General features: G+C 65.1%; 48 protein-coding genes (2 of these 48 cut by a window edge). 19 read left to right on the top strand and 29 right to left on the bottom strand.

Translation table 11 applies throughout. The features are described 5' to 3' along the window. On the top strand, window positions 1–575 hold the 3' portion of the coding sequence (gene yfcF, locus OVY01_RS03255) for a glutathione transferase (RefSeq protein WP_267845612.1). The gene continues 52 nt to the left of window position 1, outside the view; 575 of the gene's 627 nt are visible here — the last part of the coding sequence; its start codon lies off the left edge, out of view; its stop codon occupies window positions 573–575. Between the two features lie 73 nt (window positions 576–648). Here yfcF and OVY01_RS23055 read toward each other — a convergent pair whose 3' ends face one another. Together OVY01_RS23055 and OVY01_RS03240 are read right to left on the bottom strand one after the other, a co-directional pair. Beyond that, complete coding sequence (locus OVY01_RS23055) at window positions 649–2,253, bottom strand: methyl-accepting chemotaxis protein (RefSeq protein ID WP_284700733.1); 1,605 nt, start codon at window positions 2,251–2,253, stop codon at window positions 649–651. 158 nt (window positions 2,254–2,411) lie between these two features. Further along, window positions 2,412–2,879 carry an OsmC family protein gene (locus OVY01_RS03240; RefSeq protein ID WP_267845611.1) on the bottom strand — a complete coding sequence of 156 codons (468 nt, stop codon included), beginning with the start codon at window positions 2,877–2,879 and terminating at the stop codon, window positions 2,412–2,414. A gap of 91 nt (window positions 2,880–2,970) precedes the next feature. Between OVY01_RS03240 and OVY01_RS03235 the strand changes: the two genes are divergently transcribed. After that, window positions 2,971–3,441, top strand: a complete 471-nt coding sequence (locus OVY01_RS03235) for a GNAT family N-acetyltransferase (protein WP_267845610.1) — start codon at window positions 2,971–2,973, stop codon at window positions 3,439–3,441. 38 nt (window positions 3,442–3,479) lie between these two features. On the opposite strand, the gene OVY01_RS03230 is transcribed toward OVY01_RS03235, so the two are convergent. Beyond that, window positions 3,480–4,124, bottom strand: coding sequence for a glutathione S-transferase family protein (locus OVY01_RS03230; protein ID WP_267845609.1), 645 nt, complete (start codon window positions 4,122–4,124; stop codon window positions 3,480–3,482). After that, window positions 4,121–4,612 carry a rhodanese-like domain-containing protein gene (locus OVY01_RS03225; RefSeq protein WP_267845608.1) on the bottom strand — a complete coding sequence of 164 codons (492 nt, stop codon included), beginning with the start codon at window positions 4,610–4,612 and terminating at the stop codon, window positions 4,121–4,123. Before OVY01_RS03225 ends, OVY01_RS03230 begins: the two co-directional genes overlap by 4 nt. A gap of 86 nt (window positions 4,613–4,698) precedes the next feature. On the opposite strand from OVY01_RS03225, the gene ftrA reads away from it, so the two are divergent. Further along, entirely contained in the window at window positions 4,699–5,709 is a 1,011-nt protein-coding gene (gene ftrA, locus OVY01_RS03220) for a transcriptional regulator FtrA (RefSeq protein ID WP_267845607.1), read from the top strand. 3 nt (window positions 5,710–5,712) lie between these two features. Here the strand turns inward: ftrA and mgrA are convergent, their stop codons facing one another. From mgrA to OVY01_RS03180, 8 genes are all read right to left on the bottom strand, one after another. Next, entirely contained in the window at window positions 5,713–6,759 is a 1,047-nt protein-coding gene (gene mgrA / locus OVY01_RS03215; protein ID WP_267845606.1) for an L-glyceraldehyde 3-phosphate reductase, read from the bottom strand. Between the two features lie 125 nt (window positions 6,760–6,884). Continuing rightward, complete coding sequence (locus OVY01_RS03210) at window positions 6,885–7,865, bottom strand: nucleoside hydrolase (RefSeq protein WP_267845604.1); 981 nt, start codon at window positions 7,863–7,865, stop codon at window positions 6,885–6,887. A gap of 12 nt (window positions 7,866–7,877) precedes the next feature. Next, window positions 7,878–8,279 carry a cytidine deaminase gene (locus tag OVY01_RS03205; protein WP_267845603.1) on the bottom strand — a complete coding sequence of 134 codons (402 nt, stop codon included), beginning with the start codon at window positions 8,277–8,279 and terminating at the stop codon, window positions 7,878–7,880. 80 nt (window positions 8,280–8,359) lie between these two features. Further along, window positions 8,360–9,784 (bottom strand): AtzE family amidohydrolase, encoded by a 1,425-nt coding sequence (locus OVY01_RS03200; protein WP_267845602.1) that lies wholly within the window; start codon window positions 9,782–9,784, stop codon window positions 8,360–8,362. After that, window positions 9,781–9,963, bottom strand: coding sequence for a DUF4089 domain-containing protein (locus OVY01_RS03195; protein WP_267845601.1), 183 nt, complete (start codon window positions 9,961–9,963; stop codon window positions 9,781–9,783). Before OVY01_RS03195 ends, OVY01_RS03200 begins: the two co-directional genes overlap by 4 nt. A gap of 58 nt (window positions 9,964–10,021) precedes the next feature. Further along, window positions 10,022–11,314, bottom strand: a complete 1,293-nt coding sequence (locus OVY01_RS03190; protein WP_267845600.1) for an allantoate amidohydrolase — start codon at window positions 11,312–11,314, stop codon at window positions 10,022–10,024. Window positions 11,315–11,929: 615 nt separating this feature from the next. After that, window positions 11,930–13,792, bottom strand: coding sequence for a phage integrase family protein (locus OVY01_RS03185; RefSeq protein ID WP_267845599.1), 1,863 nt, complete (start codon window positions 13,790–13,792; stop codon window positions 11,930–11,932). Window positions 13,793–14,719: 927 nt separating this feature from the next. Next, window positions 14,720–15,160: a hypothetical protein gene (locus OVY01_RS03180; RefSeq protein WP_267845598.1), complete on the bottom strand. Its 441-nt coding sequence runs from the start codon at window positions 15,158–15,160 to the stop codon at window positions 14,720–14,722. 692 nt (window positions 15,161–15,852) lie between these two features. Here OVY01_RS03180 and OVY01_RS03175 point away from each other — a divergent pair. Both OVY01_RS03175 and OVY01_RS03170 read left to right on the top strand, forming a co-directional pair. After that, a complete protein-coding gene (locus OVY01_RS03175; protein WP_267845596.1) occupies window positions 15,853–16,503 on the top strand; it encodes an AAA family ATPase in 651 nt (216 codons plus the stop codon). A gap of 10 nt (window positions 16,504–16,513) precedes the next feature. After that, the gene (locus tag OVY01_RS03170; protein ID WP_267845594.1) at window positions 16,514–17,584 is read left to right on the top strand and encodes a ParB/RepB/Spo0J family partition protein; all 1,071 of its coding nucleotides are present in this window, start codon (window positions 16,514–16,516) and stop codon (window positions 17,582–17,584) included. 8 nt (window positions 17,585–17,592) lie between these two features. Here the strand turns inward: OVY01_RS03170 and OVY01_RS03165 are convergent, their stop codons facing one another. Further along, window positions 17,593–18,912 (bottom strand): replication initiation protein, encoded by a 1,320-nt coding sequence (locus OVY01_RS03165; RefSeq protein ID WP_267847645.1) that lies wholly within the window; start codon window positions 18,910–18,912, stop codon window positions 17,593–17,595. Window positions 18,913–20,394: 1,482 nt separating this feature from the next. Between OVY01_RS03165 and folE the strand changes: the two genes are divergently transcribed. The 3 genes from folE (at window position 20,395) to OVY01_RS03150 (ending at window position 23,300) form a co-directional block, all read left to right on the top strand. Continuing rightward, on the top strand, window positions 20,395–20,991 hold the full coding sequence (folE, locus tag OVY01_RS03160) for a GTP cyclohydrolase I FolE (protein WP_267845593.1): 597 nt from the start codon (window positions 20,395–20,397) through the stop codon (window positions 20,989–20,991). A 137-nt stretch (window positions 20,992–21,128) separates the two neighbouring features. Continuing rightward, on the top strand, window positions 21,129–21,614 hold the full coding sequence (locus OVY01_RS03155) for a metallophosphoesterase family protein (protein WP_267845592.1): 486 nt from the start codon (window positions 21,129–21,131) through the stop codon (window positions 21,612–21,614). Window positions 21,615–22,136: 522 nt separating this feature from the next. Then, on the top strand, window positions 22,137–23,300 hold the full coding sequence (locus OVY01_RS03150; protein WP_267845591.1) for a porin: 1,164 nt from the start codon (window positions 22,137–22,139) through the stop codon (window positions 23,298–23,300). 90 nt (window positions 23,301–23,390) lie between these two features. Here OVY01_RS03150 and ligD read toward each other — a convergent pair whose 3' ends face one another. After that, complete coding sequence (ligD, locus tag OVY01_RS03145) at window positions 23,391–25,970, bottom strand: DNA ligase D (protein ID WP_267845589.1); 2,580 nt, start codon at window positions 25,968–25,970, stop codon at window positions 23,391–23,393. A 34-nt stretch (window positions 25,971–26,004) separates the two neighbouring features. After that, window positions 26,005–26,814: a TetR/AcrR family transcriptional regulator gene (locus OVY01_RS03140; protein WP_267845587.1), complete on the bottom strand. Its 810-nt coding sequence runs from the start codon at window positions 26,812–26,814 to the stop codon at window positions 26,005–26,007. 203 nt (window positions 26,815–27,017) lie between these two features. Here OVY01_RS03140 and OVY01_RS03135 point away from each other — a divergent pair, with 203 nt between their 5' ends. The 4 genes from OVY01_RS03135 to OVY01_RS03120 all read left to right on the top strand — a co-directional run bounded on the left by OVY01_RS03135 (window position 27,018) and on the right by OVY01_RS03120 (window position 31,137). Then, window positions 27,018–27,788 carry a 2-keto-4-pentenoate hydratase gene (locus OVY01_RS03135; protein ID WP_267845585.1) on the top strand — a complete coding sequence of 257 codons (771 nt, stop codon included), beginning with the start codon at window positions 27,018–27,020 and terminating at the stop codon, window positions 27,786–27,788. Continuing rightward, on the top strand, window positions 27,789–28,499 hold the full coding sequence (locus OVY01_RS03130; protein ID WP_267845584.1) for a histidine phosphatase family protein: 711 nt from the start codon (window positions 27,789–27,791) through the stop codon (window positions 28,497–28,499). 98 nt (window positions 28,500–28,597) lie between these two features. Beyond that, entirely contained in the window at window positions 28,598–29,881 is a 1,284-nt protein-coding gene (locus OVY01_RS03125) for a sugar efflux transporter (protein WP_267845583.1), read from the top strand. A 62-nt stretch (window positions 29,882–29,943) separates the two neighbouring features. Next, window positions 29,944–31,137: a M20 aminoacylase family protein gene (locus OVY01_RS03120; RefSeq protein WP_267845582.1), complete on the top strand. Its 1,194-nt coding sequence runs from the start codon at window positions 29,944–29,946 to the stop codon at window positions 31,135–31,137. 95 nt (window positions 31,138–31,232) lie between these two features. On the opposite strand, the gene OVY01_RS03115 is transcribed toward OVY01_RS03120, so the two are convergent. From OVY01_RS03115 to OVY01_RS03070, 10 genes are all read right to left on the bottom strand, one after another. Further along, window positions 31,233–32,699, bottom strand: a complete 1,467-nt coding sequence (locus OVY01_RS03115; RefSeq protein WP_267845581.1) for a catalase — start codon at window positions 32,697–32,699, stop codon at window positions 31,233–31,235. 224 nt (window positions 32,700–32,923) lie between these two features. Then, window positions 32,924–34,216, bottom strand: coding sequence for a sensor domain-containing diguanylate cyclase (locus OVY01_RS03110; protein WP_267845579.1), 1,293 nt, complete (start codon window positions 34,214–34,216; stop codon window positions 32,924–32,926). Beyond that, the gene (locus OVY01_RS03105; protein ID WP_267845576.1) at window positions 34,213–34,584 is read right to left on the bottom strand and encodes a PAS domain-containing protein; all 372 of its coding nucleotides are present in this window, start codon (window positions 34,582–34,584) and stop codon (window positions 34,213–34,215) included. Before OVY01_RS03105 ends, OVY01_RS03110 begins: the two co-directional genes overlap by 4 nt. Before the next feature lie 187 nt (window positions 34,585–34,771). After that, a complete protein-coding gene (locus tag OVY01_RS03100) occupies window positions 34,772–35,800 on the bottom strand; it encodes an SDR family oxidoreductase (RefSeq protein WP_267845574.1) in 1,029 nt (342 codons plus the stop codon). A gap of 50 nt (window positions 35,801–35,850) precedes the next feature. Next, window positions 35,851–38,154: a malate synthase G gene (locus OVY01_RS03095; protein WP_267845572.1), complete on the bottom strand. Its 2,304-nt coding sequence runs from the start codon at window positions 38,152–38,154 to the stop codon at window positions 35,851–35,853. A 31-nt stretch (window positions 38,155–38,185) separates the two neighbouring features. Beyond that, window positions 38,186–38,590: a heme-binding protein gene (locus OVY01_RS03090; protein WP_267845571.1), complete on the bottom strand. Its 405-nt coding sequence runs from the start codon at window positions 38,588–38,590 to the stop codon at window positions 38,186–38,188. 130 nt (window positions 38,591–38,720) lie between these two features. Next, window positions 38,721–40,463: a response regulator gene (locus OVY01_RS03085; protein ID WP_267845569.1), complete on the bottom strand. Its 1,743-nt coding sequence runs from the start codon at window positions 40,461–40,463 to the stop codon at window positions 38,721–38,723. Window positions 40,464–40,646: 183 nt separating this feature from the next. After that, window positions 40,647–41,216: a cytochrome b gene (locus OVY01_RS03080; RefSeq protein ID WP_267845567.1), complete on the bottom strand. Its 570-nt coding sequence runs from the start codon at window positions 41,214–41,216 to the stop codon at window positions 40,647–40,649. Then, window positions 41,213–42,328 (bottom strand): catalase family peroxidase, encoded by a 1,116-nt coding sequence (locus OVY01_RS03075; protein ID WP_267845566.1) that lies wholly within the window; start codon window positions 42,326–42,328, stop codon window positions 41,213–41,215. Before OVY01_RS03075 ends, OVY01_RS03080 begins: the two co-directional genes overlap by 4 nt. Before the next feature lie 234 nt (window positions 42,329–42,562). Next, the gene (locus OVY01_RS03070) at window positions 42,563–43,471 is read right to left on the bottom strand and encodes a LysR family transcriptional regulator (protein WP_267845565.1); all 909 of its coding nucleotides are present in this window, start codon (window positions 43,469–43,471) and stop codon (window positions 42,563–42,565) included. Window positions 43,472–43,626: 155 nt separating this feature from the next. Between OVY01_RS03070 and OVY01_RS03065 the strand changes: the two genes are divergently transcribed. Both OVY01_RS03065 and OVY01_RS03060 read left to right on the top strand, forming a co-directional pair. After that, window positions 43,627–44,673, top strand: coding sequence for an aromatic ring-hydroxylating oxygenase subunit alpha (locus tag OVY01_RS03065; protein WP_267845563.1), 1,047 nt, complete (start codon window positions 43,627–43,629; stop codon window positions 44,671–44,673). Window positions 44,674–44,715: 42 nt separating this feature from the next. Next, window positions 44,716–45,675, top strand: a complete 960-nt coding sequence (locus OVY01_RS03060) for a PDR/VanB family oxidoreductase (protein ID WP_267845561.1) — start codon at window positions 44,716–44,718, stop codon at window positions 45,673–45,675. 63 nt (window positions 45,676–45,738) lie between these two features. Here OVY01_RS03060 and OVY01_RS03055 read toward each other — a convergent pair whose 3' ends face one another. Then, entirely contained in the window at window positions 45,739–46,332 is a 594-nt protein-coding gene (locus tag OVY01_RS03055) for a LysE family translocator (RefSeq protein ID WP_267845559.1), read from the bottom strand. Between the two features lie 101 nt (window positions 46,333–46,433). On the opposite strand from OVY01_RS03055, the gene OVY01_RS03050 reads away from it, so the two are divergent. Then, window positions 46,434–47,309 (top strand): LysR substrate-binding domain-containing protein, encoded by an 876-nt coding sequence (locus OVY01_RS03050; RefSeq protein WP_267847644.1) that lies wholly within the window; start codon window positions 46,434–46,436, stop codon window positions 47,307–47,309. Between the two features lie 51 nt (window positions 47,310–47,360). On the opposite strand, the gene OVY01_RS03045 is transcribed toward OVY01_RS03050, so the two are convergent. Together OVY01_RS03045 and OVY01_RS03040 are read right to left on the bottom strand one after the other, a co-directional pair. Continuing rightward, window positions 47,361–48,287: an alpha/beta hydrolase gene (locus OVY01_RS03045; RefSeq protein WP_267845557.1), complete on the bottom strand. Its 927-nt coding sequence runs from the start codon at window positions 48,285–48,287 to the stop codon at window positions 47,361–47,363. A 73-nt stretch (window positions 48,288–48,360) separates the two neighbouring features. Next, the gene (locus OVY01_RS03040; protein WP_267845555.1) at window positions 48,361–50,043 is read right to left on the bottom strand and encodes a VRR-NUC domain-containing protein; all 1,683 of its coding nucleotides are present in this window, start codon (window positions 50,041–50,043) and stop codon (window positions 48,361–48,363) included. Between the two features lie 239 nt (window positions 50,044–50,282). Between OVY01_RS03040 and OVY01_RS03035 the strand changes: the two genes are divergently transcribed. Then, window positions 50,283–51,068 carry a TSUP family transporter gene (locus OVY01_RS03035; protein WP_267845553.1) on the top strand — a complete coding sequence of 262 codons (786 nt, stop codon included), beginning with the start codon at window positions 50,283–50,285 and terminating at the stop codon, window positions 51,066–51,068. A 219-nt stretch (window positions 51,069–51,287) separates the two neighbouring features. Continuing rightward, window positions 51,288–53,612, top strand: coding sequence for a putative bifunctional diguanylate cyclase/phosphodiesterase (locus tag OVY01_RS03030; protein ID WP_267845552.1), 2,325 nt, complete (start codon window positions 51,288–51,290; stop codon window positions 53,610–53,612). A 28-nt stretch (window positions 53,613–53,640) separates the two neighbouring features. Here the strand turns inward: OVY01_RS03030 and OVY01_RS03025 are convergent, their stop codons facing one another. Continuing rightward, on the bottom strand, window positions 53,641–54,489 hold the full coding sequence (locus OVY01_RS03025) for an oxidoreductase (protein ID WP_267845550.1): 849 nt from the start codon (window positions 54,487–54,489) through the stop codon (window positions 53,641–53,643). Window positions 54,490–54,652: 163 nt separating this feature from the next. Here OVY01_RS03025 and OVY01_RS03020 point away from each other — a divergent pair, with 163 nt between their 5' ends. Next, entirely contained in the window at window positions 54,653–55,837 is a 1,185-nt protein-coding gene (locus tag OVY01_RS03020) for an MFS transporter (RefSeq protein ID WP_267845549.1), read from the top strand. Window positions 55,838–55,894: 57 nt separating this feature from the next. After that, window positions 55,895–57,671: the 5' portion of an ATP-binding protein gene (locus OVY01_RS03015; protein WP_267845548.1), read on the top strand. 641 nt of this gene lie beyond the right edge of the window; the window shows 1,777 of its 2,418 coding nt (coding positions 1–1,777); the start codon lies at window positions 55,895–55,897; its stop codon lies off the right edge, out of view.

Genomic DNA, 57,671 nt, shown 5'->3' with positions numbered 1-57,671 from the left:
ATGCGATGTCCGTGTTCGTGGCCCTGCACGAGAAGGACCTGCCGTTTCGCGTGGAGACCGTGGACCTGGCGCAGCGCGCGCATCGCCGGCCGGATTTCGCCGGCGCCTTGCTGACGCAGCGCGTGCCGGTGCTGGTGCACGGCGATTTCGCGTTGTCCGAATCGTCGGCGATCACGGAGTACCTTGATGACGTCTTCGACGGTCCGCGTCTGTATCCGGCGGACCGGCGGCGGCGCGCGCTGGCGCGCCAGGTGCAGGCCTGGCTGCGCAGCGATTTTCTGTCGATCCGAAGCGAGCGGCCCACGGAGGTCGTGTTCTGCCGCGCGGTAAAGGCGCCGCTGTCGGACGCCGCGCGCGATGCCGCCGGGAAGCTTTTCGCGACGGCCGATGCTCTGCTGGCGTCGGGCGCGTCCGACCTTTTCGGTGAGTGGTGCATCGCCGATCTGGATCTCGCGCTCATGCTGAACCGACTCGCCTTGCATGGCGACGCGATGCCGGAGCGACTGGCCGATTATGCCCGGCATCAATGGCAGCGGCCCGCCGTGCGGCGCTGGATCGCGCTGGAACGCTCCTGAAGGCCGGGGACCGCACCCGAGGGCATTCCGTGCCGCGCGCGGTAGCGGCACTGCTCTGTGGAGCGGGACGTGGTTACGCGAAGGCGGGCGAGGCCGGCCTTGCGTGATCGCCCTGGCGCGGCGACGACGCATGCGCCCGACTCTGCTCCATCTGAAAAACCGCGACCACTTCGCGTAACTTCTGAGCCTGCGTCTGCAGCGATCCCGCCGCCGCCGCGGCTTGCTCGACCAGCGCTGCGTTCTGCTGGGTGACGCCGTCCATCTGCGTCACGGCCTGGTTGACCTGCTCGATGCCGCGGCTCTGCTCGTTCGAGGCCGAGGCGATCTCGCCCATGATATCGGTCACGCGCTGAATCGATGTGCCGATCCGGGTCATCGTCTCGCCTGCCCGCGCGACCAGATCGGTGCCGGTCCGCACGCGCTCGCCCGACATATCGATCAGTCCCTTGATCTCCTTCGCGGCCGCGGAAGAGCGTTGCGCCAGCGAGCGTACTTCCCCCGCCACCACCGCGAAACCGCGTCCCTGCTCGCCTGCGCGGGCGGCTTCCACCGCCGCGTTCAGCGCCAGGATATTGGTCTGGAAAGCGATGCCCTCGATGATGCCGATGATGTCCGCGATCTTGCCGGAGCTTTCGTCGATGCCCGCCATCGTCTCGACCACCTGCCCCACGATCTCGCTGCCTTGCCGCGCGACGTCATGCGCCGCATCGGCGAGGCCGCTCGCCTGACGCGCGTTGTCGGCGTTCTGTTTGACCGTGCCGGTCAGTTCCGCCATGCTCGCGGCGGTCTGCTGCAGGGACGCTGCCTGTTCCTCGGTGCGCGAGGCCAGGTCGTTGTTGCCGGCGGCAATTTCCTGGCTGGCGGTCGCGATCGATTCGCCGCCGCTACGAACGGACGCGACCGTGCCGATCAGGCTCGCCTGCATTTTTTCGAGACCCTGCATCAGCTCGCCCATTTCGTCGTTCCTGAAGGCCACGATGCGCGTGCGCAGATCGCCGGATGCGATGGCGTCGAAATGCCCCAATGCGGCTTGCAGGGGCAGGCCGATCGCGCGCCGCAGCGAAATCCACGAATAGAGGGCGAGGGCGATGCCCGCCAGCAGCGCCAGAATGCTGAAAATGGACACCATGTCGAACGTGGACATGGCGTCCCGATAACCCTTCTCGGCCTTGATTCTCAGGAAGTCCTGCAGCGCGTTGTTGGCGCCGATCATCTCCTCGAACGCGGGCTGCAGCGTCGTGTCGGTGAGCTGGGCGGCGCGCGCGCGGTCCTGCGCGCGCATCGCCGTGTAGATCTGGTCGAGTATCTGCTGGACCGCCAGCCGCTTTGTTTGCGTCGCGTCCGCGAGCGCCTTTGATTGAGGCGATTTCCGGATGCTCATGTATTGCTGCCATGCCGTGTCGGCTTTCTCGCGCAGTGCGAGGGCCTTGGCGATCGACGGTTCGGCGAGGTTGGTGCCGATCCGATCGAGCGCGTTGCGCGCGGTCAGACGCTCGCGCGTGGTGAATAACGAGACATCGCCGATCTCGCGTACCGCCGGCATCTGATTGTTGAATGTATTTTGCAGGGCCGCGTTGGACTGACTCAATCCGTACAGTCCGATGCCACCCACCGCCACCAGCGCGGCGGCGAGTAAACCGGAAATCAGTCCGACACGTCCTTTGATGGATAAGCTCATGTAGCGATAAAAGATGATGGGGCATACGACGACAGGCTGCGTGAGATGCCCGGCTGGGGCACTCCGCAGGGGTGCCATCGGTAACGGCATTTTCATGCCAGTATTTAAGCGGCGAAATGTCGCAGAAATCCCGGTTCTTTATCGTGACGGCCGGTCGTCTAGAACGTGCTGGTCGGCTCGCAGACGATCGGGAAATTGACCGAGTTGGCGATGTAGCATTTCTCATGCGCCACATGATGCAGACGCTCTGCCAGATCGCGGTCGTCCCCGACGCGCAGCGTCACCTGCGGGCGCAGGGTGATGCCCGCGAACGCGCCCGATTGCGGGCCCTCGACCATCGTGCCGATGGCATGATCGACGTAAGCCAGCACCACGATGCCCGCCTCCGCGCACAGGTGCAGGTACCAGAGCTTGTGACACGCCGCCGCCGCCGCGACGAGGAGTTCCTCGGGATTCCACCGTCCGGCGTCTCCGCGAAACACGGGGTCCGACGAACCCGGCACATCGGGCTTGCCCGCCGCGCGGATCACATGGTCGCGTCCGTAATGACTATAGCCCGACGTCCCGCTGCCCTGGTTGCCGGTCCATTGCACCGAGACGTCGTAGGTGTGCTCGCCGTGCGCCATGTCGCTCTCCTTGAATTGGGATACGTGGTGTCCGAAGTCTGACATTGTGCTAGAGGTGCGCTAGCATCGCACCCTACAACATGAGGGTTCGATGCACATTACCTTCCCTGCGGATTTCGATATCGCGACGCTGTGGGCCTTGCGGAGCCGGGCGGTCGGCATCGTTTGCGCGACGCATTATCCGGCGTCGGACGTCAGCATCTGGGCAGCCTCGCCGCCGCCGGCTGCCTATTCCCGCTTTCTGGCGGATCGCACGGTGGCCGTCGCCGAGGACGGCGAGAAATTGGTGGGGTACGCCGCTCTCGACGCGCCGGCCCGGGAAATCGATGCAGTATTCGTCGACCCAGCCCATATCGGCGAAGGGGTGGGCAAGCGGCTGATCCAGGCGCTCTTTGCGCTGGCGCGTCGCCGGCAGATCGACGAATTGACCGTATGCGCCGCCCTGAACGCCGTCGGATTCTACCGGGCTGCGGGATTCGGCGAGGAGCGCGAGGACCTCTACGCGCACCCGAGCGGCATTGCGCTGCCGCATGTTCACATGCGCGCGCGCATTGCGGTATGACCGCGGCGCGTACGGGGTGTGAAGTTCCGGCGCGCTTGCTAGGGCGCGCTCTGCCAGTCGACCAGCCCTTCCCGTACATTCAGTTCGATGAACGAGGGCCGGCGTCGCATCCGGTTGATATACAGCGATAAATGCGGCCAGGTGGTGGCCGGACGCGGCATGTTGCGCGTCCAGCGCATCAGTACCACGGCGAGAAAATCGGCCGTCCCGAGCGCGTCGCCGACAAGGTAGCGGCGCCCGTCGGCAAGACGGCTGTCGAGCCGGTCCAGCGCGCCTTCGATGCGCCGGCGGGCGAGCGCCCTGACGGCGTGCGCGTCGGCGGGATCGCCATCGGTATCGGCATAGAACCAGTCGCGCATCGCGGGCAGGAAGGTGTTGGCCAGATACACCATGGTTTCCAGCCATTCGGCGCGCTGCGGCGTGCCGGGCGCGGGGGCCAGCGCCGCGTCGGGATGACGCTCGGCGAGCAGCATCAGCAGGGCGGCGGATTCGCCATGCGGTACGCCGTCAACGACCAGCGTCGGTACCCGGCCGGCGGGATTCAGGCGCCGATAGTCGTCGGTTTTCTGCGCGCCGGTATCGATGTCGATCAGCCGCGCTTCGAACGGTACGCCGAGTTCGATCAGCATCCAGTGCACCGCCATGCTCGCGGCGCCGGGGGAGTAATACAGCACATAGTTCATCGAACTTCTCCGGAAACGTTCATTGCAAAACCTTCGTCGTGCCAGCCGGTGATGCCGCCGGCCATGATCTTGACGGGAAACCCCAGGCGGGCGAGCTTCGCGGCGGCGCGCGCGGCGCCGTTGCAATGCGGCCCGGCGCAGTAGGTGACGAACAGGGTGTCGGGGGCATGGTTCCGCAGCCGCGATGCGACGATCTTGCCTTGCGGCAGGTGGACGGCGCCGGGCACGTGGCCGCTCTCGAACAGCGCCGCGCTGCGCACGTCGAGCAGCACGAAACCGGGATCGTCCGCGCGCAGCGCCTCGTGGACGTCCCAGCAGTCGGTCTCGAATTGCAGCGTGGTCTCGAAATGGCGGATCGCGACGTCGCTCGGCGCCGCGGGAACCAGCGTGACGGCGTTGGGAGCGGGGCGGGGCGCAAAATCCGGGACAGAATCCAGGACAGGACAGGAAGCGGAAAGGGAAACAGGCTGAAGGAGGGGGTCGGACATGGTGAGGCTCCGGGCTGATCGGTGAGACGTATTGTTCCCGGCGTAGCGCTGCTGCACAATTGGCGGTATTGCCATTTACCGATCAAATGATGCCAAACGTCGCGAAGCCGCCGAAGGACTTCAATCGCACCGTGGTCGCGCTGGTCTACGACGGGCTGTGCGCGTTCGAGTTCTCCTGCGCGGCGGAGATCTTCGGTCTGCCGCGGCCCGAACTCGGGCCCGACTGGTACCGCTTCGCCAGCTGCTCGCTGGACGGACGGTGCATTTCGGGACAATACGGCATGAGCATGGAGGTGGACGGCGGCCTCGACCTGCTGGACCGCGCGGGCACGATCGTCATTCCGGGATGGCGGGCGAGCGACTGCCCGGTACCGCCCGCGCTCGTCGCCACGCTGCGCGCGGCGCATGCCCGCGGCGCGCGACTGTTGTCGATCTGTTCGGGATCCTTCGTGCTCGCCGCCACGGGCCTGCTCGACGGCAGGCAGGCGACGACGCACTGGTGCTACGCCGAGGCGCTGCAACGCGCGTATCCCCGAATACGGGTGGATCCCGATGTGCTCTATGTGGACGAGGGGCAGATCCTGACGTCGGCGGGCAGCGCCGCGGGGCTCGACCTGTATCTGCATATGGTGCGGCGCGATTACGGGGCCGCCATCGCCAACCATGTCGCGCGCCGTCTGGTCATCGCGCCGCACCGCAGCGGCGGCCAGGCGCAGTTCATCGACGCGCCCGTCGCGCCGCGCCAGAAGGGCTCGCTGTCGCCGCTGCTCGAGACCATGCGCGCCCGGCTCGACGCGCCGTTCCGGATCGCGGAACTGGCGGCGCTGGCGGCCATGAGCGAACGGACCTTCATGCGGCGCTTTCGTGCGGCGACGGGCGTCACGCCGGCCGACTGGGTGTGCCGCGCCCGCGTGGACCGCGCGCGGGAACTGCTGGAGAGCACCGCGTTGCCGGTGGACCTGATCGCGTCGCACACCGGACTCGGCACGGGGACGACGATGCGCCACCATTTCCGCCGGATCGTGGGCGTCAGCCCGGCGGAATATCGCAAGCGGTTTGCCACGCATGCCGGCGCGGCCGCGCCCTCGTGCGCCTAGCGTTCAGATCGCGTGATCGCTCGACGGTTTTTCCCAGAGATTGATGCCGCCTTCAACCGCGTATTGGTCGATGGCCGTCAATTCCTGCTCGGTGAACGCGAGATTGCGCAATGCGCCCACATTCTCCTGGATTTGCTCCGGACGGCTCGCCCCGATCAGCGCCGAGGTCACGCGCGGGTCGCGCAGCGTCCATGCAAGCGCCAGTTGCGCGAGACTCTGGCCGCGCTGGCGGGCGATGTCGTTCAACGCGCGAGCCCGCGCAATGTTTTCGTCGGACAAATGTCCGGGCCGCAGCGAGCCGCCGCCCGGCCGGTTGACGCGGGCGTCGTCGGGCACGCCCTGCAGGTATTTTCCGGTCAGCAGACCCTGCGCCAGCGGCGTGAAGGCGATCACGCCCGCGCCCACTTCCTCGGTCGCGTCCAGCAGATCCTTCTCGATCCAGCGGTTGAGCATATTGTAGGATGGCTGATGAATCAGCAGCGGCACTTTCCATTCGCGCAGCAGCGCGGCCATTTCCCGCGTCTTGCCGGCGGAATAGGAGGAGATGCCGATGTAGAGCGCCTTGCCTTGCTGCACCGCGCTGGCCAGCGCGCCCGCTGTCTCTTCCAGGGGCGTATGGGCGTCGAAGCGATGGGAATAGAAGATATCCACATAGTCCAGTCCCAGGCGCTGCAAGCTCTGGTCCAGGCTGGCCAGCACGTATTTGCGGGAGCCGCCGCCCTTGCCGTACGGTCCCGGCCACATATCCCAGCCGGCCTTGCTGGAAATGATCAGTTCATCGCGGTACGGCTTGAAATCCTCGCGCAGCAGGCGCCCGAAATTGGTTTCGGCGCTGCCGTACGGCGGGCCGTAGTTGTTGGCGAGATCGAAATGATTGATGCCCAGGTCGAAGGCCGTGCGCAGCAGGGAGCGTTGCGTCTCGATGGAGGTGCTGTCGCCGAAGTTGTGCCACAGCCCCAGCGAAAGCGCCGGCAATACCAGTCCGCTTTTACCGACGCGACGATAGGGCATGGAAGTGTAGCGATCGTGCAGGGCCTTGTAGTGAGTCATCGAGATTCCTTTTGTGGGATGAGAAGCGACGGGAGGGGAAGGGAGGCAGCGGGGAATATCGCGCCGGGCCGACATCGTTCCATTCTCCACCGGATCCCTCCGGTCTGCTTGGCACGGCCGCGTTGTCAGTCGACGGCGTGTCTGCGGTTCCCCACGAGGACGCGACGGTAAAGCGCCAGAAAGCCGGCGACGTCGACATCGACGCACACGTCCTGCGGCGGCCGGTCGTCCCACGCCGGCGCCGGAACCGGCGAGGCCAGCGGTTTTTGAATCGTCTGCCCGATCGCGAGACCCTCGCACACCACGCGCACCGGCCCACGGCGCACGGTATAGAGTTCCGGGGCGACGCAGCAGGCCACCGCCGAGGAATCGTGAACATAGATACCGGCGAAGCCGGCGCTGCGCTGGTGGAAATGCTGGTAGATGCGCGTCGCGTCCCAGATGAAACGCCCTGCCGCTCCCGCCGCGTCACGCAGGTGCGCCAGGTCTTCCTGCATCATCAGCGTGCGTTGCGTCACGTCCAGACCGATGAGGGTCACCGGCCAGCCGGCGCCGAAAACCCGATCGGCGGCGTCCGGATCACACAGAATATTAGCTTCCGCGCAGGGCGTTACGTTGCCGCCCATGCCATGAAAGCCGAAGGCGCCGCCCATCACGTACACCGCCTTCACCAAACCGGCGATATCCGGCGCCTCGTGCAATGCCCGCGCGAGATTGGTGAGTGGCCCGACGGCAATCAGGGCGATCGTGCCGGGCTCGGCGCGTACCGCATCGATGATGAAACGATGCGCAGGGCGCGTTTCCACCTGCCGGGACGGCGGTTGGCGGGCGGCGATGTCGCCCATCGCATCGTCGCCGTGGATCCAGGAGACCGGGGGGCGTGGCGTGCCTGCCAGTGGTCCGGCCGCACCGGCGAACACCGGCGTGCCCGCGGCGAAATGTTCCGTCAGATGAAGCGCGTTTCGCGTCGTCGTCGCCAGCGTTCCGTTGCCGAAGACCGTCGTGACGCCGCGCAACGCGACATCGGGGTGGGCCGCGAGAAACAGCAGGGCCATCGCGTCGTCGACGCCCGGGTCGGTATCGTAAATGATCTGGTGGCGTTTCATCGGCCTTCTCGTCTAGAAAGAAAAGCCCTCGGGCAACAGCGCATCGGCCGTGGTCAGACGCTTCGCGTCGGTCAGGTTCCCGAGCTGTATCGGCAGTTCGGGTCCGCCCAGTTCAAAGATGACCTGGCGACAGGCACCGCAGGGGGAAATCGGCCCCGGCGTGTCTCCGATCACGGCAAGCGCGACGAAATCGCCCCGCGTGTGTCCCGCCGCTACCGCGGCGAAAAAAGCCGTGCGCTCGGCGCAGTTGCACAGGCCGTAGGCGGCGTTTTCGACATTGCAGCCGCGAAACACCTGGCCGTCGCGCGTGAGCAGCGCGGCGCCCACCTTGAATTTCGAGTAGGGCGCGTAGGCGGCTTCGCGTGCAAGGCGCGCCTCCTCGTGCAGGGTGTCCAGTGAAACGGGCAGGACCATGGCGAATCTCCTTTTTTACGACGACCGACATGCCGATCCGATCCGGATGCCGGGCTGACCACCCGGCCCGGCGCGCGGCGTCAGCTGGGTGCCAGGCGGAATTCCGCGATCCCGCGCTGTTCCAGCGCATAGGCGGCCGCCAGGCAATCGGCTTCGCGCCAGGGCGCGCCGATGAGCTGCACCCCGATCGGCAAATGCGCATCGACGCCGATGCCCGACCACACGGGCACGACGCTGACAGGCAGGCCGATACAGGAAATCGGCTGCGTCAGGACGCCAAGCGTCGCGCGCATCGGCACCCGCTGGCCGTTGATGTCGAGCCACTCGGTGCCGATGCGGGGCGCCGCCACCGGCGTGGCCGCGGCGAGCAGCAGATCGTAATTCGCGAATACCTGCCGCACGGTCTCACGGAATTGCTGACGGACGCGCTGCGCCTGCATCACCCAGCTCGCCGGCACCAGGCTGCCCGCCACCAGCCGGGCCCGCGAAAGCGGCTCGTACGCATCGTATTCCTTGATCAGACGCTGCCGGTGCAGCGCACCGCCTTCGGCCGCGGTGATGATGAATGCCGCGGCGCGCGCCTGTTCGGCGCCGGGAAGCGCGATCGTCTCCACCGCGCCCAGGCCATCGGCGGCCCGCTGCACTGCCGCCCGGGCCGCTTCGTTCGCCCAGCTATGGAAATATCCGCCGAGGATTGCCACCCGCGCGAGGCGCGGGCGGTCGGACAACCGCGCCGACACCGGCTCGGGCGCGCGCTGCGCGCAGGCCGGGTCGGCCGCGTCGGGACCCTGCAGGATATCGTACGCCAGGGCAAGATCGGCGACCGTCGCCGCGAATGGGCCGAGGTGGTCCAGGCTGTTGACGAACGGAAAGCTGCCGGTTCTCGGCAGCCTGCCAAAGGTCGGCTTGAGGCCGAAGACACCGCAACACGATGCCGGCACGCGGATCGAGCCATTGGTATCCGAGCCAAGCGTGAGCGGCACGAACCCGGCCGCCACCGCCGCGGCACTGCCGCCGGACGATCCGCCCGCGATCCGCGCCGGGTCGTGCGGATTGCGGCACGCGCCGAAATGCGTGTTTTCGGTCGTGAAGCCGTAGGCGTGTTCGTCCATGTTCAACGCACCCACCACGACCGCGCCGGCGTTCACGAGACGTTTGACGAGGATGGCATCCGCGCTGGCCGGCGCATCTTCGGCGCGCAACCGGGCGCCGGCCAGGGTCGTGACGCCGGTCAGGTCGAACAGGTTCTTCACCGCGATCGGCACGCCGGCCAGCGGACCCACCGGGTCGCCTTGATCGATACGCGCATCCACCCGACTCGCTTCGGCGCGGGCGCGTTGCTCGCCCACGTGGGTGAAGCTGTTGTAGCGCACGTCGCGTGCACGGATGTCGGCCAGCGTTCGCGCGACACCCTCCGTCGCCCGCGATGTGCGATCGCGGACATCGCGGGCAAGGTCGCGCGCCGAGAGGGGGACAGGAGGGGTAGCGCCGGAGGAGGCGGTCATGCGCGAAACACCGCGGCGGATTCCAGTGCGGCGGGCAGGGGCAACTCGACGAATGCCTCCGCGATCTGGGCGATGCGCGCGAATTGTTCACGCACATCCCGTACCGCATCCTCCGATAGCGCATAGCCTTGCAGCGTCAGCGCGGCGGCGACGTACGCAGTGCCCTGCGACTCGGTCATGATGATGAATCCTGGTAAGAAAAGCGTTGCGGTTGTCCGGCGACGCGAGGCACGGCGATCAGCCGACAACGGCCGTGTGAGGGGCCGGCGTTTCGCCTGCGGTCGTTTCGCCCGCAGGCGTCTCACCCGCAGTCATCTCGATAAAACGACCGAACAGACGCACGCCTGTCTCGATATCGTCGGCGTCGACCGTTTCATCGGGATGGTGACTGATGCCGCCATTGCCGCAGCGCAGAAAGAGCATGGCGATCGGCGTGCGGCCGCTGAAGCTCATCGCGTCATGGCCGGCGCCGCTCGCCAGTTCCGTGACCGGTACGGATTCCGTTTCGAAAGCGCGCGCCAGCGTTGCGCGCAATGCGCCGTCGCAAGGCGCGGCGGGAAGTTCGAGCAAGGTCTGCCAGGCGATCTCGACCTCGCGTCGCGCGGCGATCTCCTCGCAGCGGCGCCGCAGCTCACGCACCGCGGCTTCGCGCTGGGCGTCGTCCCCCGAGCGCACGTCGAAACTGAAGGTGGTTTTGCCGGGCACGACATTGATCGCGCCGCCGTTCACGTCCAGCTTGCCGGTCGTGCATACCAAAGGCGTCGGCCACTCGCGTGCCACGTTCTCGCCCGCGAGCACCATTTCCGCGGCGGCGGCCAGGGCGTCGCGGCGCGCGTTCATCGGCACGGTTCCCGCATGGCCGGCGCGGCCGGCAAGGTCCACCATGACGCGCGTGCTGCCGGCAATCGCACTGACGATGCCCGCCGGCAGACCCGCCTCGAGCAGCACCGGGCCTTGTTCGATATGCAGCTCCGCATACGCGCGCACGTGGGCGAAGTCGCGTGCCAGCGCCGGCCAGCCATCCGGGTCGGCGCCGAAGGCCAGGAGCGCATCGCGCATCGTTATGTCGTCGCGATCGGTCTTATCGAGCCAGTCGGGACGGAAGCGCCCGGCCATCGCGCCCGATCCGATCATCGTCACCCCAAAACGCACGCCTTCCTCGTCGCCGAACGCGATCACCTCGATGGCGCCCGGAAAACGGCGTCCGCGCCGGTTCAATTCCGCGACACAGGCGATCGCGCTCAGCACGCCCAGCATGCCGTCGTAGCGCCCGGCATTGCGCACGGTATCCAGATGCGAGCCGAGCATCAGGGCAGGCGCGGCGGGATCGGTGCCCGCGTAGCGGCCCACGACATTGCCGAGCGCGTCGAACCCCGCCGTCATGCCCGCGGCCGTCATCCAGGCGATCAGCAGGTCGCCGCAGCCGCGATGCTGTTCGCTCAGGTACAGCCGCGTCATGCGCGGCGCGTCCTCGGTATGAGCGGCAAGTTGCGCGGCTTGCTCGAGAAGGGTACGTCCGATAGGGTCCATATCTTGGAAAGTAGCGGTGATGATGCGGGAACCTGCCGTAGGCCTTGCGCGCTTGCGCGCGTATCGCGCCGTGCGGTGCGTACGCCTTGCATGGGCGTAACGCCCGGCCTCGGCCAGTCAGAAAACCCGGCATGCCTGTGAAACTCGGCGGGACAGGATTTCCGGTGGAGCGTCTTCTTGTGTTTTATCCAACAAAGCTGAATGCCGTCAAGCACCAAAAATTCCGCTGACTGGATCCCCGCCAAGGCGGGAAGGTATTTATGGGAAACGAGAGGGGCAAGCCGTTGAAGTGGGCCAGAGGGATTTCTGACTTCTCATGCGCCGTCCGCGTGGCGGGGATGGGATATTGCGTGGCTCAACCTGCCGGGCCTGACGCTATCTTCGCGATTTTGCAGTGGTTTTACAGGATTTTCGCGGGGCGCCGGAAGCCGGGGATGTGCCTATCGCGCGTGCGATTTGCTCCCGCCGATACGTTTCAGAAAGATTCTCCTCGAATCAGTGACTTACTGACGCTTTCGGAATCTAGTCAACAGAGATATCCACAAAATCTGTGGATATCTTTTTGTTGTGTGGAAAAAATCGGTTTCGTCTGGAAATTGAAGCTTACGATATTTGTCAAGCTTCGGTCTGCGGCGGCTTGTCGCATTCATTTGCTTTCTCGTCCCGGGCTAACCCACCGCGACGCGCATCACGCAGACGGCCGCGTGCCTGCTGGCGGAGGGAGCGAAACGAGACGGCGGGCAGGGGCATGACCGGCGTCGCCGGGGGCGGTGCCGCCGCGGGGCGGCATCCCGCGCTACGGCCAGCCAAAAAGGATGCGATCGCGCGCGCCAACACATTGGGCGTCACCGATGCGCCGGAGATCGCGCCGTCCGCCGCGCCTCGCACGATGTGCCGTCCAATCAGCGGCACATCGCGATTGCACGGTTGCGTCGGGTCCAGGCGCCTTGCATGGAAATAGGCGTCGAGCGCAGCCCTCGTGCTACGGGACACCACGATGCGCGGCGCGTCGGGAACGGGAACGGGAACGGGCAAGGGCGCGACGGATCGGGCGCCCGAAACGCCCCGCACCGCATTCGGCCGCCTCGCGTCTGGCGGCACTGAACCGGACCACGGCCAGTTGGCAAGCGACGCCACACGCAAACGGGTCATCGCTTCCAGCGAAAGACCGGTATCGCGCAACAGCAAAAACAGTACACGCAGACGCAGTGACCGCAGGTCGTCGCCTGGCAGCATGCACAGGTCGTCGAGCGTCGCGGGTATCTTTCGCGAAATACGAGTGCGTGGCGGGACGGTCTCACCGGATGGCGCCGCGGGAGGCGGCGCAAGCTGCTCGAAAGGATTCGTCGTCAAATACGCCTCTTCGACCAGCCGGGCGCAGAGACTGCTGAGAACACGCCGGGCAAGCGCCAGACCCGGGGCGGGCAGCGCACGCTCGAACGGCCGCCACTCGCCGCTACCGCGTTCGGCCTTCGGACCGCACCACCGCTGCACCGGCGTGGGCGCCGCTGCGAAACGCAAAAACAGCATGGCGTCCGCACCCTGCATTTGCCGCAGAGACGTCTCGCGCACGAGCGACATCCACAATAGCAAGCGTTCGGCCTGCAACCGATACGCGCGATAGGTGGCCGGTCGCGCGGCATGCCTTGCCAGAACGCGAAGCAGCGCGTCACGGTCTTCCCGGGCCGCGGCCTGCGGCGGGTCGAACAAATCGATCGGCGCCATTTCCGGTATGCGATGAGCGCGCGCTTTGCGCAGGCCGACCGGCCATGCGCCACGCGGCAATTCGCTTTCGGGTGCGATACGAAGCGCGAGGTCCCCTGCATGCCGGCGAAGCCAATCCCGTAACCGCAGCGCCGTCTGCTCGCCGACGCGCGGCACGCGCCGGTACCATCGATAGCCGTGTCGATTAATGAACTGGATCAGTCTCTCCACGGTATCGAGTTCGACAGCTTCGAGGCGCGCGGCAATGGCCGAATCGAACCAGTCCCCGATGCGATGTTCGGGACGGGGTGGTTCGGCCAGCGATGCTTCCAGCGTGTCGAGCAACAGGCGCTGCCGCCGCCGTAGACGCACCGTGCGGGTGCGACGGCGGGAGGCTGCGGTCTGGACGCCGGTTTCTTCATAGAGCGCGACAAGTTCCGCCTCGGAATAGACGCCATCGGGATCGATTTCCTCCCGAAAGCGCTCCAATGACTGCGGCGCGTCGTCCGGCGTTTTCTCGGGTAGTGCTCCGGCAGGAAGTTTCAACAGCCGTATTGCGGAAACATCCCCGCGCTGGCGCGCGGCCACGATAAGTTCGTCGAGAATCCAGCGCCGCTCCACACGTGCTTTTTTTCTGTCCCGACCCACATCGAGATAGCGCTCGGCCAGAACGGCGATATCGATCCCTTCGAAATAGCCTTTGATGAACGCGAGATGATGGCGGCCAACGCGGCGGCCCGACCGGCCCGGAAGGGGGAGGGCAGGATGTTCCACGGTGTGATCAACGAGGCGCTTTGGCAAGAAAGCTCCTATCCAGCGGTAAGCGGCACGGCAGCGTTATCCAGAAAATGGTGCCTTGTTTGGAAGGGACGGCTGCGCCAGGAGACCATACTGACCGAAAGTTATCAGCCTAGCAACTTTTATGTGTCCATTTGAAGATGTCAGGTCTGTTCTCGCATTTTATCGAATCGTATCAATGGCTTATTTGTTCGACTTGGCTGGTCTGAGACGTCCGATGGTTGCAGTCATGCGGCGCCCGCTTCGCTTTCGATGCATTCCGGGGATTGAGCGGCTCCAGCTTATTCGGGCACTGCGCGATCACGGGCTGCCGGCTTTTCGCGCGACGAGACGTGCTTTCCCGATGCTAACTGCCCTCGAATACTGAACAAAAACGGCGTCGACTAGTCGCCGCGTGGTTTGTTCCAGCAGGTTGAAGGGAACTGTCTCTATTGGTTTGCTGGTTAGCACCTGTCGGGACATTCAAAACAAGTCGAAGATGGATGAAATTTATTCAATGAAATCAAACGCTTATAAAAAAAAGATTAATATATATTTTAATTATATTATTTATTTTATCACTTCCCCCTACTTTCTACGTAGAAAGTAGGGGGAAGGTCAACCCCTGGCCACCGTTCGCCAGCAGGTTACGTACGCCGCTCCGTTTTCTGCGCGATACACTGGATAAAGCCAAGATTTTTAGGTGAAACGGCCGAATCCTTTTGCGCTTTAAGACGTTTATCAGCAGCTGATATCACCATACCGGGCCACGCGCATCATCAGACAATGGCGTGTATCAGCAGCGCTCACGAGTTGCGCAAGCCGATTTGTACGACGAACCCATCCCTATGCGAAACGCTACACTGAGCTAGCGTCACATGATATGGCGCACCAACACGTGACTATCAACAGCTGATTTCACAATTACTTTTGCATCAAAAATGAAGTTGACCGCAAGATGTGGCTGGGCATTATTGTCCATTCCTGAGCCGTCACGCGGCACCTAGCCAACCAACCTACGATCAAAGTGGTTCTCGAATAAGCTGTGTCGTCCATTGGGATCAGCTGGACAAAATAACCGTGAATTTCTGCTTCCATTACACCGACGTGGGGGACTACCTGTCCGTCTGTGGCTTGCCATTGCCCCAGCGCAAAATGTCGTGACGGGCCGTCGGCGTTGAACAAACGGGCCTCTGGATCGTCGTCCAACAGTGCATTGTGCAACCCCGCCACCCGTTTGATGCCTTGTATGCCGATGGTCGCGTGCGTATGGGGAGCGTTCACGACGACTTGCCGGTCAAATGAATAGGGCGGCTTCGTCTCCGCAGAGAAAACCGTTGTGTGCATGCCAAAACGAATAATCAATACGTGATTCCGAGCGTGTCCTGGTCAACTTTCCAAGACATCACAGATCGAGGCTCATTTAAGAAATTTCTTTTATTACGACATCTCGTTTTTCGTCAAAGCGGCTGATAGGCTATGCGCACAGATCAGTCATCAGTCGACTTTGCTGGAGGAAACAGCCGCGGTCCCGGCATCGTCCAACGTATCCAGGACCATCGTTGCGCTACCGCGGTTTTGGATTCGGCGATTTCGCCGCATTGTCGCCTTGCCGGAGAGACTAGGACTGTAGCGTAGCAAGACCGAATCAAGACGACATGTCATCTGGCGGCCCGACTTTCTACGTAGAAAGATCCAGTCGTGGCGGTCGCATCCATGATGCGTAGCAGGGGACCACTGACTGACCCGTTTCCTTTCGAACAGAACTCGCTGTTCTTTCGAAAGAATACGAGCTAACGGGCCAAGCTGACAATGGCGGTTTTTCTATCTACCGAACGTTCGATGCCAAACAGGCAACAGGGCATGTCTGCATATGCCAAAGCTGAACTTCAACCACAAAACCTCATGAAAACCCTCTCAATCATCGTCTTTACGGATAATTTTTTCGATCCAGATTTCGTGTAGTTAAACTCGCTATATGATACATGCATGTCGACCGTTACTTTCTACGTAGAAAGTCGCTTCCTTACCTCGATCCGAATCAGGAGATCCGCCCGATGGCAGCCAAAATCATCACCGTCTTCAACCAGAAAGGCGGTGCCGGTAAAACGATGGTCAGTTGCAATCTGGCTGAGACTCTCGCCTTGCGGGGAAAGAAGTCTCTACTGGTGGACCTCGACCCACAAGGAACCGCGACGATTTGGGCATCGATGGCCTCGGAAGAGAAGCCTGTCAAGACGACGGCGATCAATCTCAGCATGATGGCGGCGTCGGCTCACCGCGAAATACGGAAATTCGTGGCGGACTATGATTACATCGTCATCGACTGCCCACCTGCTATCCAATCGCTCGCGCCCTCGGTGGCACTACTGATTTCCGACCTGGCCATCATTCCGGTGGGCGGGTCGGGCGGGAACCTGTGGGCGATCGAGGAAGCGAAAAAACTCGCGGCTACGGCAGTGGCGAACAACGAGACGCTTTTGGTTCGAACGCTACCGAACATGTACCAGAACGTCTCGATCGTCAAACAGGTCTTTCAGCATCTCGGCATGGACGAAGCAGTGCCAATGCTGAAATCGCGCCTCGGTCTACGCGCGGCCTTCAAAGAAGCGGAAACCACGGGACAATCGGTTCATACGATATCCGGCGGAAAAGAAGCTTCGCGAGAGGTAAAAGCCCTCACGGATGAAATCCTTGAACTTATTTAAGGAATAAGTTATGGCTGAAAAGAAAAATTTTCTGGGCTCGCTGAGCCGGGGTATTCACCGCGATGGCGAGATGCGCACTGCCCTGGAAGACCGGTTTTCGAAGGCGGAAAAGGTCATAGGCGATCGTCCCAACGGTTTGCTCGTTCCCGCAGCAGAGCCTGAAACGTCCGACGTCGCGCGCGACGACAAGCGCGGCGTCGCTGCGTCCGCCCCCACGGGGGTTGCGGCGGACGTCGCCAATCTGGTCGCCGAGAAGGGCGTACATCAGCGTTTCGCGACATTGCCGATCGATTCCCTGCAAAGCAACCCGCTGAACAGCCGCAGCTTTTACAATCCCGAAGCCATCGAAGCGCGGGCGGTATCGATTCAGAAAGAAGGGCAATTGGTACCCGTTCTGGTCACCCCCGATCGGCGCCATCCAGGCAAGTATCTGCTGATCGACGGCCACTATCGGCGGCTCGCGATGCAATCGATCGGGCGAAAGCAGATGGAGTGCTGCGTGCTCGACGATCTGGAACCCGTCGATTTCTACCGCCTGTCGAAGGCGTTGAACCATGAGCGGGAAGGGGAGACGGTACTGGACGTCGCGCTCGGCCTGCAAAAGCTTCGCGATAACGGCATTGCGGCAACCGACGAGGAGCTGGTATCGATCGCTGGAGAGAACGCGACCAAGATCAGTAAATTGCTGTCCCTGCTCGATCTACCGGCGGGCGTCCGCGACACGATCCAGGAGCATTCCGCTCATTTCGGCATCAACACCGCCTATGAACTGACATTGTTCCTGAAAGCCAGCGATGCGCGCGCAACGGAACATCTGGCGAACCGGATCGTGACGGAAAATCTTACTTTCAGAAAAGTGGAATCCATCAGAAAAAATGCGGAACTGGGCAAGCGGCCGAAAAAACAACTGTCGCGCCAGTACCGGATCGTGGCCAGCAACGGACGCGAACTCGGTACGCTGAAGGAATGGGATTCTGGCCGCGTCGTGCTGGACATCCGCTTCGACGATACGAAGCATCGAGACAGCTTGATCAGCGAAATCAAGGCGAAGTTCGGCCTGGACAGCACCTCGCCTGCCTAGGCAGCGATTCAGGCAGCGGGGACGGCTTCCGGTGAACCGCCGTTCAGCAGGAACTGCAACAGATCGCTGTCGCTGGGTTCGCCCCAGGTCGTATGTCCCAGCCACGTGAAGAAGCTTTTCTCCGCCACGGTCGTCGATTTCTTCGACTTCGATATCTTCAACTGCTTGAGCGTTGCCGTTTCGTTGTAGTTGTCGATCAGTTGGGTCTGGTCCTCGACGGCCAGTTCGCCAAAATATGCCTTGGCGAGGGGAATGCGATGGGCGATGTACCGTTCGCGAAGTTCGACCGGCGATAAACCGGAGGCGGGCCCCTTCGCTGCCGCCATGGCGGCCTTTGGCTCGGTGGCGGCAGCGGTCGCCCCCCAGCCTTCGGCGAGCGTGCGGCGGAAATAGGCACCCACATTGTCCACCGGCGGAGCGTTGCGCTTCGACATGCGCTCCTTGATATAGGCGACCGCCTGCTGCACCCGCTCACCGCCATATTCGCTCATCAGGCGACGTGCCTCGGAGGGCAATACGCCGAGCTTGGTGACGGACTGCAATATCGCCGGATCGACCTCTTCCTCCGTCTTGGCCTCGGGCTTTCGCATGATCGTGAACTGAACTTCCGCGACCGAGCGCCCGTTCTTGTATTCAATCAACTCCACGGTATGATCGGTCACCTCGTTGACCTCCCGCATCGCGGGAATCAGGATCCGGCTTTTGAAAATCTTGTATTCCCGATAGGAACTCTTGTTCGAGTCCTGCCCGAGAAACAATTCGCGGAACGTCTTCACCGGGATACGGCCGGTTCGACCGACCCCCTCGTAACGCACGACGTTTTCCCACAAGGTGAGCGAGTGGCCGCGCTTGAATTGCCGCGTGATGCGCATGTCGATCAGCGCATACATCACCGGATTCAACAAAAGTTCGCGGATCTGATCGGAGAAATTGTAGCGAAGGCGCGAGCCGTCGATTTCCGCGCCGGAGAGCAGGCCCGAGGCTTTCCAGATACTGCGGCTATCGGGCATCAGATGATCCCAGTTGACCACCGTACCCACCAGGGAATTGATCGTCGCTTTGACGTAATTGCGGTTATTGCTGTTGAGCCCGACGTCGTCGATCAGATTCCGCAGCGAATATTCGAAGGTAAGGCGCTGATCTTCGGTATTCTGGGCGATCGCGTTCTTGATCAACGCGTTGAACATTTTTGCCTGCTGCAGCGTGATCGCGCCCGACTTCGGTGCGATATGCACCGCCTGCACGGCCTTCTTGAAAGGCTCCGGCGGTTCGGCCGCCTGGAACAACGCTATCTGGGTGTCTTTCGCTGCACGAGTACCGCTCGCCATACCTGTCAACCTCGTTAAGCGCCAACTGTCAGCCGCCGGGGAGCACGGCAAAGGTGACATTATCTCCGATATCTGTCACCCGATCCCCGCATGTCGCTCGCAAACGACTGGTCGCCGCTTTTCACCTCGCCTCTCGGGCCGGTTCCGCGCCCCGCCGTACGACAACCTCAAGGTGCACGGCAATGTTCGCATAGTGTACCGGGATCCCCGGAATTGCCGGCTATCGAACCATAGAGATTGACCTTTCCCGGGTCGAAGCTGCTTCCAAGCGCATCCTTCTGGTGACCAGACCGTGCCGTTCGAGCCAACCGGCACCTTAACATCTGGACCGATGGAGAGAAATAGACCAGAAAGCATTGGCCGAAAGAATGCACGAAGCCACGCAACCGACACGCACTCCAGAAAACGCGACCATGGACGTTCACCTTCAGAACCATGGACATTCACTTTTCACCCGTCTTCGCCACGGTCGGTCTTTCTGAAAAAGATAGCGTTGTCGGCACGATCGGAAAATCGTCCCATAAACGTTCACCTTTACGTAAAACAGGACTTTTCCCAAGGAAAACAACCGTTCGAAATCCGCATTTCCGGCCCTTCACCAAGAACGGAACGAAATTTCGGCAAAATCCCATAAATGTTCACCTATGTAACGAACCATGGACGTGTACCTTTGCGAGCCCGGAAGCCCTGCCAGCCTCTTTTGTCCTTCAAGCTGTCGGAAAGTAAAACTTTCACGAATCGCGAAAAAGCGACCATGGATGTTCACCTGAAGGCAAAACCATGGACGTTCACCTTGAGGAAATGCTTTTTCCTTCTTCCCGTCCCACGATATACGTCGATAAGTCATTGAATATTAGTGTTTTTTTAAATCATGTGGCAGGGTTGGAAAGGAACGATTTTCAGGTCAACCATGGGAATGGACCTTTCCGGATGGATAGCCTTTCGTTGCGTCTTGCCATAGGCGTCGCCCTATTCTGCTAAGCCGCTGTTTTTTAGGGCTTTTATTGACCGATGGCAAGAGTGGTGAACGGGAATGGTTTTTCCAGAGGCACGCGGGGGGTTGTGTTTACTAATGACGCTTTACTAGTTTAGTAAACCTTTAGCTTCCGCCGAGCCTTGCTGTATAAGGGTTTGCGGCGCTAAAGGTGAACGTCCTTGGTAAATGTGGTTACCTTCCGTGGTCGTTAGGTGCTGTGTATATGGTACGAGGGTGAACGGCTATGGTTGCGAGGGGGTTGTGGATATGGTCAACAGGTGAATGTCCATGGTATTCGGTGCGATGAATGCGGTCGATAGCGCCGGTTTGGGCCGCGGGTGGGGGAATTTTTGCTTCGGCGGCGGCGATTCGGCACTTTCCCCGGCTTTGCGTACCATAGGTATTCACCTATGGTCATGTGTGAACGAGATCCTTCATAGCGGGTAGAATCGGAGCCATTTTCAACGAGCGAGCAGTCAGCCGCGTTTTAAGAAAGAGAGACGATGATGGGTAAACCCACGCGGGAAGAAGCCGAAGCCGCGGTACGTGTCCTGATACGCTGGGCGGGAGACGATCCGCAACGCGAAGGGCTGCTGGATACGCCGGGCCGTGTCGTCCGTTCCTATGAAGAATTCTTCGCCGGCTATGCCATCGATCCAGCCGATCTGTTGCAACGCACCTTTTCGGAGGTGGACGGTTACGACGAAATGGTGGTGCTGAAGGACATTCGTTTCGAAAGTTATTGCGAGCACCATATGGTGCCCATCATCGGCAAGGCCCATATCGCATACTTGCCCGACAGGCGGGTCGTGGGCCTGTCGAAACTGGCGCGCCTGGTGGACGCGTTTGCCAAGCGTCTGCAGATTCAGGAGAAAATGACGGTGCAGATCGCGGATATGCTCGACGCGACCCTGAATCCGAAAGGCGTGGCCGTGATATTGGAAGCGTCGCACCAGTGCATGTCCACGCGTGGCGTGCACAAGGCGGGCGCATCGATGGTGACGAGTCGGATGCTGGGAGCCTTCCGTGAGGACGCGTCGACGCGTCGTGAATTCCTGGCCATCATCGGCCAGTCCACCGGGATTCATGTCCCGCAAGCCTGACTGTTCTGCTCTGGGAGCGCCCCTGAGCGCCATGGCCGGCTTTTCCAGTCGCACGAAAGGGGTAGGGTGGGGTAAAGGGCCGCGGACGCCTGGCGGGCTTCTCCCGCCCGTTCTTCAACGCGCTTCCGGCATCGTCGATGAAAAAACCACAAACGTTCACCATTGGCCTGATTTCCGATACGCACGGTTTGCTGCGCGACGAGGCAATGACCTTGCTGGCCGGTTCGCACCGGATCATCCATGCCGGTGACATCGGCGACGCGGCGATTCTGGAGCGTCTTTCGCGCATCGCGCCGGTCGATGCGATCCGGGGCAACAACGACATCGCCCCGTGGGCGGCGCAACTGCACGAGACGCTGACGCTGCAGGTCGCCGGCATCAAGGTGCATGTCGTGCACAGCCTCGCGGATATGGCGCTGGATCCGGGGAGCCAGGGTATCCGCGCGGTCGTCGCCGGGCATTCCCACCGTCCGTCCATGGAAACGCGCGACGGCGTGATCTATATCAATCCGGGCAGTGCCGGGCCGAGACGTTTCAAATTGCCGTTGACGGTAGCGAAGATGCACATTGCCGGCGAGGACATCGAGACCGTCATTCTGCCGATCGAAATTGCGCCGCGGTAACGCTGAATCGCGCTGAATCGCACGGAGGTGAATGTTTATGGGCGAACGAGAATGTTCGTGAATGACCATAAACGTTCACCATTTTTCTCGTGGATGCCGCGTGCCGGCAAAATCCGGTGATCGCCTGGCCATCCGCAGTAAAAGTGCTCGACTCCCTTTTAAACCGGTTGTGTTAAGGATGACGAATTGAAATGCGATGGCCGCACGTGTTGCGGCGGGCGCGGTTGGCTAAAGTAGGGTTATTTGAAATTCCGCAGGCGGATCGGGATCGACTGCAATGGATTTTCAAAAACACTTTCGCCAGAACTTACCGTGCATTGCCGACCCGCATTCGAGATGCATAAGACGCCCGATACACTCATTCCGTTTGACGTCAATCGGTGTATCCCAATGGAGCCGACATCTTTTTTCATACTGTGTGAAATTGGAGACACTTTTTTTTCGATGTTTTTCTTCTCCTCGTCTCGCGTTATCTTCGGATCCGAATTCCACAGACTCCTCGCGTAGCCGGAGAAATAAATAATGAAAAGTAAGCTGCTTCTTTCGACTATCCCGCTGGCGCTTCTTGGCGCGGCGAGCACGGCCCACGCACAGAGCAGCGTCACGTTGTACGGTGTCCTGGATACCGCGCTGACGTATGTTCATAACGCCGACGGCAACCAGAAGCTGTTCGGCATGAACAGCGGCAATCTGCAGGGATCGCGCTGGGGCTTGAAGGGTACGGAAGATCTGGGAAGCGGTTTGAGCGCGGTGTTCCAGTTGGAAAACGGCTTCGATTCGACCAACGGCAAGCTGGGACAGGGCGGTCGTGAATTCGGTCGTCAGGCGTTCGTCGGTTTGTCGAGCACGACGGCCGGTACGGTCACCCTGGGCCGGCAATACGATCCGCTGATCGACCTGATCCAGGGCATGACGGCGGATAATTATTTCGGCAGCGTGTTTGCGACCGCCGGCGACGTCGACAACTACGACAACAGCTTCCGCGTCAACAACGCGGTGAAGTACACGTCGCCGGTCTGGTCGGGTCTGCAATTCGAATTGATGTATTCCTTCGGCAACCTGGCCGGCACCACGGGCTCGGAGAACACCTATTCGGGTGCCGTGGCATACAACAACGGTCCGATCGGTCTGTCCGCGGGCTACATCAAGATGCTGAACAGCCCGGCCTCGGCGACGCCGGCGGGCCGTACCACGTGGACCAGTTCGTCGGACGGCCCGTTCGACGGCGATACGATCAATTCAGGTTACGAGACGGCGCACTCGATCGGCATCGCGCGCGCGGCGGGGCAGTACGTTATCGGCGCCTTCACGGTGGGCGCGAGCTACAGCAATGCTCAGTACAAACCCGACGGTTCGTCGGTCTTTACGAACACCGAGAAGTACAACACGGGGCAGGCTTTCCTGAACTATCAGGCGACGCCGGCCATGCTGTTGGGCGCGGGCTACAGCTACACCAAGTCGAGTGGCGACACGTCGGCGAAGTACCACCAGGTCTCCATTGGCGCGGACTACAGCCTGTCGAAGCGCACCGACATCTATGTCGTGGGCGCCTACCAGCACGCAAGCGGCGAAACGGGCAATGGCGCTGGCGGCACGCAGGCCGCACAGGCGTCGATCGGTTCGTATGGCTATAGCGGCACGAGCACGCAGGAAATGGTCAACGTCGGTATCCGTCACAAGTTCTAAGACGCGTATTCCCGCCTGACCGAAAAGGCCCGTTCGATTCGAAAGGAATCGGACGGGCCTTTTTGACGTGCGGCCACGGCGCGCCACCGCTTATTTTCTTTTCAGGCGCCCGCGCATCTCCGGCGTGATGGTTTGCCGGGTAGTCGAGTAGCGGGCCCAGGGGTCGTCCGTCTGACGTTCCAGTCGCGCGGGCAGATCCGCCAGCGTCCATCGGTCCGCGCGTTGCAGACCCGCGACCTCGTCGCGGTGCACCGGTACCGATACGCCCATGCCTTTCCGCGCGCGCACCGCGAACGGCGCGATCGTCGTCGCGCCCTGGCCGTTGCGCAGGTAATCGACGAAAATCCGGCCGACCCGGTTCTTCGGCCCCGGTACCGCGACGAAACGGTCCGGCAGCAGGCCGGCGAGATATTTCACGATCGCGTGGCTGAAGGCCTTCACTTCGTCCCATCCCTCCTTCGGCGTCAGTGGCACGACGATGTGCATGCCTTTGCCGCCGCTGGTTTTCACGAACGATTGCAGCCCCAGTTCGTCCAGCACGGCGAGCGTGAGCTGGGTGGCTTCCGCCACGCTTTTCCAGGGGAGCGCGGGATCGGGATCGAGGTCGAGTACGAAGCGGTCCGGCCGTTCGAGGTCGCCCACCGTGGCATTCCAGGTATGGAATTCGATGGCGTTCATCTGGATCGCGCCGATCAGGGCTTCCGGCCGGTCGATCGCCATCATCGGCTGTCCGGTCAGTTCCTTGTCGAGCAGGGTCATGCCGGGTATCGCCAGTTTTTCAGCGTTTTTCTGAAAGAACAGCTCGCCGCCGATACCGTCCGGCGCACGCACCAGAGCGACCGGGCGCTCGCGCAGATGCGGCAGCAGCCAGCCGGCCAGCCGCGCGTAGTATTCGGCGAGCGCCATCTTGGTGGTGCCGCTCGTGGCGTCGAGAATCCGGTCCGGGTGGGTGATGCGCGGCAGCGGCGTGACGTCGGCGGTTCGACCTGCCGCGGGGGGTGGCCGCGACGGGACCGTTCGGGAGGTTTTTTTCGGTGTATGTTGCGAAGCAGGCGGCGCGGGCTCCGCCGCCAACGTCTCCGGACGTTCTGCGGTGATATCGCGCGCCGCCTTGTCGTTGCGCAGACCGTGAAATACCGCGTGGCGGACCCGGCCATCCCGGGTCATGTCCGCATATGCGATTTCCGCGAGCAGCTCCGGGCGGACCCAGTGCGCTGCCCGCGCTTCGGCGCCCGTGGGGGGGGCCTGCATCGGCGTGCGGCGGATCCGCATCGTCTGGAGCCTGGTCGCGAGATCGCGCAGGGTCGCGCGGCTGAAGCCCGTTCCCACCCTGCCGGCATAACGCAGTGCGCCGTTCTCCGTATCGTGCAGGGCGAGCAGCAGCGCGCCGAATCCCTCGCGACCGCCGGCGGGATCGGTAAAGCCGGCGATCACGAATTCCTGGCGATGCTGGCATTTGAGTTTGATCCAGTCGGTGCTGCGACGCGAGACGTAGGGGCTCCCCGCGCGCTTGCCGATCAGGCCTTCGAGTTTCAGATGGCAGGCGCTGGCGAGCATGTCCGCGCCGCCCTCGGCGAAGTCTTCGGAAAAGCGAATGGCCTCGCCGTCGCGCATGCCCCGCGCCTGCAGGAGCGCCGCGAGCGCGGCACGACGGTCTTCGAGCGCGACGGTACGCAGGTCCGCGCCATCGAAGTACGGCATGTCGAAGAGGTAGTAGACGATGTGTTCGCCGCTGCCGGCATCGAAGGCGTTTTGCAGCGCCTGGAAATCGGGCAATCCGTCTTTGCCTGCCACCACCACCTCGCCGTCCAGCCAGCCGGACGACATTTTCAGGCCCGCCAGCGCGGCTTGCTGGCGCGGCATGCGCGCTGTCCAGTCATGGCCGTTGCGGGTATAGAGACGAATGTCGCCGGCGTCGATGCGGGCGAGGATGCGGTAGCCGTCGAACTTGATCTCGTAGCGCCAGTCGCCCGCGGGTACGGTGTCCACCAGCGTGGCGAGTGCCGGCTGCAACTGCGCGGGTAGCGATGCCGACGGCAGCGCGGGCATTGGGAGCATTGGGGGCGATGCGGGAGCGGGGCCGCCGTCGAGAACGCTGTGGGGCAGGGCCGCCAGGACGTCGTACGCCGCCTCGGCCCGGGCGGCGGTATCGTTCGCTTTGATCAGAAACCACTGTTCCCGTTTGCCCGGCATGTGGGTGCGCACCAGATGCCAGGCGCCGTGGAGCTTGACGCCGCGTAGCGTGAAGCGCAACCGGCCCCTGGCGTAGCCGGCGGCGGGATCGCCTTCGGGAAGCCAGATGCCCTGATCCCAGACGATGACATCGCCCGCGCCGTAATGCCCGTCGGGGATATGACCTTCGAACCGGGCATAGTCGAGGGGATGGTCCTCTACATGCACCGCCAGCCGTTTGACCTTCGGGTCCAGCGAAGGTCCCTTGGGAATCGCCCAGCTTTTGAGCGTGCCGTCGAGTTCCAGGCGAAAGTCGTAATGCAGGTGGCTGGCGTCGTGTTTCTGGACGCAGAATTGCAGACCGGTTGCCACCGGCGCGTGCGGGCCGCGTGGGTTTTTCCCGCGGCCCTGGGCACGCGGGCGGGCGGCTTTTTCGGAAGGCTCGGGCGTGGCGTCGAAATCCCGCTTGCCATGGTATTCGTCGAGCGATCGGGTCATGACGGGGCGCTCCTGTAAAAGTGCATGCCCTCCCCTAGAACTCGAGGTAGGCCGCGGCTAGTTGCGCCGCGGTGGTGGCCGCGGGTGGCGAAACGGGCGGCACGTCCCCGGGCGCCAGCCGTAACGTCGCCGCGATCTCGCGCACCGTCAGCGTTTCCGACAGGGTGGCGAGGATGTCCGCGGACAGCGCGGACAGCATGGCCGGATCGGTAATGCCCTGCGTCGCGTATTCGATGATGCTTCCAAACCGGATCAGTACGTCCTGCACGGACATGTCGGGGCGCAGCAGCAGCGTCGCCAGCATGTTGCCCATGTTTTGATTGCCGATCGTGCCCGGAAACGCATTGAAGAACAGTCGCGCGTGCCACAGGGCTTCCGCTGCGCCCAGGGCGGGGACGCTGCGAACGAACGCTTCGTCGAACTGGCGCCCGGTCGCCTGGAACTGGCTGGCCATGAAACGGCGGACCGCCGGCGTCGGATCGGAAGCGGTGCGCATGTGGAAAACGATGCGATGTTCGCCCTGCGCCGGGCGCATCAACTCGCGTATCAGAGGGAGCAGGGCCGCGGCGAGCACGTGCATCGGCCGGATTTGCGCGGCGTATGCGTGTTCGAGCCGCCGCAGCAGGCCGAGTCGTTCGTCGTTGAGGGGCTCGATCGCGCGCTGCAGCATCGCGCACGCCAGGGCTTCCTTGCTGCCGAAGTGGTAGTTGATGGCCGCCAGGTTGACGCCCGCGCGCTCGGTGATGACGCGCAGGGTAAGGGCTTCCATGCCACCCTGGGCGTAGAGGATCTCCGCGGCATCGAGGATCTTGCTTTTCGTCGTTAGTGGATCCCGGGATGCCATGTCTTTCACCTTCCTAGCAATCGTGTGGAAGACACGCAGCAAATCGCATTCCCGAGGAAAAGCCGTGTCATCGAGTCGACAAACGGTCGCCCCGCTGCGACAATTCGTGTCTTGCAAAATTTCCGCAAGCCAAACCGGCGCACCCGGTGCAATGCGCGAGCCCGGTAATCTCCGGCATCTTTCCTTACCTATTGGAGCGGCCCATGACAATCAGCACGGAGCACGATGCGTTTGCAAAACGGCTGGCTCGGGCCCGCACCGGCGCGGGACGGCTCGACGCGGCGGCGATGCTGCAGCCCCGGGACGAAAACGAGGCCTTCGCGATTCAGCATGCCACGCTCGAAGGCGCGCCGATCGGCGGCTGGAAGATCGGCGCGAAAACCGCCACCGAACGTCCGACGGGTTCGCCGCTGCCGGCGAGCGGCATCCATCGCAGCGGCGTGACGCTGGCGCGCGAGGCGTACTGGCCCTGCGGGCTCGAACTCGAACTGGCGTTCCGTTTCGGCCGGGTATTCGCGCCTCAGCCCGCGGGGTACGACGACGACGAGGTCTTCGCCGCGGTCGAGCAGATGTGCGCGACCGTCGAGATCGTCAGCAGCCGTTACGCGGCCTGGCCGGGCGTCGACCGTCTGGCGGGGCTGGCGGATCTGCAGAATCATGGCGCGCTGGTGGTGGGAGAGGCGTCCCCTTACCGCGTGGACTTTCCCTTTCTGTCGCCGAAGATGCGCTTTCTGATCGACGATCACGATATCGTGGCCGACACGGTCGATGGCAAGCCGACCAATACCGTCGGCGATCCGCGCCGCGCCCTGCCGTGGTTCGTCGATCATTGCACGCGCCATCTGGGCATTCCGGTCACGCCCGACATGATCGTGACCGCGGGGTCGTACACGGGGCTGTACCTTCCCAAGGGGGCAGGCAGCGTGCGCGGGGAAATCGACGGGCTCGCGCCGGTCACGTTCGAACTGGTCTAGATGACGTCTTCCCTGCGACGCGCGGCGCTTGCCTTCTCCACCGTCTGCGTGCTCGGCGCTGGCTGCAGCACGATGGCGGGGACCACCGAGGGCGCGGTGCCGAGCGCGTCGGCGACGGTTGCCGGCGGACCGCCACCCGCGCCCGGCGTGCCCGGTGACCCCGACGCCGGCGCGGTCGAAACCCTCATGCTGATACGCCATGGCGAAAAACCCGCACGCGGACTGGGCCAGTTGTCCTGCCAGGGGCTGAACCGCGCCCTGGCGCTGCCGTACGTGATCGAGGCCCGCTACGGCCGCCCGGACTTGATCGTCGCGCCCGACCCTGCCCACCAGAAACACGATCTCGGCATCGCGTACGACTACGTGCGGCCGCTGGCGACCGTGGAGCCCACGGCGATTTATTTCGGCCTTCCGATCAGCGCGTCGCTGGGTTTCGCCCAGGTGGACGAGTTGCGCGCGATGCTGCTCGCGCCCGCGTACCGTCGCGCCACCGTGCTGGTGGCGGGCGAGCACCGGATGATGGAAGTGCTGGCGCGCCGCCTGGTGGTCGACGCCGGCGGCGCGGCGGGCAGCGTGCCGCGTTGGGACGGCGCAGACTATGACAGCATCTACACGCTACGGATCGTGCGTCGGGCGGGACGCGTCGAGGTGTCGTTCGACGTCGGCCACGAAGGCCTCGACGGGCGTTCGGCGCGCTGCCCCGGCGCCTGAGGCGTGGAAATGGACGCAGACACAGACACAGACACAGGAACAAACCAGCATGCGGGCGGGGCGCGATCCGGCACCGCGACGCAATCACCCGCACATTCATGAATTCCCGTTTCGCCAGCCTGACCCGCATTCCGTCTTTCCTGCCCCTCGCGGGCGCCACGTTGATGCTCGGCATCGCGATGTCGTTCACGGCGCCTTATCTCTCCCTGTTCAGTATCGAACACGCCGGCATGACGCCGCTGCGGCTCGGGTTCTTCATGACCCTGATCGCGGCGAGCGGCGTCGTCGCGAGTACCTGGGCGGGCAAATGGTCCGACCGCCACGGGCATCACCGGGAATTGCTGCTCGCGGCGCTGGGCGCGGCGGCGGCGGGTTTCCTGTGCCTGTGCTTCGTGACCGATTACCTCGCGTTGCTGGCGATCGGCGTCCTCTTTCTGGGAGCGGGCGGTTCGGCGTTGTCGCTGGTGTTTTCGTTCGGTCGCGCCGCGCTGGTGGTGCGCAACGAAGCGGAACGGGCCTTCGCGACGGCAACGCTGCGCACCGTCCTCTCGGTGGCATGGGTGTTCGGCCCCTCGGTTGGCGCGCTGATATTGGCCGCGACCAATTTCTATGGTCTCTTCCTGTTCGCCGCCCTGGGTTTCCTCGGCTGCGCGGTGGTCGTCTGGCGCATGCCCAGAACGCGCCGTGCGGCGCCGGCAACGGCCTCGCCGGCCGCCGGCCGGTCCGCCGCCTCCCCCTCCTCCGCACCGGAAGAGGCGTGGTCCGCCAGCGACGCCGGCCTCGCCGCCAGCGACGCGCCGTCGCGGCTGCGCCTCTGGCGCACGGTGCTGGCCCTCACGCTGCTGGGCCTCGCCGCCAACGCGACGATGATCGTGCTGCCGCTCTACATCGTGCGCGGCCTGGGCGGCACGCGCATCGACGTGTCGATCATGCTCGGCCTCGGCGCGCTTCTCGAGATTCCGATGATGCTGGCGCTGGGCGCGCGCGGCGCGACCCTGAACAAGGTACGCTGGCTGGCCGCCTGCGCCGCCGTTCATGTGGTGTATTTCATCGCGGTCGCGGCGGTGTCGCGCATATCCTGGCTGATTCCGATGCAGGCCCTCAGCGCCTTCGTGGTGGCCGTCACGTCCTGCCTGGGCATGACCTATGTGCAGGATCTGTTGCCGCGCTCCCCCGGTGCGGCGACGGCACTCTTCTTCAACGCCGCGCGGGTGGGTTCGATCCTCTCGGGCGTGCTTTCCGGCGTGCTGGTGGGCGCGCTTGGCTACAGGGGCACTTTTCTCGTCTACGGGGTCTTGCCGGCGGTGGGGCTCTGGCTGTTCCTCGATCCACCCTGGCGGTCTGACTACGTGACACGGTTTTTCCCGCGCCGCCGGGAATGACGGTGACCTCGCCACCCGGTTTCGGGTATAAAACGTTATTTTCCATCCCACAGAATACGATCATGTCCCCATCGCCCCGTTTCACCGAGATCGCCGATATCGCCGCCGACGTGCCGGCATTGCAGGCGATTCGTCACCAGATCCATAGCGATCCCGAACTGGCCTACGAGGAGGTACGCACCGCGGCGCTGGTCGCCGGCAAACTGCGCGAATGGGGCTGGGAGGTCAGTACCGGCATCGGCAGGACGGGGGTGGTCGGCACGCTGCGCGCCGGCGACGGAACGCGCGCGATCGGCCTGCGCGCCGACATGGATGCGCTGCCGATCATCGAAGCGACCGGCAAGCCCTATGCGAGCGCCCAGCACGGCAAGATGCACGCCTGCGGCCACGACGGGCACACGACGATGCTGCTGGGCGCGGCGCAGCACCTCGCGCGTACCCGCCGCTTCAACGGTACCGTGCACCTGTACTTCCAGCCGGCCGAGGAAATCGGCGTGGACAGCGGCGCGAAGAAAATGATCGACGACCGCCTGTTCGACCGTTTTCCCTGCGACGCCGTGTTCGGCGTGCACAATCATCCGGGCATGCCGTCCGGCAAATTCCTGTTCCGGCGTGGCCCCTTCATGTCGGCCGGCGACAAGGTCACGATCACGGTGCACGGCGTGGGCGGCCATGCGGCCCGGCCGCAGAAAACGGTCGATCCGATCGTCGTCGCGTCCAGCATCGTGATGGCCCTGCAGACCATCGTCGCGCGCAACGTCGATCCGGCGCAGCCGGCGGTGGTGACGGTGGGAACGCTGCATGCCGGTACCGTCAACAATGTGATTCCCGACAGCGCCCGTCTCGAACTCAGCGTGCGCTCGTTCTCGCCGGACGTCCGCGCGCTGCTGAAGCGTCGGATCCAGGATCTGGTGACGGCGCAGGCGCAAAGCTATGGCGCGAGCGCCACCGTCGAGTACGTGGAAGGCTACCCGGTGGTGGTGAATTCGGATGCCGAGACCGATTTCGCGGCCCAGGTGGCACGCGAACTGGTCGGCGACGATCAAGTGGTCGAACAGGCCGACCTGATCATGGGAAGCGAGGATTTCGCCTTCATGCTGCAGGAGCGCCCGGGCAGTTTCTTGCGCATCGGCAACGGCGACGGCAGCGAGGACGGCTGCATGGTCCACAATCCGATGTACGACTTCAACGACCGCAACCTCCCCATCGGTGCGGCGTACTGGGCACGCCTGGTGGAGCGCTATCTGGAGGGCTGATTTTCCGGTTTCGCGGATGCCGTCGCGGAAATGAAAAAGCCCCCCGCCGGCAATACGTCGGCGGGGGGCTGGCGGGGCCTCGCGGCAGCGCGCGCTTACGGCAGCGCGGTTTCCGACACGGGTCCCGGCTTGCCGAGCGCGTCACGCACGCCCTGTGCGTAACGCGGGTCGATCTTCTCGAACAAGGCGATCTGACGCTCGACGATCTCCTGCGGCACGCCGGCCAGCGCTTCGCCGATATTGTTGAAGAAGCGCGCCTTCTCGCCGTCGTCGAACAGATTGAACAGCGCCCGCGGATGGCTGAAGTAGTCGTCGTCTTCGCGATGGTCGTAGCGTGCGATATCGCCTTCTGCCGCGAGCGGCGGCTCGTTGACCGACGCATCTTCCGGGAACGCGCCGAAACGGTTCGGCTGGTAGTTCGGTGCGCCGCCCAGGTTGCCGTTGACGCGCATCGCGCCGTCGCGATGGTACGGGGCATGCACCGGATTCAGCGGCGCATTGACGGGGATCTGATGGTGGTTGATTCCCAGACGATAGCGTTGCGTGTCGCCATACGAGAACAGGCGGCCCTGCAGCAGGCGGTCCGGCGAAAAACCGATGCCGGGGACGACGTTCGCCGGCGTGAACGCCGACTGTTCGACGTCCGCGAAGTAGTTGTCCGAGTTGCGGTTCAGTTCGATCACGCCGACATCGATCAACGGAAAGGCTTTCTGCGACCACGTTTTCGTGATGTCGAAGGGATTTTCGTGATATTGCCGCGCCTGCTCCTCGGTCATGACCTGGATGCAGAAGCGCCATTTCGGGAAGTTCTTCGCTTCGATCTGGTCGAACAGGTCGCGCTGCGCGCTCTCGCGGTCCTCGCCGATCAGCTTCTTCGCTTCGGCGTTGGTGTAGTTCTCGATGCCCTGCATCGATTTGAAGTGGAACTTGACGTAGAACCGCTCGTTGCCGGCGTTGATGAAGGAGAACGTGTGCGAACCGAAGCCGTGCATCTGACGGTAGTTCTTCGGAATGCCGCGATCGCTCATCAGGATCGTAACCTGATGCAGGGATTCCGGCGACTGCGACCAGAAGTCCCATATATTCGTCGCGTTGCGCATATTGGTGCGCGGGTCGCGTTTCTGCGTATGGATGAAGTCGGCGAACTTCAGCGGGTCGCGGATGAAGAAGACCGGCGTGTTGTTGCCGACGATGTCCCAGTTGCCGTCCTCGGTGTAGAACTTGATCGAAAAGCCGCGCACGTCACGCTCGGCGTCGGCCGCGCCGCGCTCGCCCGCGACGGTCGAAAAACGGAGGAACATCGGCGTTTCCTTGCCGATCGTGTCGAACACCTTGGCTTTCGTATACTGCGAGATGTCATGCGTGATCTTCAGGGTGCCGAACGCGCCCGAGCCCTTTGCATGAACGCGGCGTTCCGGAATGACTTCGCGGTCAAAATGCGCGAGTTTCTCGATCAGCCAGAAATCCTGCAGCGTGACCGGGCCGCGACGGCCGACGGTTTGCGAATTCTGATTGTCACCGACAGGCGCGCCAGCGGCCGTCGTTAAAGTGCGGTTTGTCATGGAAATCCTCTGCCCGGTTCATGGAGACTGCGTGATCCGGTCGCGCTCCGGCTTGCGGAAAACGCGACGATCAGGCAACGCAACAGAGGTTATCAAAAGCCGACGGCCCGCGCACTTTGCATATTTCAATCGTGACGTTAGTCAAAAACACTGCTGTCTTCGCGCAACGCGATAGGGGCAAACCCGTCTGGCGAAATGCATCGTCAGACAACGCGTCGCATCGACTACCGTGCTTGCCCGATGCCGCGAACACGGTTGCGCCCCGCCTTTTTCGCTGCGTAAAGCGAGCGGTCGGCGACATTCATCAGATCCTTGATCGAGGCGACCGTGTCGCTCAGCGAGGCGTAGCCAATGCTGACCGTGATGTGGCGTTCGCCTTCCATCGTTGCGATGCGCATGGCTTCGATCGTCGACCGGATACGCTCCGCGATGACGCCGGCGCCTTCGGCATCGGTGCCGGGAAGCAGGACGCCGAACTCCTCGCCGCCGAGCCGCACGATGGCGTCAGCCGGGCGCAGCACGCGCCGCGTCTCATCGACGATGCGGCGCAAGACCTCGTCGCCGATCTGATGCCCGGCCGTGTCGTTTATTCGTTTGAAGTGATCGGCGTCCATCATGACGAAGGACAGCGGATGGCTCCGCAGGCGGGCCCGCGTCATCGCATCTTCCGCGAGGTGGAAGAAATGGCCGCGGTTCGTGGCACCGGTGAGATGGTCGGTGGTCAGCAGACGCGTCAGATCGTCCGTCGAGATCCTGCGTTCCGAGACGTCGCGCAACACGACCGAATAGCCGCTGACGGCACCATCGTCCTCGCGCAGCACCGCCACCAGCATCTGCGCGCAAAAACGGCGACCCGTCTTGGACAGGCACCAGCATTCTTCGATATGCCAGCCTTCGTGGCGGGTACGCGCGACATGCTCCGGCGGCCGGTATTTCTCGGTATTGTCGGGTGCGTGAAACAACAGCAGCGTCTTGCCGATGACGTCGCTGTGCGAATAGCCGGTGAGGCGCGCGACGGATGCGTTCCAGCTGTCGATTGTGCCGCCGGCGTCCAGCGTCAAAAAGGCGAAGTCGTTGACGCTCGTGTAAAGGCTGGCCAGCCAGGATTCGTTCTGCCGGGCGCGGCGCTCGATCTCCGCCTGCTCGGAAATATCCGTCAGCACCATCATCAACATATTGTCGCGAACCTGCATCAGGGTGCACGTCAGCACCACCGCGCGCTCCTGTACGGGCGTCACGTAAATGCGCAGGTTCTCGCAGATGGGACCGTTTTTGCCTTGGTACGCATCCACCAGATTGCGCAGTTCCGGAGCGACGCCGCTCAGGCTCTCGAAGATGTTGTGCAATTCGCCATGCCTGGCGAGCGGCATCAACAATTGCGCGGCGAGCGGATTGAGCATGTCCACCTCGCCCCGCAGATCGCTGCGAACGATTCCGACCGGGCACATGTACATGAAGGATAGCAATGCTTCATGTTCATCGAGCGTGGTATTGTCCCCGGTAGAACCGGTGTTCATGCGTCACCTTTTCTTTCTACCAGGATGAAGCGTAGCGCGCTCCCGGGCGCCGCGAGCAAGCGCAGATGCACCGGCGTGGGCCGCATGCGAAAGGTCAGCACATAGGCGATGGTGTCATCGATGCGCGCTTCGTCCTCGAAACGTTGCGCCACCATGAAATTGTTCATGCACGGTGCGATTTCCTCGAAGAACCGGTAGCCGAGAACACGCGCCGGGGCCAGACCCGAGGCCTGCGATTCCGCCAGGTTGTAGATGCGCACCGTGGAGTCGGGCGTTAACCCGATCACGCCGAAAGGCAGGGCATCCAGCGCGGCCGTGTCGGCCTCGTTCAGTTCGACAACCGAAATACCGTCGAAATTTCCATTCACGATCGTGTTCTCCGCTTCTGATGCCGTGCCGCGGACACGCTTCGCGTGCGCGCTGTCCCATGTGGCGTGTGCAGGGTAGTTTCGTTATACCGTACCTTGAGGTCCGGCGGTGGCCCGCTCGCGGCCGTGCGCGATGCGCGGCCTGCGGTAAGCAGACCCGAGCAAATAATTCGATCGAGTGATCGATTCAGGAAGCGCGTGGCGGTTTTTTATCGCGATTCGCCAGCATCATGCCCACGCCGAGTACCGCGACGCCGCCTGCGAGCCAGCGTGCGAGCGGGCTGATGCTCGCGCGGGTGTAGGGGCTGGATTCGAACACATGGCCGTTCAAACCGGAACGCTCATAGCCCGCCATTCCGCCCGGTGCATCCAGCGCATGGTGGTCCCGGTCCGTTGGCAGGCGTCCCGATTGCTGGATGCGCGTGCCCAGAACGCGCAGCGCGAAGTCCATCAGCCGGGGCGCTGCCCGATTCATTTCGACCGTGGCTTTCGATACGCCACCGACATAGATGTCACGCGTGCGTGTCTGCGCGGCGTGCAGGATCGCGTTGGCGCCCAGATCCGGCGCGTACACGGGTACCGGCAGCTTGGGCTGGAAATCAAGAAAATTCTTCGCATGCTGAACGAAGAGCGTGTCCATGCCGGCGGGTTTGATCAAGGTGACGGAGATCGGTAATTTCGCCTGCGCGATTTCGATCCGCAGCCCGTCGGTGAAACCCTTCACCGCATGCTTCGATGCGCAATAGGTGGCCTGCAGGGGCACGACGACATCCGACAGCTCGCTGCCGAGATTGATGATCGCGCCGCCGTTGTCGCGCAGGTGGTCGATCGCGATCAGGGAACCGTTGACGGTGCCCCAGTAGTTCGTCTCGAAAAGGCGGCGGTGGTCCGCCGCCGGCACCTCGTCCAGACGGCCGTAGATCGACACGCCCGCGTTGTTCACCCAGGTGTCGATCCGGCCGAAGCGTTTGACGGCGTGCTCCGCCGCGGCTTCCAGCTGGGCGCGGTCCGCGACGTCGGCGACCGCGTAGGCGGTATCGAAGCCCTCTTCGTTCAGGGACGACGAAATCTCCTTGAGGGCGTCCTCGTTGCGTGACACCAGCATCACGCTGGCGCCCGCCCGTGCCGCCTTGCGCGCGGTCGTGAGGCCCAGGCCGCTACTCGCGCCGGTGATGAGTACGACCTGCTGTGCCAGTGGCTTGAGTCGAACTTTCATTGCAGGCTCCCGATGGATGGTGAGCCTGCGTCGCAAGTGGCATTCCCGCGCTAGCGCGCGCCGCGTTCGGGAGAGGCCGCGGGGGCCCGCGCCTTGAGGGTGAGGCGGAAACGGTGCAGCAGCGGCTCCGTGTACCCGCTGGGCTGATCGCGGCCCTCGAAGACCAGCGCGCAGGCGGCCTGGTACGCCAGCGAGGCGTCGAGGTCGGCCGTCATGGGGCGATAGCCTGCATCGCCCCGGTTCTGCGCGTCCACCACGCCCGCCATGCGCGCGAGCGTGGCGCGCACCTGATCCTCCGACACGACCCCATGACGCAGCCAGTTGGCGATGTGCTGGCTGGAGATGCGCAGGGTCGCGCGGTCCTCCATCAAGCCGACGTCATGGATGTCCGGCACTTTCGAACAGCCCACGCCCTGGTCGATCCAGCGCACCACGTAACCCAGGATGCCCTGCGCGTTGTTCTCGATTTCCTCGAGGATGCCCTTTTCGGACCACTGCGCCCGTGCGACGACCGGGATCGTCAGCAGCCCCGCCAGCAGCGCGTCGCGTTCGTCGGCATAGGGCGTACTTTCGAGCGCCTGCTGGACCGCCTGCACGTCGATTTCGTGGTAATGCAGTGCGTGCAGCGTCGCGGCGGTGGGCGAAGGCACCCAGGCCGTGTTCGCGCCGGACTTCGGATGCGCGATCTTCTGTTCCAGCATCGCGTGCATGAGGTCCGGCATCGCCCACATGCCCTTGCCGATCTGGGCGCGCCCGCGCAGTCCCGCCGCCAGGCCGGCCAGCACGTTGTTGCGCTCGTAGGCGGCGATCCACTGCGAGGTTTTCATGTCGCCCTTGCGCAGCATCGGGCCGGCTTCCATCGCGGTGTGCATCTCGTCGCCGGTGCGATCCAGAAAGCCGGTGTTGATGAAGGCGACGCGCGAGGCCGCCGCGGCGATGCAGGCCGGCAGATTGACGCTGGTGCGCCGCTCCTCGTCCATGATGCCCATCTTGATCGTGCCCGCGGGCAGGCCGAGCAGCGCCTCGACGCGGCCGAACAGTTCGTCGGCGAACGCGACCTCGGCCGGGCCGTGCATCTTCGGCTTGACGATATAGATCGCGCCGGTGCGGGAGTTGAGGCGGCGCTGCCGGTCGTGCAGGGCACCGAGCGTGGTCATGACCGCATCGAGGATGCCCTCGGGAATCTCCTGCCCGTCGCGGTCGACGATTGCCGGGTTCGTCATCAGATGACCGACATTGCGGATGAACAGCAGCGAGCGCCCATGCAGCGTCAGCGGCGCGCCGTCGACGCCGGTGTAGACGCGATCCGCGTTCAGGCGGCGCGTGAAGGTCTGGCCGCCTTTCGTGACCTGCTCGGCGAGGTCGCCCTTCATCAGGCCCATCCAGTTGCGATACAACGCGACCTTGTCTTCGGCGTCCACGGCGGCGACCGAATCCTCGCAATCGATGATGGTGCTCACCGCGGCTTCGAGCAGGATGTCCTTGACGTGCGCGGCGTCGCCCTGGCCGATCGGATCGTCGGCGTCGATCTGGATCTCGAAATGCAGGCCGTGCCGGCGCAGCAGGATGGCGCTCGGCGCGGCCGCCTCGCCGGTGAAGCCGCGGCATTGCGCGGGGTCCCGCAAGCCGGTGGGCGTGCCGCCGTCGGTCCCGCCGCCGGCGCCGCCGAGGGTGACGACGAGCTGGCCCGCGGCGAGCGCGTAATGCGTGGCGTCGCGGTGCGAGCCGTTCGCGAGCGGCGCGGCCTCGTCCAGGAAACGGCGCGCGCGCGCGACCACGGCCGCGCCCCGCACGGGGTTGAACGCCGCGGTTTTCTCCGCGCCGGCGCTGTCGGTGATGGCATCGGTGCCGTAGAGCGCATCGTACAGGCTGCCCCAGCGGGCGTTCGCGGCGTTCAGCGCGTAGCGCAGGTTCGACAACGGCACGACCAGCTGCGGGCCGGCTTGCCCGGAGATCTCGGTGTCGACGTCGACGGTGTCCGCTTGCCCGGCGCCCGCTTGCCCGGCGCCCGCTTGCACGGCGCCCGCTTGCCCGGCGCCCGCTTGCCCGGCGCCCGCTTGCCCGGCGCCCGGCGCCGGGACGATATACCCGATTTCCTCCAGAAAGCGCCGGTACGCGGGCGCATCGGCGATCGGGCCCGGGTGCGCGCGGTGCCAGTCGTCCAGCGCGGTTTGCAGGCGGTCGCGCTCGGCCAGCAGGGTCCGGTTCTTCGGCGCCAGGTCGTGGACCAGACGGTCGAGACCGGACCAGAAGGCGGCGGCGTCGACGCCGGTGCCGGGCAGGGCCTCGGTCTCGACGAAGCGGCTCAGGGAAGGGGCGACCCGCAGGCCGTGGTGCTGCATCATTTCGCTCATCGATCACGCTCCAACGATTGGGACGACGGGTTCAGGCAAGCGCGGCCTGGACGCCGACCTTCGCGACCTGCGCGTCCTGGTCCGACTTGACGCCGGAGACGCCGACCGCGCCCGCGACCTGACCGTCGACGATGACGGGGACGCCGCCCTCGAGCGTGCCGGACAGCGGCGCGTTCAGGAAGGCGGTCCGGCCGGCGTTGATCATGTCTTCGTATTGTTTCGATTCGCGGCGGCCGAGCGCCGAGGTGCGCGCCTTTTCCAGCGCGATATAGGCGCCGATCGGCGCGCAGCCGTCGAGCCGCAGCGATGCCAGCGGATGCCCGCCGTCGTCGACGACGGCGATCGAGACCGCCCACTGGTGCCGCTCCGCCTCGGCGCGCGCGGCGTCGAGGATACGGGTGGCGTCGGCGATGCTCAGTACGGGTTTGGTATGCATGGAAGTCGTCTCGGACAATGCGGGGCGAACCCCGGGGATGGGCCCGATCATACCAAGTCTGTCTCGAAGACTCCACGCGCGTTCCCGCTTTGGCACCCCCGCCTTGCGCCACCGGAGGAGGGCGCGGTATCTACCTCGAAGGGGGAGCGCCACGGGCGAGCGCCCGTGCGAGACCCGCGCTCACGTCTTCGAGACGCAGGGGTTTTTGCAGCAGCACCACGTCCGGGCCGAGGCCGAGATTGCGCACGATGGCATCCCGGTCGGCATGGCCCGTCATGAAAACGATCGGCAGATCGACGCGTTGCGCGCGCAGCGCATGGGCGAGCTCGCCGCCGCTCACGTCACGCATCGCGCAATCGGTCAGCACGATGTCGGGTGGCGCCCGCACCACCGCGTCGAGGGCATCGCGCGCGTTCGACGCGGTGCGTACCCGATAGCCGCCATCGCGCATCAGTTCGCCCAGCAGGGCGCGGACGTCGGGGTCGTCGTCGACCAGCAGCACGTCCGTGCCGCCACCGTCCGTGACGGCGTCCCGCCCGGTGGCCAGCTCCCGCACCGTGTCGGCGCTTGGCGTCGGGCCGGTGGCGATGCCCGTGATCCTGAGCCAGGAGCTGATCGTGGTGCCGATGCCGGATTGACTGCGGATGCGCGCGATGCCGTCCGCGCGCATCGCGAAACCATAGACCTGGGCGAGACCCAGGCCGCTGCCCTTGCCGTCGGCCTTGGTCGTGAAGAACGGCTCGAAGGCCCGTTCGACCACCGATGCCGGCATGCCGGGGCCGTTGTCGCAGATATCGAGCACGAGATAATCGCCATCGGCGAGCGTCGCGTCGCCGCGCAGCGGGACGACGCGGGTGCGGATGTCGATCCGGCCGACGCCGCCCATCGCGTCGCGCGCGTTGATCGCCTGGTTCAGCACGGCGGCCTCGAACTGGATCGCATCGCCCATGATGGCCGCGTCGGGCGCGTTCAGGGACAGGATCAGGTGGACTTCCGGTCCGAGCGCGCGCCGCAGCAACTCGGTCAGTCCGCAGAGTGCGGTGTCGACCGGCAGCGGCTTGCGTTCCGGGGCCTGACTGCGCGAAAAACTCAAGAGTTGCGCGGTCAGCCTGGCGCCCTGACTCACCGCCTCCAGCGCGCTTGCCGCCCAGCGTTGCACGCGCTCGGGCGCGTCCGCCTTGCGTTCGATGAGTTGCAGGCTGACGTTGATGGTCTGCAGGAGATTGTTGAAATCGTGCGCGATGCCGCTGGTCAGTTGCCCCACCGCCGCCACCCGCTGCGATTGCCGCAGCCCGGCGTGCGCGTTCTGGTCGTCGGCGAGCGCCTCGGTGACGCGGCGTTGCAGGTCCGCGGTGCGCGCCTGCTGCGCGGCGCCCAAACGGCGCAACTGGAGCAGCGCGGCGGTTTGCCGGGCCAGCGCCTGCAAGGCGCGGATCTGCGCGGCGTCCAGCGTGCGCGCCACGCGGTCGAGGACGCAGACCGTGCCCAGCGCATGGCCGTCCTGCGTGACGATCGGCGCGCCGGCGTAGAACCGGATGTAGGGGTCGCCGAGCACCAGCGGGTTGTCGCGAAAACGGGGATCGCGAAGCGTGTCCTCGACGACCATGACATTCGCCGGATCGAGAATCGCATGCGCGCAGAAGGCCGATTGCCGGGGTGTCTGCGGCACGATGAGGCCGACGCGTGCCTTGAACCATTGGCGTTCACCGTCCACCAGCGAAATGACGCTGATCGGCGCCTGGCAGATCTGCGAGGCCAGCAGGACGATGTCGTCGAACGCGAGTTCGGGCGCGCTATCGACGATGGCGAGATCGGACAGCGCGTCGAGGCGTCGAGCCTCGTCGTCAGGGAGAAGCGCGGAGCATGGGTTCATGGAACGCCGTAATAGGGGAAGGGACGGCCATGGAAGCGGCGGACGGCGCCGCGCGACAGGATATACGCGTCGGATGATGCGGCCCGGCCGCGCGACGGGATATACGCGTCGGATGATGCGGCCCGGCCGCCCGGCGCGTCTGTGCGCGCGCGAACGGTCGGGTGCGGGAGGGAGGCGGGCGTCCTACTTCGCGCGCCCGCCCGTCATGCTTTCCAGCACGCCATCGCGGCGGATCAGACCGTGAAACAGCGCGGCGGCGATGTGCACGACGATGGTTGCGAACAGCAGATAGGCGAACACCGTGTGCAACTCGCGCAACCGCGCGAACAGCATCGGGTTCTGCGGCAGGATCGGCGGCAGCTGCACGCCGCCGAACAGCGTGATCGGCAAGCCGCCAGCCGAGAGCATGCCCCAGCCGACCAGCGGTTGCGCCAGCATCAGCGCGTAGAGCAGCAGATGCGATGCGTGCGCGGCGAGTTTCTGGATCGACGGCAGGTCCGCGGGCAAGGGCGGCGGTGGGTTGATCCGCCGGTTGACGATGCGCAGGATGACGAGGATCAGGATGGCGATGCCGATCGGTTTATGCACCGACACCAGCAGGTTATAGCGGTAGGATACCGACGCCACCATGCCGACGCCGATGAACAGCATCGCCAGGATCAGCACCGCCATCAACCAGTGCAGGATGCGCGACGGCTTGGGGAACAGGGGGCTGCGCGGATCGCGCGGCGCGCGCGGGCTCGAATAATTCATGACTTGCCTCCTGATGCAATATCCTGCGATGTCACCGCGCTGGGCGGTTTGACGTCGCGCTCGCCTTCACGCAGGCGGAACGAGCGGGCATACGCGGCCGAGCGCGCGCTGGGAATCGCATCCGTGGAGGTCTCGATGCCGGCGGGCAAGACCGTGGGGTCGTAGTTGACGTCGGTGCACGGGCCGGCGTCCTCGCTTTGCACCCGGTCGAGGGTCACCGTGCCGGCGTCCACCTGCTGCCGCCCGGCGGGCCAGGGCAGATCGGGCGCGTCCGGGTCGCCGGCCTGCCCGAGCGTGAGCACCAGGCGCCATTGCACCGGATGCTGCGCGACCTGCGCGATGAGCGCGTCGAACAGGCCATTGGCCGCGGGCGGGGGCGCCGCCGGATCCGTCGCTACGACCGGCTGCACCGGCAGCACCGACCACCGCACCGGCGTGGCGACGCCCGTACCGTTGATGAAGCGGAATGTATCGAGCCCGTTGTAGACGCTGTCCGCGAAGCCGGAAGAGACCGTCCGCGCCTTGATCATCGCGCCGGCGGCGGTCGTGTGCGGATACGCGGCGGCGAAGGCCTGCATTTTCGCCGGATCGGGCTTGCCGGTAGCGGGATCCGGTTGCGAGGCGAGCAGCTGCGCGTAGAACGCCTCGGGCGTGTCCACGGGGAAAATGGGAATGTTGATCATGCCCGTGCGCCATTCCTCGCCGCTCGCCGGCAGGAAGCGCAGCGCCAGGCTGCGTACGGTGGCGGGTTTGTCGGCCATGAAGGGCATGCCGCCGGCGAACGCGAAGCGGCCGACCACGGGCACCCGCCCCGGGGCGAACAGGCCGGCCTTCGATACCGCAACCGCGTTGCCGCTGCTTTCGAACCAGCCGGTGGCGCACATGCCCTTGGCGTGGTTGCGGCGGAAACCCGGATGCTTGCCGTTCAACTGCTCGAACGTGGCGACGATCCGGTGTTGCGTGAGCCGGTGCGGGGTCAGCCAGCCGCCGGTGTACGCGAACGCGGCCACCAGGCAAAGGGGCACCGCCCCGACGAGGCCAAGCCGCAGCATTGTCGCAGTGGGGCGCAAAGCGGGTTTGGGCCGGTGTGGATCGCGGGGTATTTCGGGCACGTTGCGTCTCCTTGTGTGATCTTGCTGGCCGACGTGCGGCGTCGGTGAATTTCTTGTTCCGGCGCCATCCCGCATGGGGCACTGCGGGTATATGAGGGGGGCGTGCCATGGGGACCGGGGGGCATGCGACGCTCCGTGCGCGCGGGGCCTTTTTCGGACCGCATGGTTATGTTTTCAAGAATATAGCGGGATTGGCGCGATCGTGCGTGGAAAGTCGCTGCGCCCGACCGCGCGTCATCGATACGCCTCGTCCGCCATGCCGGCTTCGAGGTAGCGGATGGCCTCGCGTGCCCCGTGCGACAACTGTCGGCGCGCGGCGACGCAGAGCTGCAGTGTCAGGGGTGCCAGCTTCATGTCCCGCAGCGGCCTGAAGTCGAGCCGTCCGTGCGCCACGTCGGCCGCCACGTCGAGCCAGCACAGCACCCCGACGCCCACGCCCTGGCGGACCAGCGAGCGGATCATCTGCGTGTTGTTGCACGACATGAACGCCGTGGCGTCCATGCCCTGGCGCCGATACAGCGCGTGGACCTGTTCGCTGATCACGAGCGGCGGCCCCGGGAGAATCGGTTTGAAGTCCAGGGTATGGCTGACCCGCACCGCGGACGACGCCTGCAAAGGGTGCCCCGGCGGGAACGCGACGCCCAGCGGCGCGGCGGCCGTCGCACGGATTTCCAGGTCGGTGGTCGATGCGGATTGCAGCAGCAGCCCGAAATCCACGTCGCCCGCCGCCACGCTGCGGGCGATATCCTCATTGTCGAGTACCTGGATGCCGACGGTCAGGCCCGGATGATCGGCCGTGAGCCGGCCGATGGCGTCGGCCACCATGCCTTCGGTCAACGCGTCGATGATCGCGACCTCGACATGCCCGCGCTTGAGCCCTTTCAGATCGTCGACCTGCACCCGGGCGCGGCGATAGGCTTTTTGCCAGCCCCGCACCTCCTTGAGGAAAATCTCGCCCGCGGCCGTGGGCCGCAGGCCGTGCGCGAGCCGCTCGAAGAGGGGCGTGCCGATTTCCGCTTCGGCCTGCAGGATCTGGCGATCGATCGCGGAGGCGGAGACATGCAGCGCCTCCGCGGCCTTGCGGATGCTGCCGAACTGCGCGACCGCCACGAAATAGCCGGTGAAGCGGGAAAAGACGACCATGGTTTCCGTCAGCGAAAAGAGTGTGCGATTTTTTGCAACGGGTGCATGACTATTCGATGGTTTATTGAAACGGAGATCCGTCCCAAAATCAAGTCGTCAAATAACGGCCGCGTTCGACGCCCGCAACGCGCCCCCGATACATAAGGCAGGTCCCCATGAACGCGATGCTTTCTCCGCCCCCGAACAACAGCTTCGACGAACAGGATTGGCGTCTGCTCGCAACGCACTGGTATCCGATCGCGCTGTCCGGCAGCATTCTCGAGGCGCCGGTCGCGGCGACCCTGCTCGACGAACCGCTGGTGATCTACCGGGTGAACGGCGAACTCGTGGTCGCGCGCGACGTCTGTCCGCATCGCGGCGTGCCGCTGAGCCTTGGCACGCACGATGGACAAGGCGTCGTGTGCCGCTATCACGGTCTGCGCTTCGGTGCCGAGGGGCGCTGCAATCGCGTGCCGTCCAGCCCCAACACGGCCATCCCGGGCAAGCTCAATCTCCGGTGTTATCCCGCCGTCGAGCGTTACGGGCTGATCTGGACATCGATCGGCGCGCCCCTCGCGCCGGATGTCGCGGTCGTCCCCGTCATCCCGGAGATGCCGCACTGGGACGAAGCGGGCTTCCAGCAGATCGTCTGTCCGACGGTGGACATCGGCGGTTTCGCCGGCCGGCAGATGGAGGGTTTTCTGGATGTCGCGCATTTCGGCTGGGTGCATACGGACACTTTCGGCGACCCGGACAATACGGAAGTGCCGGCCTATGCCACGACCGAAACGGACGTGGGGTTCCAGGCGGAGTATCGAAGTTTCGTCGGGAATTATCCGATCGGCGTGACGCAGCGCGGGCAGGAGGGTTTCGAATGGCTGCGCCATTTCCAGGTACACCTGCCATTCACCGCGACGCTGACGATTCATTTTCCGGACAATGCCCGGCTGGTCATCATGAACGCCGCGTCGCCGGTGTCATCGCGCAAGACGCGCCTGTTCGCGCCGATCGCGCGGAATTTCGACACGGATCAGCCGGTGGCGGCCGTGCATGAATTCAACCTCCGGGTGTTCGAGGAAGACCGGCTCGTGGTGGAGTCGCAAAAACCGGAATGGCTGCCGCTGGACCCGGCGCTGGAGGCGCACATTCCCGCCGACCGCAGTTCGCTCGCCTATCGCAAGGGTCTGCGCCGGTTGGGTCTGAGCCCGCGCTTCGCCGCCTGAGGCACGGAGGTGAAATCGGAACCGGACCAGGGGGAGAATCTCATGCGGACGATGCGCGTCGCGGTGGCGGCGGTCGAATCACACGGCGGTGCGCACCGCGGCATCCGGCTCGCGGGCGTCGACGGCGCGCCGCTGCCTGCGTTCGATCCGGGCGCCCATATCGATGTGCTGTTGCCAGGCGGCCTGGTCCGCCAGTACTCGCTCGCGAACGCCCCGTCGCAGCGCCGGTATTACGAGATTTGCGTGCGGCGCGATGGCGCATCGCGTGGCGGTTCCGCGTATTTGCACGACCACCTGACGCTCGGCGAAACGGTCGAGATCTCGTTGCCGCGCAACCACTTCCGTCTGGACGCGGCCGCACGCTATCTTCTGGTCGCGGGGGGCGTCGGCATCACGCCGCTGCTGTCCATGGCGCGCGATCTGGACGAACGCGGCACGCCGTTCATCCTGCATTGCTACGGCCGCAGCGAAAGCGACGTGCCGTATCTGCGGACCTTGCGCGAAGGGTTCGACCATGGGGAGGTGGTGCTGCACTTCAGCGCGGCCGGAGACAGCCTGCGCGGCGCGGTGCCGGCGCAGTTCCACACGCCGTCCGCCGATGCCTTGATCTATACCTGTGGCCCGCGCGGCTTCATGGATCAGGTGGACGCCGCGGCGCTGGAGCATGGCTGGCAGGCGTCGCAGATCCGGCGCGAGGCGTTCGACGCCGCGCCTTCGAACGTGCGACACGTGAACGATGCGTTCGAGGTCGAGCTCGCTTCGTCGGGTCGCGTGTTCGTGATTCCCCCCGACCAGACCATCGCCGCGGTCCTCCAGGCGGCGCGCATACCGGTTTCCCTGTCCTGCGAGCAGGGTCTGTGCGGGTCCTGCCTGACCGATATCAAGGCGGGGCAGGCCGATCATCGGGACGAGGTCCAATCGGACGAGGAAAAGCGTTCGCATCGCCAGATCGCGCTGTGCTGTTCGCGCGCGGTCACAAGCCGGCTGGTGCTGGATCTTTGATGCGCCGCCAGGGTCATGGCATGCGGCATCGCGGCAGGCGCCGCCGTCTTCGGACAGCGGCCGCTATCTCCAGATCGGAATGATGGACAGGGCGAGCAGCACACCCATCGCCAGATTCAGCAGGCGCCAGTGATGGGCCGTTCGGAGTAGCCGCCGCAGCAGTACACCGAGCGCGCACCATAGCGCCAGCGATCCGCATGCGGCCAGACCGAACGCCGCGCCAAGCAGCATCGCGAGCTGGCCGGGAGTAGGGGCAAGTAGCGCGAAGGACCCTGCCGCGCCGACTGTCATCGCCCAGCTTTTCGGATTGAGCCACAGCAGCAGGATGCCGTTGAGCACCGTGACCGGTCGCGCGGGACCCTCGCCCGCGTCGGGCGGCCCACGCCGTGCGATGCACCATGCGAGCCATAGCAGATACGCGGAACCGAGTGCCTTCACCGCCGTTTGCAGCGCGGGCATCGCGAGGAGCAGCGTGCCGAGCCCGAGCGCGGCGACGGCGGCGAGCGACCCCAGGCCGATCGCGATACCGAACATCAATGGCAGCGAGCGCGCAAAGCCGAACCGTGCGCCGGATGCGGTCGCGAGCGTGGTGGCGCCGCCCGGCGTCACGGTCGCGATCGCGACGAACAGAAACAGCGACAGCAGGGGAGAGGTCATGAGGAAGCATCGGGGTGATCGAAACCGGTACTGTATGGATCTCCCACGCTTTATTAAAGCGCATAATTCTGATGCGATGCATTAGACGGCATAATGCGTCGATGAAACGAAATTTCGATCTCGATCTGATCCGCACCTTCGTCAGCGTCGCCGACAGCGGCAGTATGACCGTCGCGGCGAATGTATTGCACCTGACGCAGGGCGCTGTCAGTCAGCAGGTGAAACGCCTCGAGGATTTGCTGCGCTGCGCTCTGTTCGTGCGGAAAACGCGCAGGCTGGAACTTTCCCGCCCGGGTGAGCAATTTCTCGTTAAAGCGCGCCAGTTGTTGCGGCTCAACGATGAAATCTGGGACGACGTCGTCAGTCAGCCGCTGCGCGGCAGCCTGCGCGTGGGCGTGCCTCATGATCTCGCCCCACTTCTCTCGCCCGCGATGAAAGCCTTCGGCGCAGCGCACCCGCACGTGGAGCTTTCGCTCGTATGTGCGGCATCGCCGGAACTGAGCGAAGCGGTGAACGGCGGCCGCTTGGACGTATCGGTGGTGGAATACGCCGCGGACAAGGCCGAAGGCGAAGTGATGCGCATCGAACCGCTGGTATGGGTAGGGGGTCGCGGCAGCGACGCGTGGCGCAAGCGGCCGCTGCCATTGTCGATGGTGGATGAACGCTGCGCGTTTCGCCCGGTGGTGCTTGGCGCGCTGGCGGACAAGGGGGTGGTCTGGCGCACCGTGTTCGAGAGCGGCAGCATCGAGGCGACGGCCGCTACCGTGCGCGCGGGCCTCGCGGTCACGACGTGGCTCCGCTCGACCGTGCCGATGGACCTGGAAACGCTTGCGCCGGATGCGGCCGGCCTGCCCGCGCTGCCGTCATTCGCGATAAGTCTGCGATTGCCCGTGACGGTCCGGCCGGCGGCGACGGCGTTCGCGCACCATGTGCGCGAATCGATGGCGAACGGCGCGCCCATCCTGTGTGAGATGTAGACGGCGAAAAAGCGCCGGCGTCGCGTGCCCGTTTCGATTGCGGCCCGGCGATCAACCGAACCGCTTCAACCAGGCTTCGTACCAGTCCGGCCACATCGCGGTGGGCGAGCCGGCATGCCCCATGCCGAAACCATGCCCGCCGGAGGGCAGGCGGTGCAGTTCGACCGGCACGTTCGCGCGCTGGCAGGCCTGCGCCATGATGACGGTGTTCGCCGGGTTCGATATCGGGTCGTCTTCGGCTTGCACGAGGAACATCGGCGGGCAGTCGGCCTTGACATGGGTCTCGACGGACCATTCGGCGCCGAGCGCGGGCGACGGGTCGTTGCCGACCAGTTCGCGGCGCGTCGACGTGCGGTCGTACGGCGGCGCGAGCGTGACGACCGGATAGATCAGGGCGGCCGCATGCGCGCGTGCCGGCTCGCGATCGATCGCGTCACCGGCAGGATAGGACGCGAATGCCGGGCGCGTGGCGGCCAGTCCGAGCAGATGGCCGCCCGCCGAGAAGCCGAGCAGGCCGATGCGATCGCGGTGCACGCCGTACCGGTCGGCTTGCGCGCGGATGATGCGCAGCGCTCTTTGCGCGTCCTGAAGCGGCGCCGCGGGCCCGGCATGCCACCCTTCGCCCGGCAGCCGATAGGTCAGCACGAAGACGGTGAACCCGCGCGCCACCAGCCATGCCGCGGCCGGATGCGCTTCGGTCGCCATCTGGATGCGCTTGTAGCCGCCGCCGCCCGCGACGAGCACCGCCGCGCCATTCGCCTGCGCGGGCAGGAAGACTTCCAGCGACGGCGTGCGGATGTTCGATACGCCGCCATGCTTGCCGACACGCTCGTCCCCGTCCGGGCCCCCGCCGCCGGGCGGCGCGTCCGGCCACAGGCGGATGATCTGACGCTCGGCGGCGAAAGACGCCGCGGGGAGGAGCGCCGGGAACAGGGCGGCGCCCAACGAGAGCTTGACGAAAGATCGACGTGTTGTCATGGAAAGGTCGTACGGAAGGGTTTTTCGGGAAGGAATAGCAGGATATGGAGATCGGCCGGGAATGGCGGAAGCGTCATGCCGCCTCCCACTCGACATGCACGACGCGCATCGGCATGTCGTGCGCCGCGCAGTACGCCAGCCAGCGTAGCTGGTTGTCCTGGAGCCGGTCGCCCGGCCCCTTGATTTCGACCATCTCGTAACGGCCTTCCTCGGGCCAGAAACGGATCAGGTCGGGAAAGCCGGTGCGATTCGCGACCACGTCGACCATCAGCCGTTCGAAGCAGCGTTTCAGATGCGCGGCGGGCAGACAGCGCAGCGCGAGCTGCAGCAGGTCGTCGGTGAGCCAGCCCCAGAAGACGAATGGCGACTGCAGGCCGGCCTTCGCATGAAAGTGGCGCAGGATCGTCGCCTTGTAGTCCTCGCCATCGAGTTGCGCGAGCGCGGCCGCGAACCACGGCGTGCGGCGCGCGGCGAAGTCGGGCGCATGCAGGTCGGCCGGTCCGCTCTGGAACGGATGGAAAAACGCGCCGGGCACGGCGGCGAAGATCGCATCCCAGCAAAGCAGGCCGAACAGGGAGTTGAGCAGGGCGTTCTCGACGTAGTGGACGACCGTGCCGGGTTCGGCCAGCGCTTCGCACGCGATGCGCTCGACGCTGAACGGTCCGCTCGGCCGGGGCAGCACCAGCCGGGTCTTGGCGAGCCGCGGCGCGGCGGGCTGGCGCGCGAGCGGCGTGCCCAGTGCGCGGTGCAGGCGCGGCAGCATGCGCGCGACGCGCTGCGCTTCGGCGTCGCTTTCCGGTGCATCGAGCGCGACCCGCGCGAGGGCGAGGGCCGCGTCGGGCCTGCCCGCGCGCTCCAGGACGCGCATGCGCCGGTGTCGCGCGCCCGGGTATGCGCTGCCTTGGTAGACCGCCAGCGCGCGTGTCCAGTCCTGCCGCCGCTCGCAATGCTGCCCGAGCCGGAACAGCAGCTTGTCGCGGCGATGCGCAAGCCAGGAGTTGGCGCGCGTGGATGCGGCGGTGATGTCCGTGTCCGACATCGCCACGTGCAGCAGTGCATCGAAGGCATCGTCATCGTGTGCCGTGCCCAGCAATTCGAGCGTTTCGCGGCACGCGTGCAGCACCAGATAGGCGTCGACGTCCGCGCGGCACTGGAAGGCGCGCGACGAGCGCTCGAATGCCACCTGCTCGTACTGGAAGACGCCCAGGTCGGCCAGCACGAACTCGCTCCAGTCCTGGTGCAGATTGCCGAAAAACAGCAGGCGCAGCCGGTCGACCCGCGCGCCGATCGTGACCTGCAACACCGCGTCGTCCGCGGTGGGGTGCCATTGCGCATAGGGGCGGGCGTCGGGGTGGTCGCGCCGCAGGCTGTCGAGCGCGTCGGACTTGCGGCCGCGCAGCACCGCGCGCCTGTCGGGAAAAACGTGCGCCAGTTCGACTTTCGTCACCAGACGGAAGACGTCGTCGAGGGTCAGCAGCGGCGCGGCGTCGAGCCAGCCATGCGCGCACAACGGCGCGCTGGCGGCCAACGGACATCCGATTTCCTCGTAGACCAGGCGTGCCGTGCGGAACAGGGAGCCGCGGCGCATCACCATGCGCACCAGCAGGGCGCGCGAGGCACGCGGCAGCAGGGAAAAGTCGCGGATGAATGCGCGCTCGTCGGCATCGAGCAGATCGTCGCTGCGTTCGGCGACCCAACGGATCGCCCGCTCGAAGTTCGCGAGATAGTAGTAGGGATCGGGGGAGCTGGCGGGCACGAAAGAAGGCGTAAGCGGACGCGGGTGCTGTGTATTCGTACAGCGATGATAGCACCGGCGCGTACGTGGCGCGGCGGCGCGCGCGGACCGGGCTGCGCCGCCGCGCGCGTTCGCGTCCGCGCTGTCCGTTGCAGGCCACGGCGCGGTGCGCCGTGTGCACGAGTCGTCCCGGTTCTGGCAAGATGCCGCGTTGCGCGCGGTGCGGCGCTCTTCCGACCTCCCTTCATGCTGGAATCCCGATGCATCTTGCCGTAGGCGGCGTGCTGTCCCTTTTTCTTCACCATGCCCTTTTCCTGGTCGTGACGGCGGCGGCGACGCTGACGCAGACGCTGACCGGTTTCGCCTTCGGGCTGGTGTTCCTCGCGCTGATGGCGAGTTTCCACCTCGCGCCGCTCCCCGCCGCGGCAAACGTGGTGAACGTGATGGTACTGGCGAACGCGGCACTGCTGGTGCGGCGCCGCCCGCAGTTGCCCGCGGGCGTGGCCTTGCCGATCTATGGCAGCAGTCTGGTGGGGGTGGCGCTCGGCGTCGCGCTGCTGGGCTGGATCAGCGGTGGCGCGGTGACCGTGCTGCGCCTGTTGCTGGGGATCGCCGTGCTGGTGTGCAGCCTGCTGCTGGTGGTCGCGCGCCGCCGCCGCGAGACGGTTTCCGGCAGGGCCTCGTTCGCCTTTTACGGCGGTTTGTCGGGCGTGATGGGAGGACTGTTCGCCAGCGCCGGCCCGCCGATGGTGTTCCAGATGTACCGGCAGCCACTGGCCGCCGGTACGATCCGGGAGACGCTCGTCCTGCTGTTCGCCGTCAACGCGGTGCTTCGCCTGGTGTTGATCGTCTCGCAAGGCCGCTTCGACGCGGCGTCGGCGCTGCTGTCCATCGAGGCGCTGCCGGTGGTGCTGGGCCTGACCTGGGCGTGCCAGCGGCATCCCCCACGCTTGTCGCCTACTGCGGTCAAACGCGTGGTCTTCGTCCTGCTGTCGGGCGCCGGACTGAGCCTGGTGTTGCCGGCGTTGCGCCTGCTGTTTTCCTAGAGGGTGTCATGCGCTTTCACGGGCCCGCGTGAAGGTTTTCCCGAAAAATCAAACCCCTGTTTAAAATGTCTCAATATTCGCCCTTCCCGGCCGTTAGCGGAGAGGAGGCAGGGGCGAGCGACGATGTTCCGCAAGGCGTATTTGTCAGTACGAGCCACCCACGGCCACCCGCGCCCGATGGCAACCGCCAAAGGCGGGGAATTCACAAGAGACGATACGATGGATTTTTCGGGACCGCGAGTTCCCGCCTCGCATGCGGCGACGGCGCTCACGCACCTGCTCGCGGGGGCGGTCAAGACCCTGGAATGCGATGCCGGGGCGATTTACGGTATCGCAGCGGAAGCGCCGCCATCGCGGCTGGCAGAAGTGAGCAATGCAACGCCGGAGGCGTCGTTGTTTTCCCCCTCCTTCATCGCGCAGTGTCTGACCCGTTGCCCGCAACAGGAGCCTGCCTACATCGCCAGCGTGGCGACGGCGCGGGACCGGACGGAGTTCGGCGCGGATGCGCCGGATTCGCTCGCTTTCGTCATGGTGGCCGGAATCCACGACGCGCAGGGCGTGCGCCGGGCGCTGCTGGTGCTGGGAGGGTTCAGCGGCAAGCCCGGCCTGAGTCCGGCCCAGCACTTCGTCCTGGGCGCCTTGGGCAAGCAGTTCCTCGCGTATCTGTGCGCCGATGCGCCAACCGTGCTGGCGTTGCCCGACAGCACCGCCGCGTTGCAGCAGATCTCGACCGAGCGGCTGCGGCTGCTGGAGTCGGCCGTCAACAATGCGCGGGATTCGATCCTCATCACCGAGGCGGAACCGATCGATCTGCCCGGCCCGCGGATCGTCTATTGCAACCCGGCGTTCACCAAGACCACCGGTTATGCCGAAGCCGACGTCATCGGCCTCACGCCGCGTATCCTGCATGGGCCGGAAACGGATCGCGCGGCGCTCGATACGCTGAAAACCGCGCTGCGCAAGTGGCGGCCGATAGAGATCGAACTGCTCAACTATCGCAAGGACGGCACGCCGTTCTGGGTCGAGCTCAGCATCGTGCCTGTCGCCGACGAAACGGGATGGTTCACGCATTGGGTATCGGTGCAGCGCGACACCACCGAGCGCAAGGAAGCCGAGGCGGCCGCCGCACGGGTCCATTTCGCCGAGCGCGAGCGCGAGGTGCTGGCCGAGCGGCTGGCCGAGCGCCAGCGCGCGCAGATGGCGCTGGTCTATGCCGCGACGCACGACGAGTTGACGCAGCTGCACAATCGCGCCTATGTCATCGAGCAGTTGAATTTCGAACTGGAGCAGGAGCGCGGCAGCGGCGGCGCGCTGTTGTATCTCGATCTCGACGGCTTCAAGCTGGTGAACGACAGTCTCGGGCACGCGGCCGGGGATGCGCTGCTGATCCAGGTGGCCGACCGCCTGCAGCATTGTCTGCGGCCCGAGGATGTGCTGGCGCGCTTCGCCGGCGACGAGTTCGTGATCCTGATCCGGCAGGACGCGAACGCCGCGCATCTGGAAAGCATCGCGCATCGGATCCGGGAAGCCCTGCAGGGCGCCTTTACGATGAACGCCCGGGATATCTTCGTTTCCTGCAGCATCGGCATCGTGCGTCTTGCCGCCCGCTACGAGACGGCCGCCGAGGTGCTGCGCGACGCCGACACCGCCATGTATGCGGCGAAACGCTCGGCGGCGGGCGGCTTTCTGTTTTTCGAGCCGGCGATGCATGAACGGGCACTTCAGGCGCTGTCGTTGCAGTCGGATCTGCGCGACGCGGTGCGCCAGGGCGACTTCACGATCTGCTATCAGCCGATCTTCGACACGCATACCCGTGCGGTCACGGGCGTCGAGGCGTTGATCCGCTGGACGCACGTGGAACGCGGACCGGTGCCGCCGGACGTGTTCATTCCCATCGCGGAAAGAATGGGACTGATCGGCACCATCGACCGGTGGGTGCGCGAGAGCGCGATCGCGCAGCTGCTGGTGTGGCAGCAGCAGTTTCCGGCGCTGAAGATCCGGCTCAACGTCAATGTCTCGGCGCTGAATCTGCGTGACCAGAGCTTTCTCACCAATCTCGAAGCCATCGCGCAGACGAGCGGGTTCGACCTCTCCGACCTGCAGATCGAGATCACCGAAGGGTTGCTGCTCGCCGATTCGCCGGCCACCGAACGTCTGTTGGTGGCGATGCGCAAGCGCGGCGTCAAGATCGCGCTCGACGATTTCGGGACCGGATTCTCGTCGTTGTCCTACATCGACCGTTATCCCATCGACACCATCAAGATCGACCGCACCTTCGTCACCCGGATGCTGCTGCAGACGCGCACGATGTCCATCCTGCGCAATGTGATTTCGCTCGCGAAAGACCTGGACCTGGACGTGGTCGCAGAAGGCGTCGAAAACGAAGCGCAATATGAAGCGCTTGCCGCCATGGGATGCAGCCACGTACAGGGCTATCTGTTCTGCAAGCCGCTGCCCGCTCCCGCGCTTGCCGCCGTGCTGGCGTGCCCGGTGATGCCGCTCGCGCCGGCGGCGGTTCGAACGAATCCGTCACCGGGCGCCTGAAACCGTCCGCGCGACGCGGGCACCGGCCTCAGCTTTTCGGAAAATCGGTGGCGAGGCTCGTTGCCTGCCACTTTTCGAGATCGGCCAGGCTGCGCTTGAGCTTGGCCGTGACCGCGTCGATGCCGAATGCGCCCAGTACGAGGTGACGGGGCGCATCCGCCTGCTCGGTGATATCGATCATCGCCCTGGCCGCCCGCACCGGGTCGCCCGGTTGTTGTCCGCTGCCGCTCGCCGTGCCGGTCAGGCGCGTGCCCGCGGTGCTCGCGTAAGCTTCGATCCGGTTCGGCGTCTGCTTGAGCGAGCGGCCTGCCCAGTCGGTACGGAAGGGACCCGGTTCGATGCAGGTCACCTTGATGCCGAGCGGCTTGCCTTCGGCGGCGAGCGCGTCGGACCAGCCCTCCACGGCGTGCTTGCTCGCCGCGTAGTATCCCGAGCCCGGAAACCCCACCAGTCCCGCCACCGAGGTGATGTTCAACACGTGCCCGCCGCGCTGCTCGCGCATCATCGGCAGCACCGCCCGCGTCATGGCGAACAAACCGAAGACATTGGCGTCGAACTGCGCGCGGATCTCCGCCTCCTCGCCCTCCTCGACCGATGCCTGGTAGCCGTAGCCCGCATTGTTGAGCAGGACATCGACACGTCCGAAGCGTTCCCTGGCGGCGTGCACGGCGGCGGCGATCTGCGCGCCGTCGGTCACGTCCAGGCTCAGCGCGAGCACCCGATCCGGCGCGCCCTGCGCGAGGTCGGCGACGCGCGCCTGATCGCGCGCGGTGATGACGGCGCGCCAGCCGCGCGCCAGCACCTGGCTCGCGACTTCCCGGCCGAAGCCGGTCGAACAGCCAGTGATGAACCAGACGGGAGAGTCGTTCGATGCCATGATGGGTCGTTCCGTGGAAGAAAAGGGTCTCTTCACTGTATTACAAATACCGTTTTGCGTTTGTCGGTGGCGACGGTCGCAGGATTGCCGCGCGCCCCGAGATCACGTAAGGTGCAGACCTCGCGGGCGGCATTTCGGCACCCTGCATAACGGGTCCGATGTCATGAACGCCAGCGCAAGCGCGCAGTCCTCCGTTTTTTCTCCCCTGCTGCCTTTCACCATTGCGGTGTTCCTCGGCTTTCTGGCGATCGGCATTCCGCTCGCGGTGCTGCCCGCCCAGGTGGGACGGGTGCTGGGGTTCGGTACGGTGGCCGTGGGCGGCGCGATGGGCCTGCAATCGCTGGCGACCTTGCTGACGCGCCAATATGCTGGCCGCCTGTGCGATTCGCATGGTGCGAAGCCGGTCGGACTCGCGGGTTTCGCGGCCGCCGCGCTGGCCGGCGTTCTGTATCTGCTGTCGGCGCTCTGCGCGGGGCGCCCCGGACCGAGCCTGGCGGTGCTGCTCGCCGCCCGGCTGGTGCTGGGCCTGGGCGAAAGCCTGTTCATCACCGCGCTGGCGAGCTGGAGCATCGCGCGCGTCGGCGCGGCCCATGCCGGCAAGGCGATGGCCTGGCAGGGCATGGCGATGTATGGCGCGCTCGCGTTCGGCGCCCCGCTGGGCGGCTGGATCGCGCAACGGGGCGGCTTCACCGCGGTGGCGGCGTGTGCACTGCTCGCGCCCCTGCTGGGGGCGGGGCTGGTGGCGCGCTGGCCGGGCGTGCCGGCGGCCGGCGGACAACGGGTATCGGCGGGACGGATCATCCAGGCCATCTGGGTGCCGGGCCTCGGGCTGGCGCTCGCGTCGTCGGGCTTCGGCGTCATCGCGGCCTTTCTCGCGCTGCGTTACAGCGAGGCCGGATGGTCCAATCCGGGTCTGGGCATCAGCTGTTTCGGGGTCGGCTACCTGTTGATGCGCGTATTCTTCGCGGGCCTGCCGGACCGGGTCGGCGGCTTCAAGGTCGCGATGGTGTCGCTGCTGGTGGAGGCCGCCGGCCTGATGCTGCTCGCGCATGCGCACAGCGCGGGCATGGCGCTCGCCGCCTGCGCCGTCACGGCGGTCGGCTACTCGCTGATTTTTCCGTCGCTGGGCGTGGAGGCGATGAAGCGGGTCGCGGCGGAGCATCGGGGCATGGTGCTGGGGACGTATTTCGCCTGCTTCGATCTCGGCCTCGCACTCGCCGGACCGCTTACCGGCCTCGTGGTGCAGCGTTTCGGCCTGGCATCGGCATTCGTTGCGGGGAGCGGCGCGGCGCTGCTGTCCTTCTCCCTGATCGCGGTTTCCCGAGCGGCCCGTCGTCGGCGGTCGTGACGGGCGGCGGCGGCGCGGGCGGCGTGAGAGAATGGAGGCCGTTCCGTGGATAACCTTATGAACCAGACATCGGTGAACGTTGGGGTCGAGCCGCTGACGCGCGACACGGCGTGTGCGAAGGAACCGATCCACATCCCGGGCGGTATCCAGCCGCACGGCTATCTCGTCAGTCTGACGTGCGCGGGCACGGTGGCGCAAGTCAGCGCCAATCTTCCCGAATGGTCCGGCATGCCCGCCGAGGCGTTGCTGGGAGGGCCGCTGCTGATGGCGATCGGCGCGACCGCGGCGCACTGGGTGGCGGCGTGCACCGGCCAACTGCGCGAGGGCGAGACCCGCCTGCTGGGCACGGTGCCGGTGCCGGCTTCCGCGCGCCTGCCGGTCCCCGACGCCGACGGATCGATATGGTCCGTGATCATGCACCGCCACGCGGGCATCGTGATCGTCGAACTGGAGCGCGCGCGCGGTGGCGACGATGGGCTGGAAACGATCTACCCGACGGTACGCGCCTTCTTGCACGACGTTCAGCGCACGCCATCGATCGTCGAACTCGGCCGGCTTGCCGCGGCGCGCATCGCCGGCGTCACGGGCTTCGGGCGCACGCTGGTGTACCGCTTCGATCACGACGGCCATGGGCAGGTGTTCGCCGAGTTCCTGGAGGACGGTTACGCGTCCTATCTCGGGCAGCGTTTCCCGGCGAGCGACATTCCCGCACAGGCACGCGATCTGTACCGCCGCAACCGAATCCGGCTGATCGCGGACGTGGATTACGCGGCCGTGCCGCTCGTGCCCGTTCACCATCCGCAAACCGGTGCGCCCACCGACCTCACGCTCTCGTCGTTGCGCAGCGTGTCGCCGATTCATCTGCAATACATGCGCAATATGGGCACCGCCGCTTCGATGTCGATGTCGATCATCGTGGGCGACCGCCTCTGGGGTCTGATTTCCTGCCATCATGCGAACCCGCGCACGCCCGCATTCGACGCCCGCACCGCCTGCGAGCAAGTCGCGCAGATTCTCTCGCTGCAGATCGAAGCCAGCGAAGCGCAGTCGGAGGCGACCTATCGGCTCGACCTGCGCCGTACGCTGGGCGCGTTGCTTGCGCGCATGGCGAATACCGAGAACTTCGTGGACGCGCTGGCATCCGATGCAGCGGACCTGCTGGGTTTCACCGCATCGGCGGGCGCGGCCATCGTGTTCGAGGGACGCATCACGGCCGTGGGCAGCGTGCCGGCGGAGGATGAGGTGTGGCGACTCGTCGACTGGCTTGGCGCGAAGGCGCAGGACGTGGTGCACAGCGACGCGGCGCCCGCGTGTTGCCCCTGGCTGGGGGCGCATGCCGGGCATGCAGCGGGGTATGCGGGCTTCCTGGCCGTTTCGATCTCGAAAACGTTTCGCAACTACGTGATCTGGTTCCGCCCGGAAGTCATCCAGACCATCGAATGGGCGGGCGACCCGCGCACCAAGCTCGCTTCGCTTGCGGATTCGCTGTCGCCCCGCGAAAGCTTCGACACCTGGACGGATACGGTCCGCGACCGGTCGCTGCCCTGGCGCGCGGCCGAGGTGGAAATCGCGCGGGAATTCCGCACCGCGCTGCTCGGTATCGTGCTGCGCCGCGCCGAGGAACTGGCGCAGCTGACGATGGCGCTTGGGCGCGCGAACCGCGAGCTCGAGGATTTTTCATATACCGTATCGCACGACCTGCGCGCGCCGCTGCGGCATATCCACAGCTTCGCCTCCCTGCTGCAGGAGACGGATGGCGAGACGTTGAGCGCGCGCAGCCGCGACTACGTGCGCCGCATCGTCGAGTCGGCGGATTTCGGCGGCAGGCTGGTGG

Source organism: Robbsia betulipollinis (genome assembly GCF_026624755.1).
In the GTDB taxonomy this organism is placed as follows: domain Bacteria; phylum Pseudomonadota; class Gammaproteobacteria; order Burkholderiales; family Burkholderiaceae; genus Robbsia; species Robbsia betulipollinis.
Note: the sequence above shows the minus strand (reverse complement) of the source record. Positions and strands in the feature narration are given on the sequence as shown.

Excerpts from the sequence above, each read along its gene's own strand:
- OVY01_RS23055 (WP_284700733.1), bottom strand. The coding sequence starts at position 2,253 with ATGAGCTTATCCATCAAAGGACGTGTCGGACTGATTTCCGGTTTACTC.
- OVY01_RS03240 (WP_267845611.1), bottom strand. The coding sequence starts at position 2,879 with ATGGCGCACGGCGAGCACACCTACGACGTCTCGGTGCAATGGACCGGC.
- OVY01_RS03235 (WP_267845610.1), top strand. The coding sequence starts at position 2,971 with ATGCACATTACCTTCCCTGCGGATTTCGATATCGCGACGCTGTGGGCC.
- OVY01_RS03230 (WP_267845609.1), bottom strand. The coding sequence starts at position 4,124 with ATGAACTATGTGCTGTATTACTCCCCCGGCGCCGCGAGCATGGCGGTG.
- OVY01_RS03225 (WP_267845608.1), bottom strand. The coding sequence starts at position 4,612 with ATGTCCGACCCCCTCCTTCAGCCTGTTTCCCTTTCCGCTTCCTGTCCT.
- ftrA (WP_267845607.1), top strand. The coding sequence starts at position 4,699 with ATGATGCCAAACGTCGCGAAGCCGCCGAAGGACTTCAATCGCACCGTG.
- mgrA (WP_267845606.1), bottom strand. The coding sequence starts at position 6,759 with ATGACTCACTACAAGGCCCTGCACGATCGCTACACTTCCATGCCCTAT.
- OVY01_RS03210 (WP_267845604.1), bottom strand. The coding sequence starts at position 7,865 with ATGAAACGCCACCAGATCATTTACGATACCGACCCGGGCGTCGACGAC.
- OVY01_RS03205 (WP_267845603.1), bottom strand. The coding sequence starts at position 8,279 with ATGGTCCTGCCCGTTTCACTGGACACCCTGCACGAGGAGGCGCGCCTT.
- OVY01_RS03200 (WP_267845602.1), bottom strand. The coding sequence starts at position 9,784 with ATGACCGCCTCCTCCGGCGCTACCCCTCCTGTCCCCCTCTCGGCGCGC.
- OVY01_RS03195 (WP_267845601.1), bottom strand. The coding sequence starts at position 9,963 with ATGACCGAGTCGCAGGGCACTGCGTACGTCGCCGCCGCGCTGACGCTG.
- OVY01_RS03190 (WP_267845600.1), bottom strand. The coding sequence starts at position 11,314 with ATGGACCCTATCGGACGTACCCTTCTCGAGCAAGCCGCGCAACTTGCC.
- OVY01_RS03175 (WP_267845596.1), top strand. The coding sequence starts at position 15,853 with ATGGCAGCCAAAATCATCACCGTCTTCAACCAGAAAGGCGGTGCCGGT.
- OVY01_RS03170 (WP_267845594.1), top strand. The coding sequence starts at position 16,514 with ATGGCTGAAAAGAAAAATTTTCTGGGCTCGCTGAGCCGGGGTATTCAC.
- OVY01_RS03165 (WP_267847645.1), bottom strand. The coding sequence starts at position 18,912 with ATGGCGAGCGGTACTCGTGCAGCGAAAGACACCCAGATAGCGTTGTTC.
- folE (WP_267845593.1), top strand. The coding sequence starts at position 20,395 with ATGGGTAAACCCACGCGGGAAGAAGCCGAAGCCGCGGTACGTGTCCTG.
- OVY01_RS03155 (WP_267845592.1), top strand. The coding sequence starts at position 21,129 with ATGAAAAAACCACAAACGTTCACCATTGGCCTGATTTCCGATACGCAC.
- OVY01_RS03150 (WP_267845591.1), top strand. The coding sequence starts at position 22,137 with ATGAAAAGTAAGCTGCTTCTTTCGACTATCCCGCTGGCGCTTCTTGGC.
- ligD (WP_267845589.1), bottom strand. The coding sequence starts at position 25,970 with ATGACCCGATCGCTCGACGAATACCATGGCAAGCGGGATTTCGACGCC.
- OVY01_RS03140 (WP_267845587.1), bottom strand. The coding sequence starts at position 26,814 with ATGGCATCCCGGGATCCACTAACGACGAAAAGCAAGATCCTCGATGCC.
- OVY01_RS03135 (WP_267845585.1), top strand. The coding sequence starts at position 27,018 with ATGACAATCAGCACGGAGCACGATGCGTTTGCAAAACGGCTGGCTCGG.
- OVY01_RS03130 (WP_267845584.1), top strand. The coding sequence starts at position 27,789 with ATGACGTCTTCCCTGCGACGCGCGGCGCTTGCCTTCTCCACCGTCTGC.
- OVY01_RS03125 (WP_267845583.1), top strand. The coding sequence starts at position 28,598 with ATGAATTCCCGTTTCGCCAGCCTGACCCGCATTCCGTCTTTCCTGCCC.
- OVY01_RS03120 (WP_267845582.1), top strand. The coding sequence starts at position 29,944 with ATGTCCCCATCGCCCCGTTTCACCGAGATCGCCGATATCGCCGCCGAC.
- OVY01_RS03115 (WP_267845581.1), bottom strand. The coding sequence starts at position 32,699 with ATGACAAACCGCACTTTAACGACGGCCGCTGGCGCGCCTGTCGGTGAC.
- OVY01_RS03110 (WP_267845579.1), bottom strand. The coding sequence starts at position 34,216 with ATGAACACCGGTTCTACCGGGGACAATACCACGCTCGATGAACATGAA.
- OVY01_RS03100 (WP_267845574.1), bottom strand. The coding sequence starts at position 35,800 with ATGAAAGTTCGACTCAAGCCACTGGCACAGCAGGTCGTACTCATCACC.
- OVY01_RS03095 (WP_267845572.1), bottom strand. The coding sequence starts at position 38,154 with ATGAGCGAAATGATGCAGCACCACGGCCTGCGGGTCGCCCCTTCCCTG.
- OVY01_RS03090 (WP_267845571.1), bottom strand. The coding sequence starts at position 38,590 with ATGCATACCAAACCCGTACTGAGCATCGCCGACGCCACCCGTATCCTC.
- OVY01_RS03085 (WP_267845569.1), bottom strand. The coding sequence starts at position 40,463 with ATGAACCCATGCTCCGCGCTTCTCCCTGACGACGAGGCTCGACGCCTC.
- OVY01_RS03080 (WP_267845567.1), bottom strand. The coding sequence starts at position 41,216 with ATGAATTATTCGAGCCCGCGCGCGCCGCGCGATCCGCGCAGCCCCCTG.
- OVY01_RS03070 (WP_267845565.1), bottom strand. The coding sequence starts at position 43,471 with ATGGTCGTCTTTTCCCGCTTCACCGGCTATTTCGTGGCGGTCGCGCAG.
- OVY01_RS03065 (WP_267845563.1), top strand. The coding sequence starts at position 43,627 with ATGAACGCGATGCTTTCTCCGCCCCCGAACAACAGCTTCGACGAACAG.
- OVY01_RS03060 (WP_267845561.1), top strand. The coding sequence starts at position 44,716 with ATGCGGACGATGCGCGTCGCGGTGGCGGCGGTCGAATCACACGGCGGT.
- OVY01_RS03055 (WP_267845559.1), bottom strand. The coding sequence starts at position 46,332 with ATGACCTCTCCCCTGCTGTCGCTGTTTCTGTTCGTCGCGATCGCGACC.
- OVY01_RS03050 (WP_267847644.1), top strand. The coding sequence starts at position 46,434 with ATGAAACGAAATTTCGATCTCGATCTGATCCGCACCTTCGTCAGCGTC.
- OVY01_RS03045 (WP_267845557.1), bottom strand. The coding sequence starts at position 48,287 with ATGACAACACGTCGATCTTTCGTCAAGCTCTCGTTGGGCGCCGCCCTG.
- OVY01_RS03035 (WP_267845553.1), top strand. The coding sequence starts at position 50,283 with ATGCATCTTGCCGTAGGCGGCGTGCTGTCCCTTTTTCTTCACCATGCC.
- OVY01_RS03030 (WP_267845552.1), top strand. The coding sequence starts at position 51,288 with ATGGATTTTTCGGGACCGCGAGTTCCCGCCTCGCATGCGGCGACGGCG.
- OVY01_RS03025 (WP_267845550.1), bottom strand. The coding sequence starts at position 54,489 with ATGGCATCGAACGACTCTCCCGTCTGGTTCATCACTGGCTGTTCGACC.
- OVY01_RS03020 (WP_267845549.1), top strand. The coding sequence starts at position 54,653 with ATGAACGCCAGCGCAAGCGCGCAGTCCTCCGTTTTTTCTCCCCTGCTG.